This is a genomic window from Pantoea agglomerans NBRC 102470 (assembly GCF_001598475.1).
Taxonomy (GTDB): domain Bacteria; phylum Pseudomonadota; class Gammaproteobacteria; order Enterobacterales; family Enterobacteriaceae; genus Pantoea; species Pantoea agglomerans.
In genome coordinates this window covers 57,672-115,342 of record NZ_BCZA01000008.1, presented here as the reverse complement: position 1 = coordinate 115,342, position 57,671 = coordinate 57,672, and the positions used below count along the sequence as shown (strand labels likewise).

At 57.2% G+C, this 57,671-nt stretch carries 46 protein-coding genes and 1 pseudogene (1 of these 47 only partly in view); 17 read left to right on the top strand and 30 right to left on the bottom strand.

Annotated elements, in window-relative coordinates; genetic code table 11:
* Positions 1–93: 93 nt before the first annotated feature.
* From fdnG to PAG01S_RS16840, 5 genes are read left to right on the top strand one after another with little or no spacing between them, the layout of a single operon-like run.
* Positions 94–3,144 carry a formate dehydrogenase-N subunit alpha gene (gene fdnG, locus PAG01S_RS16860; RefSeq protein ID WP_073970693.1) on the top strand — a complete coding sequence of 1,017 codons (3,051 nt, stop codon included), beginning with the start codon at positions 94–96 and terminating at the stop codon, positions 3,142–3,144.
* Between the two features lie 12 nt (positions 3,145–3,156).
* Entirely contained in the window at positions 3,157–4,056 is a 900-nt protein-coding gene (gene fdxH / locus PAG01S_RS16855) for a formate dehydrogenase subunit beta (RefSeq protein WP_010257476.1), read from the top strand.
* Entirely contained in the window at positions 4,056–4,697 is a 642-nt protein-coding gene (fdoI, locus tag PAG01S_RS16850; RefSeq protein WP_010257478.1) for a formate dehydrogenase cytochrome b556 subunit, read from the top strand. Before fdxH ends, fdoI begins: the two co-directional genes overlap by 1 nt.
* Positions 4,697–5,620, top strand: coding sequence for a formate dehydrogenase accessory protein FdhE (fdhE, locus tag PAG01S_RS16845; protein ID WP_010257482.1), 924 nt, complete (start codon positions 4,697–4,699; stop codon positions 5,618–5,620). Before fdoI ends, fdhE begins: the two co-directional genes overlap by 1 nt.
* A 21-nt stretch (positions 5,621–5,641) precedes the next feature.
* Entirely contained in the window at positions 5,642–6,253 is a 612-nt protein-coding gene (locus PAG01S_RS16840) for a glutathione S-transferase (protein WP_010257484.1), read from the top strand.
* Between the two features lie 240 nt (positions 6,254–6,493).
* Here the strand turns inward: PAG01S_RS16840 and PAG01S_RS21910 are convergent, their stop codons facing one another.
* The 3 genes from PAG01S_RS21910 to PAG01S_RS16830 form a co-directional block, all read right to left on the bottom strand.
* Positions 6,494–7,075 carry a hypothetical protein gene (locus tag PAG01S_RS21910; RefSeq protein WP_073970692.1) on the bottom strand — a complete coding sequence of 194 codons (582 nt, stop codon included), beginning with the start codon at positions 7,073–7,075 and terminating at the stop codon, positions 6,494–6,496.
* A gap of 570 nt (positions 7,076–7,645) precedes the next feature.
* A complete protein-coding gene (locus tag PAG01S_RS21905; RefSeq protein WP_010257487.1) occupies positions 7,646–7,945 on the bottom strand; it encodes a type II toxin-antitoxin system RelE/ParE family toxin in 300 nt (99 codons plus the stop codon).
* Positions 7,942–8,226 carry a hypothetical protein gene (locus PAG01S_RS16830; RefSeq protein WP_062759460.1) on the bottom strand — a complete coding sequence of 95 codons (285 nt, stop codon included), beginning with the start codon at positions 8,224–8,226 and terminating at the stop codon, positions 7,942–7,944. Before PAG01S_RS16830 ends, PAG01S_RS21905 begins: the two co-directional genes overlap by 4 nt.
* Positions 8,227–8,596: 370 nt before the next feature.
* On the opposite strand from PAG01S_RS16830, the gene PAG01S_RS16825 reads away from it, so the two are divergent.
* Positions 8,597–8,812 (top strand): SymE family type I addiction module toxin, encoded by a 216-nt coding sequence (locus PAG01S_RS16825; protein ID WP_062759440.1) that lies wholly within the window; start codon positions 8,597–8,599, stop codon positions 8,810–8,812.
* 42 nt (positions 8,813–8,854) lie between these two features.
* Here PAG01S_RS16825 and PAG01S_RS16820 read toward each other — a convergent pair whose 3' ends face one another.
* The 8 genes and pseudogenes from PAG01S_RS16820 to glyQ form a co-directional block, all read right to left on the bottom strand.
* Positions 8,855–9,076 (bottom strand): hypothetical protein, encoded by a 222-nt coding sequence (locus PAG01S_RS16820; RefSeq protein WP_062759439.1) that lies wholly within the window; start codon positions 9,074–9,076, stop codon positions 8,855–8,857.
* Positions 9,073–9,927, bottom strand: a complete 855-nt coding sequence (locus tag PAG01S_RS22665; RefSeq protein ID WP_062759438.1) for a VENN motif pre-toxin domain-containing protein — start codon at positions 9,925–9,927, stop codon at positions 9,073–9,075. The genes PAG01S_RS16820 and PAG01S_RS22665 overlap by 4 nt, the downstream gene beginning before the upstream one ends.
* Positions 9,928–9,989: 62 nt before the next feature.
* Positions 9,990–10,112: pseudogene (locus PAG01S_RS22780) on the bottom strand (DNA primase); the annotation flags it as partial.
* Positions 10,113–10,289: 177 nt separating this feature from the next.
* On the bottom strand, positions 10,290–10,661 hold the full coding sequence (gene cdiI, locus PAG01S_RS16810) for a ribonuclease toxin immunity protein CdiI (protein WP_323169304.1): 372 nt from the start codon (positions 10,659–10,661) through the stop codon (positions 10,290–10,292).
* 12 nt (positions 10,662–10,673) lie between these two features.
* Positions 10,674–21,179 (bottom strand): hemagglutinin repeat-containing protein, encoded by a 10,506-nt coding sequence (locus PAG01S_RS22525; protein WP_081114161.1) that lies wholly within the window; start codon positions 21,177–21,179, stop codon positions 10,674–10,676.
* A 58-nt stretch (positions 21,180–21,237) separates the two neighbouring features.
* Complete coding sequence (locus PAG01S_RS16800) at positions 21,238–22,968, bottom strand: ShlB/FhaC/HecB family hemolysin secretion/activation protein (RefSeq protein WP_062759437.1); 1,731 nt, start codon at positions 22,966–22,968, stop codon at positions 21,238–21,240.
* Positions 22,969–23,346: 378 nt separating this feature from the next.
* Positions 23,347–25,416 (bottom strand): glycine--tRNA ligase subunit beta, encoded by a 2,070-nt coding sequence (gene glyS, locus PAG01S_RS16795; protein WP_010258943.1) that lies wholly within the window; start codon positions 25,414–25,416, stop codon positions 23,347–23,349.
* Positions 25,417–25,425: 9 nt separating this feature from the next.
* The gene (gene glyQ / locus PAG01S_RS16790; RefSeq protein WP_010258942.1) at positions 25,426–26,337 is read right to left on the bottom strand and encodes a glycine--tRNA ligase subunit alpha; all 912 of its coding nucleotides are present in this window, start codon (positions 26,335–26,337) and stop codon (positions 25,426–25,428) included.
* 221 nt (positions 26,338–26,558) lie between these two features.
* On the opposite strand from glyQ, the gene PAG01S_RS16785 reads away from it, so the two are divergent.
* Positions 26,559–27,554: an acyltransferase gene (locus tag PAG01S_RS16785; protein WP_010671618.1), complete on the top strand. Its 996-nt coding sequence runs from the start codon at positions 26,559–26,561 to the stop codon at positions 27,552–27,554.
* On the opposite strand, the gene PAG01S_RS16780 is transcribed toward PAG01S_RS16785, so the two are convergent.
* Positions 27,539–28,471: a GlxA family transcriptional regulator gene (locus PAG01S_RS16780; protein ID WP_062759436.1), complete on the bottom strand. Its 933-nt coding sequence runs from the start codon at positions 28,469–28,471 to the stop codon at positions 27,539–27,541. The two genes, PAG01S_RS16785 and PAG01S_RS16780, sit on opposite strands and share 16 nt — an antisense overlap.
* Positions 28,472–28,482: 11 nt before the next feature.
* On the bottom strand, positions 28,483–29,142 hold the full coding sequence (gene yieH / locus PAG01S_RS16775) for a 6-phosphogluconate phosphatase (RefSeq protein WP_010258939.1): 660 nt from the start codon (positions 29,140–29,142) through the stop codon (positions 28,483–28,485).
* 152 nt (positions 29,143–29,294) lie between these two features.
* Between yieH and PAG01S_RS16770 the strand changes: the two genes are divergently transcribed.
* Complete coding sequence (locus PAG01S_RS16770; RefSeq protein WP_010258938.1) at positions 29,295–30,608, top strand: NCS2 family permease; 1,314 nt, start codon at positions 29,295–29,297, stop codon at positions 30,606–30,608.
* A gap of 36 nt (positions 30,609–30,644) precedes the next feature.
* Here the strand turns inward: PAG01S_RS16770 and PAG01S_RS16765 are convergent, their stop codons facing one another.
* The 7 genes from PAG01S_RS16765 to rpmH all read right to left on the bottom strand — a co-directional run bounded on the left by PAG01S_RS16765 (position 30,645) and on the right by rpmH (position 36,270).
* Positions 30,645–31,394 (bottom strand): 4'-phosphopantetheinyl transferase family protein, encoded by a 750-nt coding sequence (locus PAG01S_RS16765; protein WP_062759435.1) that lies wholly within the window; start codon positions 31,392–31,394, stop codon positions 30,645–30,647.
* A 178-nt stretch (positions 31,395–31,572) separates the two neighbouring features.
* A complete protein-coding gene (locus PAG01S_RS16760; RefSeq protein ID WP_010258936.1) occupies positions 31,573–32,163 on the bottom strand; it encodes a malonic semialdehyde reductase in 591 nt (196 codons plus the stop codon).
* Between the two features lie 265 nt (positions 32,164–32,428).
* Complete coding sequence (mnmE, locus tag PAG01S_RS16755; protein WP_010258935.1) at positions 32,429–33,793, bottom strand: tRNA uridine-5-carboxymethylaminomethyl(34) synthesis GTPase MnmE; 1,365 nt, start codon at positions 33,791–33,793, stop codon at positions 32,429–32,431.
* Positions 33,794–33,885: 92 nt separating this feature from the next.
* Positions 33,886–35,532: a membrane protein insertase YidC gene (gene yidC / locus PAG01S_RS16750; protein ID WP_010258933.1), complete on the bottom strand. Its 1,647-nt coding sequence runs from the start codon at positions 35,530–35,532 to the stop codon at positions 33,886–33,888.
* A gap of 2 nt (positions 35,533–35,534) precedes the next feature.
* Positions 35,535–35,792 carry a membrane protein insertion efficiency factor YidD gene (yidD, locus tag PAG01S_RS21890; protein ID WP_008926397.1) on the bottom strand — a complete coding sequence of 86 codons (258 nt, stop codon included), beginning with the start codon at positions 35,790–35,792 and terminating at the stop codon, positions 35,535–35,537.
* Positions 35,756–36,115 carry a ribonuclease P protein component gene (rnpA, locus tag PAG01S_RS16745; RefSeq protein WP_008926396.1) on the bottom strand — a complete coding sequence of 120 codons (360 nt, stop codon included), beginning with the start codon at positions 36,113–36,115 and terminating at the stop codon, positions 35,756–35,758. The genes yidD and rnpA overlap by 37 nt, the downstream gene beginning before the upstream one ends.
* Positions 36,116–36,129: 14 nt before the next feature.
* Positions 36,130–36,270 carry a 50S ribosomal protein L34 gene (gene rpmH / locus PAG01S_RS21885; protein WP_003849659.1) on the bottom strand — a complete coding sequence of 47 codons (141 nt, stop codon included), beginning with the start codon at positions 36,268–36,270 and terminating at the stop codon, positions 36,130–36,132.
* Between the two features lie 597 nt (positions 36,271–36,867).
* Between rpmH and dnaA the strand changes: the two genes are divergently transcribed.
* The 7 genes from dnaA (at position 36,868) to PAG01S_RS16710 (ending at position 46,074) form a co-directional block, all read left to right on the top strand.
* Entirely contained in the window at positions 36,868–38,283 is a 1,416-nt protein-coding gene (gene dnaA / locus PAG01S_RS16740; protein WP_010671615.1) for a chromosomal replication initiator protein DnaA, read from the top strand.
* Positions 38,284–38,287: 4 nt separating this feature from the next.
* Positions 38,288–39,388 (top strand): DNA polymerase III subunit beta, encoded by a 1,101-nt coding sequence (gene dnaN / locus PAG01S_RS16735; protein WP_010258930.1) that lies wholly within the window; start codon positions 38,288–38,290, stop codon positions 39,386–39,388.
* A 217-nt stretch (positions 39,389–39,605) separates the two neighbouring features.
* Positions 39,606–40,691, top strand: a complete 1,086-nt coding sequence (recF, locus tag PAG01S_RS16730) for a DNA replication/repair protein RecF (protein WP_010258927.1) — start codon at positions 39,606–39,608, stop codon at positions 40,689–40,691.
* 18 nt (positions 40,692–40,709) lie between these two features.
* A complete protein-coding gene (gene gyrB / locus PAG01S_RS16725; RefSeq protein WP_061703511.1) occupies positions 40,710–43,118 on the top strand; it encodes a DNA topoisomerase (ATP-hydrolyzing) subunit B in 2,409 nt (802 codons plus the stop codon).
* A gap of 192 nt (positions 43,119–43,310) precedes the next feature.
* Entirely contained in the window at positions 43,311–43,790 is a 480-nt protein-coding gene (locus PAG01S_RS16720; RefSeq protein ID WP_033773207.1) for a NanQ anomerase/TabA/YiaL family protein, read from the top strand.
* Positions 43,791–43,889: 99 nt separating this feature from the next.
* Positions 43,890–44,699, top strand: a complete 810-nt coding sequence (gene yidA, locus PAG01S_RS16715) for a sugar-phosphatase (protein ID WP_010258924.1) — start codon at positions 43,890–43,892, stop codon at positions 44,697–44,699.
* Positions 44,700–44,814: 115 nt separating this feature from the next.
* Complete coding sequence (locus tag PAG01S_RS16710; RefSeq protein ID WP_062759458.1) at positions 44,815–46,074, top strand: YidR family protein; 1,260 nt, start codon at positions 44,815–44,817, stop codon at positions 46,072–46,074.
* Here the strand turns inward: PAG01S_RS16710 and PAG01S_RS16705 are convergent.
* Complete coding sequence (locus PAG01S_RS16705; RefSeq protein ID WP_223564587.1) at positions 46,049–46,417, bottom strand: YceK/YidQ family lipoprotein; 369 nt, start codon at positions 46,415–46,417, stop codon at positions 46,049–46,051. The two genes, PAG01S_RS16710 and PAG01S_RS16705, sit on opposite strands and share 26 nt — an antisense overlap.
* 290 nt (positions 46,418–46,707) lie before the next feature.
* Here PAG01S_RS16705 and ibpA point away from each other — a divergent pair, with 290 nt between their 5' ends.
* Complete coding sequence (gene ibpA, locus PAG01S_RS16700; protein ID WP_010258920.1) at positions 46,708–47,124, top strand: small heat shock chaperone IbpA; 417 nt, start codon at positions 46,708–46,710, stop codon at positions 47,122–47,124.
* 62 nt (positions 47,125–47,186) lie between these two features.
* On the opposite strand, the gene PAG01S_RS16695 is transcribed toward ibpA, so the two are convergent.
* Genes PAG01S_RS16695 through PAG01S_RS16670 form a run of 6 tightly spaced genes read right to left on the bottom strand, consistent with a single transcriptional unit; the run spans position 47,187 to position 52,909 of the window.
* The gene (locus PAG01S_RS16695) at positions 47,187–48,098 is read right to left on the bottom strand and encodes an EamA family transporter (RefSeq protein ID WP_062759434.1); all 912 of its coding nucleotides are present in this window, start codon (positions 48,096–48,098) and stop codon (positions 47,187–47,189) included.
* 21 nt (positions 48,099–48,119) lie between these two features.
* Positions 48,120–48,620, bottom strand: a complete 501-nt coding sequence (locus PAG01S_RS16690; protein ID WP_010671610.1) for a YbaK/EbsC family protein — start codon at positions 48,618–48,620, stop codon at positions 48,120–48,122.
* A 29-nt stretch (positions 48,621–48,649) separates the two neighbouring features.
* Entirely contained in the window at positions 48,650–49,450 is an 801-nt protein-coding gene (locus PAG01S_RS16685; protein ID WP_010671609.1) for a 2OG-Fe(II)-dependent halogenase WelO5 family protein, read from the bottom strand.
* 5 nt (positions 49,451–49,455) lie between these two features.
* Positions 49,456–50,163, bottom strand: a complete 708-nt coding sequence (locus tag PAG01S_RS16680) for a class II glutamine amidotransferase (RefSeq protein ID WP_062759433.1) — start codon at positions 50,161–50,163, stop codon at positions 49,456–49,458.
* On the bottom strand, positions 50,151–51,425 hold the full coding sequence (locus PAG01S_RS16675; RefSeq protein WP_010671607.1) for an ATP-grasp domain-containing protein: 1,275 nt from the start codon (positions 51,423–51,425) through the stop codon (positions 50,151–50,153). The genes PAG01S_RS16680 and PAG01S_RS16675 overlap by 13 nt, the downstream gene beginning before the upstream one ends.
* A gap of 17 nt (positions 51,426–51,442) precedes the next feature.
* The gene (locus PAG01S_RS16670; RefSeq protein ID WP_050679974.1) at positions 51,443–52,909 is read right to left on the bottom strand and encodes a hypothetical protein; all 1,467 of its coding nucleotides are present in this window, start codon (positions 52,907–52,909) and stop codon (positions 51,443–51,445) included.
* A 167-nt stretch (positions 52,910–53,076) separates the two neighbouring features.
* On the opposite strand from PAG01S_RS16670, the gene PAG01S_RS16665 reads away from it, so the two are divergent.
* Positions 53,077–54,528, top strand: coding sequence for an aminotransferase-like domain-containing protein (locus PAG01S_RS16665; protein WP_010258912.1), 1,452 nt, complete (start codon positions 53,077–53,079; stop codon positions 54,526–54,528).
* On the opposite strand, the gene PAG01S_RS16660 is transcribed toward PAG01S_RS16665, so the two are convergent.
* The 3 genes from PAG01S_RS16660 to PAG01S_RS16650 form a co-directional block, all read right to left on the bottom strand.
* Positions 54,525–55,775 (bottom strand): valine--pyruvate transaminase, encoded by a 1,251-nt coding sequence (locus tag PAG01S_RS16660; RefSeq protein WP_033773199.1) that lies wholly within the window; start codon positions 55,773–55,775, stop codon positions 54,525–54,527. The two genes, PAG01S_RS16665 and PAG01S_RS16660, sit on opposite strands and share 4 nt — an antisense overlap.
* Before the next feature lie 81 nt (positions 55,776–55,856).
* Positions 55,857–56,831: a glyoxylate/hydroxypyruvate reductase GhrB gene (gene ghrB, locus PAG01S_RS16655; protein WP_062759432.1), complete on the bottom strand. Its 975-nt coding sequence runs from the start codon at positions 56,829–56,831 to the stop codon at positions 55,857–55,859.
* Positions 56,832–56,905: 74 nt separating this feature from the next.
* Positions 56,906–57,671, bottom strand: the 3' portion of a protein-coding gene (locus PAG01S_RS16650; protein ID WP_022624800.1) for an MFS transporter. It continues 515 nt past the right edge of the window; 766 of the gene's 1,281 nt are visible here — the last part of the coding sequence; the start codon falls outside the window, past its right edge; it ends in the stop codon at positions 56,906–56,908.

Below are 57,671 nucleotides of genomic sequence, written 5' to 3'. Positions count from 1 at the left end.
ATGACTAACCTGTTGACCCTGGTCAACTTACAGGCAGATAGGGCTGCTATTTTGCAAGGCTTCGCAATGGAGCCAATAAAGAAGAACGATAAAATGCAAATTAACAGACGGAGTTTTTTCAAAATCTGTGCTGGCGGGTTGGCGGGCACCAGCGCGGCGTTACTCGGTTTTGCCCCCACCACAGCCTTAGCCAGCGTCAGAGAGTTCAAACTCATTCGCGCCAGAGAGACACGTAATAACTGCACCTACTGCTCAGTCGGCTGCGGCATGCTGATTTACAGCCTGGGTGATGGCGCTAAAAATGCCCGCGCCTCGATTTACCATATTGAAGGCGATCCTGACCATCCGGTCAGTCGTGGATCGCTCTGCCCCAAAGGCGCGGGCGTGCTCGACTTTATTCACAGTGAACAGCGCCTGAAATACCCGGAATACCGCGCGCCAGGCTCGGATAAATGGCAGCGCATCAGCTGGGATGAGGCATTTGACCGCATTGCCCGCCTGATGAAGCAGGATCGCGATGCCAATTTCCAGGCCACCAACGCCGCTGGCGTGACGGTAAACCGCTGGCCGACCACCTCCATGCTCTGCTCTTCCGCCGCCAGTAATGAAACCGGGCTGCTCGATCAGAAATTTGCCCGCTCGCTGGGTATTCTGGCGCTGGAAAACCAGGCGCGCCTGTGTCACGGCCCGACCGTGGCCGCGCTGGCCCCCAGCTTTGGTCGTGGTGCAATGACCAATAACTGGAACGACATCAAAAACGCCAATGTGGTGATGATCATGGGCGGCAACCCCGCCGAGGCGCATCCGGTTGGCTTTAAATGGGTGATTGAAGCCAAAACCCATAACAATGCGCAGGTCATCGTGGTCGATCCACGCTTTAACCGCTCTGCGGCGGTCGCCGATCTCTACGCGCCACTGCGTGCCGGCAGCGATGTGGTTTTCCTGATGGGGGTGATCAACTATCTGCTGCAACACAATCAGATTCAGCAGGAGTATGTTCGCGCCTTCACCAATGCTGCCCTGATTGTCAGCGAAGGCTTCAGCTTCAGCGACGGTTTGTTCAGCGGTTACGATGCTGAAACCCGTCAGTACGATCGTCAGAGCTGGCACTATGAGCTGGATGAAAACGGCCATGCGAAACGCGATGAGAGCTTCACTCACCCACGCTGCGTGCTGAACCTGCTGAAAACCCATGCCAGCCGTTACACCCCGGAAATGGTGACGCGCCTGTGCGGGACCTCGCAGGAATCCTTTATTGCGGTGTGCAGGCAGCTGGCCTCAACCTGTGTGCCGAATCGCACCGCGACTATTCTCTATGCGCTGGGCTGGACTCACCACACCAACGGTTCGCAGATTATCCGCACGGCGGCGATGATTCAGCTGCTGCTGGGTAATATCGGGATGCCAGGCGGCGGTATTAACGCGCTGCGCGGCCACTCCAACGTGCAGGGCTACACCGATCTCGGCCTGCTGGCGCAGAGTCTGCCGGGCTATCTGCCACTGCCCTCCGAGAAGATGACGACCCTGGCAACCTACCTGCAGCAGGCCACACCGGTTGCGGCACTGCCGGATCAGGTCAACTACTGGCAGAACACCGACAAATTTTTCGTCAGCCTGATGAAGAGTTTCTATGGCGATAAAGCCACCGCAGAAAACCAGTGGGGCTACGACTGGCTGCCGAAGTGGGATAAGAGCTACGACTGCATGGCGCAGGCGGAGATGATGGAACAGGGCGCGCTCAATGGTTGCCTGATTCAGGGCTTCAACCTGCTGGCCGCCTTCCCGGACAAAAATAAAGCGGTCCGGGCACTGTCCCGCCTCAAATATATGGTGGTGATCGATCCGCTTCGCACCGAAACCGCCAGCTTCTGGCAGCATCACGACGAGTTCAACGATGTCGATCCGTCGAAAATCCAGACCGAAGTGTTCCGTCTGCCCTCTTCCTGCTTCGCTGAAGAGTCAGGATCGGTGGCCAACTCGTCACGCTGGCTGCAGTGGCACTGGGCGGCTGCGGAGCCGCCCGCTGAAGCGCTGCACGACGGTAAAATCCTCGGCAATCTGTTCATGCGTCTGCGCGCGCTCTATCGCCTGGAAGGCGGAGCAAACCCTGAACCGCTGATGGCAATGCGCTGGGACTACCGCGATCCGTCTAATCCTGAGCCGGAAGAGGTGGCGCAGGAGAACAACGGTCAGGCGCTGGCCGACATTTACGACGCCAGCGGCAAGCTGTTGCTGAAAAAAGGCCAGCAGCTCAACGGCTTCTCAGAGCTGCGTAACGACGGCACCACCGCCAGCGCCTGCTGGATCTACAGCGGCAGCTGGACGCCGGAAGGCAACCAGATGGCACGACGCGACAACGCCGACCCATCGGGGCTGGGCGCGGTCTCCGGCTGGGCCTGGGCGTGGCCGGCTAACCGCCGCATTCTCTACAACCGCGCCTCCGCGGATGCGCAGGGTAAAGCCTGGGATCCGAATCGCCGCCTGATTGAGTGGGATGGCACTCGCTGGCACGGCATTGACGTGCCGGATTATCCGGTAACGCTGTCGCCGCAGCAGCAGGCCGGTCCGTTTATCATGCAGCCCGATGGTCTTGGCCACCTGTTTGCGCTCGATAAGATGGCCGACGGCCCCTTCCCGGAACATTACGAACCGATGGAAAGCCCGCTCGCCGACAATCCTATGAATCCGCAGCAGCGTCATAGTCCGGTCGTTCGACTGTTCAGCAGCGACGCCGCGCAACTGGGCGAGGCCGCTGACTATCCCTGCGTCGCCACCACCTATTCCATCACCGAACTGTTCCGCCACTGGACCAAACATGCCCTGCTGAACGCGATTGCGCAGCCGGAGCAGTTTGTTGAAATCGGCACCGAACTGGCAGAGGAGAAAGGCATCAAGGCCGGAGACAGCGTCAAGGTCTCGTCGCGCCGTGGCTATATCAAAGCCAAAGCGGTGGTAACACGTCGTCTGCAGCGTCTGATGATTGACGGCAAGCCGGTTGATACCGTGGGTATTCCCTGTCACTGGGGCTTTGAAGGCACCACGCGTAAAGGCTTCCTCGCCAATACGCTGACGCCGTCGGTTGGCGATGCCAACTCGCAGACCCCGGAGTACAAGGGATTTTTAGTGAAAGTGGAAAAAGCGTAACGGTAGATGACAATGGCTTATCAATCACAAGATATTATCCGTCGCTCAGCGACCAACGGCTTTACCCCACCGCCACAGGCGCGCGATCACCAGCGTGAAGTTGCGAAGCTCATTGACGTCACCACCTGTATTGGCTGCAAAGGCTGTCAGGTCGCCTGCTCCGAATGGAACGACATCCGCGATGAAGTCGGTCATAACATCGGGGTCTATGACAACCCTACCGATTTGACCGCCAAATCCTGGACGGTGATGCGCTTCTCGGAAGTTGAAGAGAATGGCAAGCTGGCCTGGCTGATTCGCAAAGATGGCTGCATGCACTGCGCCGATCCCGGCTGCCTGAAAGCCTGTCCGTCGGCAGGTGCCATTATTCAGTACGCCAACGGCATCGTCGATTTCCAGTCTGAGCAGTGTATCGGCTGCGGCTACTGCATTGCGGGTTGCCCGTTCAACGTGCCGCGGCTCAACAAAGAGGATAACCGCGCCTACAAATGCACCCTGTGCGTGGATCGCGTCAGCGTCGGCCAGGAGCCTGCCTGTGTGAAGACCTGTCCGACCGGCGCCATTCATTTCGGCAGCAAAAGCGACATGCTGACGCTGGCGGAGGAACGCGTGGCGGAGCTGAAGTCGCGCGGGTTTGCGCAGGCTGGCCTCTACAACCCGGAAGGCGTGGGCGGCACCCACGTGATGTATGTGCTGCATCATGCCGATAAGCCTCAGCTCTATCACGGGCTGCCTGCTAACCCGGGCATCAGCCCGACGGTGACCTTCTGGAAGGGGATCTGGAAACCGCTGGCGGCGGTGGGTTTTGCCGCTACGTTCGCCGCCTCTATTTTTCACTATGTTGGCGTTGGCCCGAATCGCGTCACTGAAGAGCACGACGACAACGACGATCACCCTGAGGAGCGCAAATAATGAAAAAGCCCGATCATCTGGTGCGTTACCGCGCACCCGAACGCATCAATCACTGGATTGTCGCGATTTGCTTTGTCATGGCCGCGTTAAGCGGATTAGGGTTTTTCTTTCCGTCGTTCAACTGGCTGATGCAGATATTTGGCACACCACAGCTGGCGCGTATTCTGCATCCTTTTGTCGGCGTGGTGATGTTCGTTGCTTTTATGCTGATGTTTTTGCGTTACTGGAAACACAACCTGATTAATCGCGATGACCTTTACTGGGCCAGAAACATTCACCGGATTGCGCTGAATGAAGAGGTGGGTGATACCGGTAAATATAACTTTGGTCAGAAGTGTGTGTTCTGGGCTGCTATTATCAGCTTAGTGTTGCTGCTTGCCAGTGGCATCGTGATCTGGCGACCTTACTTTGCCGATGCCTTCGCCATTCCGCTGATTCGTCTGGCGTTGGTGGTACATTCGGTGTCAGCGGTGGCGCTGATCATCGTCATTATGGTGCACATTTATGCTGCGTTGTGGGTCAAAGGCACACTGACCGCGATGGTAGAAGGCTGGGTCAGCGCCGAATGGGCCAGGCAGCACCATCCTCGCTGGTATCGCGAGCAGCGTAATCCGCCAATAAAACAGGAAAAACGCCCCTGATGAGTATTCGCATAATCCCGCAAGATCAGCTGGAGAAAGGCGAAAAGACAACGGCGGAGATGATTCCGCCGTTACTTTTTCCACGGCTGAAAAATTTATACAGCCGTCGTGCTGCGCGACTGCGTGACCTGGCGGCGAAAAACCCACTCGGCGACTACCTGCGCTTTGCGGCGGTGATCGCTGAAGCGCAGGAGATTGTGCTGTATGACCATCCGCTGCACATCGACCTGCATGCCCGCCTGACGCAGAGCGCCAGCGAGGGTAAGCCGCCGCTGAATATTCATACCCTGCCGCGCGATCCCCACTGGCAGCGACTGCTGCATTCACTGATTGCCGAGCTGAAGCCAGAGATGAGCGGTCAGGCACTGGCGGTGCTGGAGAATCTGGAGAAGGCGTCCGCTACCGAGCTGGAGACGCTGGCCAGCGCGCTCTTTACCGGCGAGTATGCGCTGGTCAGCAGCGACAAAGCACCCTTTATCTGGGCGGCGCTTTCGCTCTACTGGGCGCAGATGGCGGCCCTGATCCCAGGCAAAGCACGCGCTGAGATGGGCGATCAGCGTCAGTTCTGTCCGGTCTGCGCCAGTATGCCGGTCGCCAGCGTGGTGCATATGGGCAGTCATGAAGGCGCGCGCTATCTGCACTGTAATCTGTGCGAAAGTGAATGGCATGTGGTGCGCAGCAAATGTACCCAGTGCGAACAGTCCCGTGATCTGCACTACTGGTCGATCGACAGCGAACGGGCGGCGGTGAAAGCAGAGAGCTGTGGCGACTGCGGCACTTACCTGAAGATGCTCTATCAGGAGAAAGATCCGGCCATTGAACCGGTAGCAGATGACCTGGCATCGCTGATACTGGATGCCAGAATGGAGCAGGAAGGCTTCGCACGCAGCAGTCTCAATCCCTTTATGTTTCCTGGCGAATAGTCACTGACTCTGGAGAACCCGATGAAACTGATTGGCAGCTATACCAGCCCGTTTGTGCGTAAGATTTCGATTATCATGCTGGAAAAAGGCATTACTTTTGAATTCGTTAACGCATCGCCTTACAGCGATGACAGCCACGTGCCGCACTACAATCCGCTGGGCAAAGTTCCGGCGCTGGTCGCTGACGATAAGCAAATCTGGTTCGATTCCAGCATCATTGCAGAGTTTCTGGAACTGCGTGGCGTGGAGCCTGCTCTGCTGCCTGCCGATCCGCTTGAATCGCTTAACATCCGTCAGCTGGAGAAGCTGGCGGATGGCGTCAGCGATGCCGCGCTGGTGATCGTGCGCGAGCAGATGCGTCCGGGGGATTTGCAGTCGGAAGAGGTGCTGCTGCGCAATCGTGAAAAGATTCAGCGCAGCCTCGACATGCTGGAAGCGAAGGCGGCAGAGGGGAAATGGCTTAACAACGGCCAGCTCAATCTGGCGGATATCGCCACCGGTTGCATGATCGGCTACCTCAATTTCCGCCGCGTAGTGCCGAACTGGTGTGTTGAACGACCGGCGCTGGTGAAGCTGGCGGAAACGCTGTTTCAGCGCGAGAGCTTTGCGCGGACAACGCCGCCTGCAGCGTGATGGGTGCTGAGCCAGAACCATTAAGAAGGACAATGGTGTCTGGCTCCATATCAAGGTAATGACTTCATTAAGAGCAGCAGAAATCTGGAGCCAGGCTATAGATCAGTAAAAGCCCACGAATATTAATTTTACTGGATTATCTTCGTTCCTGCCTCTGGACTTTCCGCTCGGAAATTTTAACTATCACTCAGTTAACCCGGATTTATAAAAATAATAATAATGCGTATAGTTGTTTTAAAACTAATCATAAGTGAACTTATAATTTATAATGTAAGACCCTATTTTATTAGTATGAGCCGTCACCCATACTTTAGTCATACCTTGCTTCCTGTCATTGTATAAATTCGTACGATTTGTACAAAGTTGAAGCCATCTTTTTGTGTGAGCATCTTTAATCCACAAGCCAGCTTCACAATGGCTATATTTCCCAACTGCCGGACCTGGAAACGTAACCTCATATTCAGACTCATACTGAACAATGTTACCAGGAGCGATATAAACATAGACACTGTAACAATTTAGAATGCATATAAGACCAATAGAAAAGCCACATCCAAAAGCTTTCAGTACATAGATAGCTGATTCACCAACTGGTCTAAAATAAACAACTCGCCCCGAAAAAACAAGACCTACTATTGATGCAACAGTAATGTATGTTGTCCACTCGGGAACACTCTTCATTAATACAACACGACTTGCGACGCCAGTTGACCACATCAGATACCATAGCCATGCTGCGAATATGATGAAAAAAACGGAGAGTAATAAATAGCGTTTAACATTGCCTTTTTCATAGCCAGAAACAAAACGGCTTCCATGCATTTTAATCTTTCCTTATATAACACTAAAACTTATTTTAACTTCTGGTTGTTAGTGAGCTATCTTCTCATAAATATACTTTCAAACAATTTAATTTGCTAATGGAATTAGCGAAAACTCACTTTCACTTTGCTAGTTGACTATAGGTTTTAGAGCGTATTTTTATTATACTTCGTCACTGATACCGTCCGGTACGCCTGTCAGCGCCGAGTTGCAAGAAGCATAAGAGGTTACCGTACCCAGCAACGCGCCCCTATCGCCTGTACTTCCGAATAGTCTTCCGTCAGCTTATTTATCTGCGTTGCCAAGCAAACTGCATCCGTATCGCTTACCACCTGCGCCAGGTTCTTACCCGTCAGCCCCTTCACCGACACCGTCTGGCGGAAACACTGTTTCAGCGTGAAAGCTTTGCAAGGACGACGCCGCCTGCGGCGTGATGGTGTGCTGTAGATGGCAGGTGAAAAATTAAAAGGTGCGGTTTGGGGGCTAATTGTCTAATTCAGCTCTGAAGCGTGCCGTTCTGTCTGACGACGTCCTTATGCCTGACAATCTGATGCTGGATGAACAGGCTAACTATCTTTGATAGCGGCCTGATATTTTCCGGGATGTATGAAGTACCCGCAGGATGCGAACGCCATCTGTTTCGGCAACATAGACGATGATGAACGGAAAGCGTGGCACCACCAGTTTATATTGTTTTTCTGTGCCGACTTTTGTTCCGGCCCGCGGGTTTTCGCTAAGCAGACTGGCCATACGGGTAAACTTATCGTCTGTTGCACTGGCTACCAGCAGGCCAGCCTCACGATACAGATAACGAAATATCGTCTCCCTGTCTGCCTGCGCCTGTTTTTCCCATTGAACGGCTGATATCACAACGTTCCCCGCGCGGCCTGCGCTTTCAGTTCTTCCATGCGGGCATTCATTTCATCGTTACTGATGAACTCGCTATCACCGGCATCATAACGACTGAATGCCGTCACTATCTGCTCTTCCAGCCATGCATCATGTTGGCCATCCTGATATTGCCGCTCTTCAGCAGCCAGCTCTTCCGCTCGCTGACGCATAACCTCTGTCAGCGTCATCTTCTGGCGCTCTGCTGCCCGCATCGCCAGCCGTTTAACGTCCTCATCAATCCTGAAGTGGATAGTACTCATAACCTGACTCTCGCGTGGTGTCATTTGTGGTGTCATCATGCCTTTCATCCTTTTCCCTGTCATCATCATTTCACTCTTATGCGATGCCGGAAATCGCCATACCCATATAAAAAAATGGCCGGCTGCAGATGCTGAAGAGAGTATTGAGAAGAGGATGTAAACGAAATAGTAAACGGAAAAAACAATCCGTTTTTCAGAGACGACTCGCAGTTTATTACTTAGCTTTCAGCGAGTTTACAAAGCGGGCGGTGTATATTTGAACAGGAGAAAACAGAAAAGGAAGAACGTAACGAGAGATTTTTAGCGCGAGCTGAAACGGGTTGGCCCCCGTTTCAGTCGCTGACCACAAGCAACTATCAAGGAGTTGATTATGGCTGAGACACATCATAAGCCAGGCACCACCACACCCACAACTAAATCAAGGCGTTATACCGTGGGGTATATCCGGGATCATATTAAGCACCAGCCATCACCGTCGATCACGCTGCGGGGCCACTGGATGGGGGATCTGGGGTTTGAAACGGGGAAGAAGGTTGAGGTGATTTGTGAGCAGGGAGAGCTGCTTATCCGGCTGGCTAAGGAGTGATCGGCGGGTAAGAAGATCCCGGCTCGATTGGCCGGGATTTCTTCATGCTGATATATTTTTCTTTGCCTGCTCAACCAAAAGATAAAATTCGTTAAAATCAAAACCCCAACCGTTGGCATGCTGACAATTAAATATTTCTATACGCATTCCTGTATCTGGTTCATTAGATACCTCAGCGACTTGATCTGTACCTAAATAGATTTCATAAACTACATTTTCTCTATCCGGCAAGCTCGCTATTTTAGCATGAAGTTTGTTTGTCATTTTGGTGGTTCCAAAAAGCCTATAAGTTTTCCTTGAGCGTCATATCGCAGCCCCTGACCATTGGACGAGAAAATATCGGTTACTTTCCCATAACGTCCTGCATTACTTTGGATAATAGTCTTATTCGGATCGTTCAAAATATTGTCTACTATTTGCTGACCCTGCTCATTTATTGAACATGGATTGCCTTTAGCAGAAGGGAAACAACCTCCCGGACGACTTCCATGTTTTTGTAAAGCTCTTCCTGTAAGAGTCAAATCTCCTTTTTTCGATGCTGGGTCAACATGTTTCGCCCCATCTGATAATTCATCAAGAGACCATTCACCGATCTTATCAGTACTTTTAGATGAAGCGTTATTCCGCGCATTCTCTTCATCCTGCGGTTCCCAGCCGCCCGGCGCTCCCGATCCGGATCCACCCAGTTCAGCCTTCTCTGCATCGGTCAGATCCTTTCCAATATTAGGCTGATTTGCGCTGCTGTCGCCAGTATCTTCAGAACAGGCCCGTCCGAATGAACACTGTGTGGCTTTATCAATGGCTTCACCAATATCTTTCAGCGCACCGTCCAGGCCGGAAGCTATCTGCTTATCCGCATCCTTTTTGACCTGATCGCCGGGGCCAACGGGTACGCCCGGTACAGGCACTGGTGCAGGCAGAATAAGATTGTTATTTTCCAGCGACGTTTTTCCCGCCTGCGCCCCCGCCACCGCATCCGCCGTGCTGTCACCAACCACGCCGCCCGCTAGGCCCGCCGCCAGCGTCCCCAGCGCACTTATCGTCTGCCGCTGCTCCTCAGACAGGTCTTCACGTTTAACCCCCGGATACATCTGCTGCGCGATGTACTCGCCCATCACCGCGCCCGAGGCGCCGGCCAGCGCAGCATTGCCCGCCGCGTACGAGGTTAACCACTTTACAGCGGCCGCAGCAGCCGCTGCGCGTTTTGGTGCAGCGTTGTCAGGTAACTTTTTTCATTCGACGCCAGCAGCCTTTCCGGCGTCTGCGCCCGGCGCTGCTGCGCATGGATGGCCTGCGTCTGTCGGGGCGCAGCCCTGCCCATGATTCAGAAGGCGTTTTGTGGGACGGCCACAACCTGGCGGTTCAACAAAACAAACCCTGTTCCACAGTTGGTGAGTAAAAACGGTCACAGACCGGGCAACGGCATGGCAGACAGTAGGCGAAAAAAGGCCCGGCCACCGGGCCGGGACTTTTGTACTCAGGCAGGTAACTTAGCTAGTAAACCGTTCACCTTTTCGGTATCTTCAGGATGAAGTTTTAAATACCTTTCACATGCGAGTCGAACATACCGATAACAGGTTTCTTCACTGACAATCACGGTCTCCGCTTCAGAAGGAGGATAACCTACAGCAAACTCCACACCCTCAAAATGTTCACTTTCATCGAAGCTGTTCATGTCGGGAAAATTGCAATAGGCACCATCAGTGTTAAAACCAACTTGCCCAATAATATGTTCGATAACTTCCAGAAAATTCCTGCCAGATGACATGATATTGAAATAACCTACAACAACCTCATTGAGGCCGGAGTAAACATCTGACATCTCAAATAATTTTTTATCCATTTTCATTTATCCAATGCTTTAATTCGGATGGAAGTTCCGTACCGTACCCGTGGATTTATCAACATATATCCTGAAACTAACACCGCCTGCTATAACATTCGCTGTACCGTTCGGGCTATTCATCGCTTCTTTGAAACCATTAGCAGCAGCCTGCTGACCAAGATTCAGGATTTTTTCATCTGTAAATACCTTTGGATCGTATATGGTTTTAGTTTCCGGTGCTGCTTTATATTCACCAGTAAGGCTTCCATCCCTGTTCTTGGTTGGAACCAGATATTTAACCTCCGTAATACCATTAACGCCGGTCGGTGTTTCACTGACGATCTTCACGTTATACTCTTTAGCCGCATCATAAAATGCTGTGGCATTATGCCCACCTGAGATCCCATTTTTCTGCGTAAATCCATCGACTGTTGCCAAGTGTTTTGGCTGATCAATTTTGAAATTTATACCCGATGGATAAACCACAACTTTTTTAGCCAGCGTACTGAGTTTACTGGCAGCCGCAGCACCCAACACCGGCGTCATCGACGCCGCTACCATCTTCATCCCGTCGTAGGTTTCGATGTAGTTCTCAGCCGTCGCTTTATCCAGACCAAGCTGAATCATCGCATAGTTCACCATCGCATCTTTCACCTGCTGCTGATTCTGTGCATCAACGCTGGTGATATTCAGCAGGTCTACGATCTTACCGTAGGAGTCTGCATACTGCTGGCTGATCTTCGAGTTGTAGGGGCCGGTTTCGTACTCGCCTTTTACTGCGATAACTTCCAGTCTCGCACCGGCACAGGCTGCGCTTCCTGCGTTACCATTTCCGCAGGCATCCAGCACTTTCTGATCGCGGCTGATATCCAGCTCGTTCAGCTCATTGATCTTCTGCTGCGCCTGCTCACGCTCTGCCGGATCTTTGCTGTTCTGGAGTTTCTGCTTCGCCAGCTCCAGCTCGGTCTTCTCCGATACGTGCAGGTGATTCTGCTCAACCGCATTTTTTCCCGCCTGCGCCCCCGCCACCGCATCCGCCGTGCTGTCACCAACCACGCCGCCCGCCAGACCCGCCGCCAGCGTCCCCAGCGCACTTATCGTCTGCCGCTGCTCCTCAGACAGGTCATTACGCTTAACCCCCGGATACAACTGCTGCGCGATGTACTCGCCCATCACCGCGCCCGAGGCACCCGCCAGCGCCGCATTGCCCGACGCATACGAGGTTACCGCACCCAGCACCGCGTGCGCCATCAGGTTCGCTTCGGTATTAACCTTACCGTTCGCGTCCGTCGTCAGCTCGTGTATCTTTTCCGCCAGGTACGGTGCCGACGCGCCGCTTAACGCCTGCGCCACGTTCCCGCCCGACAGGCCCTGCACCGCCGCCGTCACCGCGCTGATGCCCTGCTGCAGCGACGAACCCGTGCCGAACGGCTTCATCGCCGTGTCGTAAGCCTGCTTCGCTATCTCATCTGCCGTCGGGTTCAGCTTCCCTTTTCCGGCCAGCTCTTCCCTCGCCGCCTGAAGCGCCGCCGGATCTCGCTGCGCCTTCAGTCCCGCTATCTCGCCCTGCGTCCGCGCGATATCTCCCGCCTGAGCCCCGATTTCCCCGATAAGCTGCGCCGCCTTCAGCCGGTTCTGCTCCTTCTCCTTGTCAAAGATGACGTCCAGCCCCGGATTCGCGTTCGCCACGTCGCGGCTGAGGTCCGCCACGTCCTGCGTCTGCTGTTCCTTATCGCGGATAACGATGGTGCCCTCACTCACCGCCGCCTTCGTGGTGGAGTCCGCGCTGCCGCTGTCGTTCAGCCCCGCCAGCATGCCGTTCGCCATGTTCCCGGCGAACTGACCGCCGATGCTGCCGCCGGTGCTCATGCCCGCGCTCTGATGCTCCACCTCATATTCCGCGTGGTTCTCAATATCGCCGAAGCCCAGCGTGCCGGTGTCGAGCCGGTTCTTATCGGCGGTAGCCGTTGAGCTGATGACCGCGCCGTTCAGCTGCGTATGCTCACCCACCGTGACGTCAAAGCCGCCCTTGCCCGCAAAAATCCCGGTCTGCTCGGCCACGCTCTGCCAGGTGCTGTGCATCTTATCCCGGCTCACGTTCACGTTCGCCGACCCGGTCATTGAGCCGAAGGTGAAGCTGCCGCCCGCGCTGGCGCTCTGCTGCTTACTGTCGTAGCGGTCGCTGTCCTGCTCCGAGGTCAGCGTCAGGTTGCGGCCCGCGTCCACCTTCACGCTCTCACCGTTTGCCTGCGCGCCCGTGAGCGTGATGTCGCGCCCGCTGGTCAGGCTGAGCCGGTTGCCCGCGTCCAGCGTGGTTTCGCTGTGCGTCAGCCCGTTGCCTTTTTCGCTGCCCTTCGCCGCGTTGATGCTCGCCGACACGCTGATGCCGTAGCCGCCTGAACCCACGCCGATGCCTACGCCGACGCTGCCGCCCTTGCTGCTGTTTTTCCCATCGGTGCTCTGCGTGTTCTGCGCCGACTGCAGCAGGATGTCCCGTGACGCATCAAGACCCAGGTCGCCGCCCGCCTTCAGCTGGCTGCCGGCGATGCTGATGTCGCCGCTCTGCGCCGTACCGTTTTTGCCGGTTGCCGTGACGGTCAGATTCCGGCCCGCCGTCAGCGTACTGCCCTTCGACTGACTGCTCTCGGTACGCGTTTCTCTTTTCGACGACTGACTGCCGTACGAGGCGCTGACGCCGATGGTGTTGGTCGAGCCCGCCTGATAGCCGTCCTGCCCCGGCTTCAGGTCGCCGGCGGCATTGTGTGCGTCCGCGGCGGCGGTGTTAAGCCCGTCCATCTGAGCTGCCTGCGCCGCCTGCACCCCGTTCAGCGCCGCCTGGGTGTTCTGCAGCGCGCTGACACGCCCGCCACCCGACTTCCTCGCCTGCTGCGCGCTGCTCACTGCCGTGTTGAGCGCGCTGCCTGCCGTGCCTGACAGGGCGATGCTCAGACCGCTCTGTTTCTGCTCGAAGGTTTCCTTACGGCTGCGTGAATCAAAGCCCGGGTCGATAGTTACGCTGTCGCCCGTCAGGTTCATGTCCTGACCTGCCACCAGGTCTGCGCCGCCGACGTGCAGCCGGTTGCCCGCCGTGATATCCACGCTGCCCTGGCTGCTGCCGATGGTGCTGACGCTCTGGCTCTGGGTGGTGCCTTTCTCATCAATTTCGTGCCGCGTGGACTGCTTGCCGATGGTGAAACCGATGCCACCGCTGCCCAGCAGCCCGCTTTTTTTCTTTTCTTTCAGCTGGTAGTGGCTGTCGGTCTCGGTTGCCGCGCCGATCTCCACGTCGCGTCCGGCCCGCAGACTGACGTCCTGGTCTGCGGCCACCGCCGAGCCGGTCACCGTCAGGTCGCGCCCGGCAATGACCGTGACACTTTCGCCGCTCAGCAGGCTGCCGTTCTCGCGCGTGCTGCCGTCCTGCGTAATAGTGTGGCTGCTGCTCTTTTTCAGGAAGCCTTTTCTCTCAGAACGTTCTTCACTAAAGTCAAACGCCCGTTCGGTGGCGGTATTGAGGGTCACATCCTGTTTCGCCTGCAGTGCAACGGCCCCCAGCTCACTGTGCAGAGTGCTGGCCGTGGCGGTGATGCTGCCGTCCTGCGCTACCACCGTGACGCCATCACGTCCACTGAGTGTGCTCCCCACCACGTTCTCACTCAGCATTTCCTCTGAGCGTTCACCTTTGGTTTTCCGGCCGCGACTTTTTTCTTCTGAGACGCGGTGCTCGCTGTCTGTCGTGTGGCTGAGGATGACATCCTTTTTCGCCTGCAGCGCAACAGCACCCTGTCCGCTGTGCAGCGTGCTGCCGGTGACCGTCACGTCACCCTCACGCCCGATGACCATTACGCCCTGCTCTCCGCCGAAGGTGCTTCCCATGCTGCCCTCACGAATCGTCTCCTCGTCACGATGACTGCGGGTATTACCCAGCCGCCTGTTCTCGCTGTCCAGGTCCTGCGTGCGGGTATGCGCGTCCTTGATGGTAACGTTCTGCGCGCTGATGCCAATGCGGCCCTCGGTACTATCAACCTGCGCGCCTTCGGCCTGCAGGTTATTACCCGCCACCAGCGTCACGCCCTGGTCACCGCTCAGGGTGCTGAGCACCAGGCGATCTTCCGTGCGGCTGTTGCTGACCGATGAAGTCCGGCTGCCAGCCTCAAGATGGGTGGCATTGGTGGTGGTTTCAGCGCCGATGTGAATGTCGCCGCCAGCCTGAACCCGGGCAGAGCCGGAGGCGCTGGCCTGGCTACCGGTCAGCGTCAGGTCACGCCCGGCCGAGAGCAGAAGATTGCCACCGGCGTTAAGCTCGCTGCCCTGCGCCTGCTGCCACTCGCCGCTGACCTGCGCCATGCGCCTGCCCGCTTCTTCTATGCCGCTGCTGGTGCGGTTACCCATCGCCCCGGAGATCACGTTCAGGCTGCCGCTGTGACTGCTTTTCGCGGCACCGATCTCAAGGTTGTTGTGCGCGCTCAGACTGAGGTTATTGGTGGCATTGAGTTTCGCGCCCTGCAGCCGGATATCGGTGCCGCTGAGGCTGATATCCTCAGCACTCATCGTCGCCTGACGCAGGGCATTCTGCAGATCGGTGCTGATCGTCAGCGTCTCCGCCTTCACATCAATGCTGCCCGCCTTGATATCGCCACCCAGGTGCTGAAACTGCCCGCTGTCGATGGAGAGCGCCTGGTCCGCAAAGAGGTTACCGGCATTAGTCACGCTGTCTGCCGAGAGCTGCAGATTACCGCCGCCAATCACCGCGCCCGCGCCAGTCAGGCGCAGCGTGGTCTGTGCCAGATAAACTTTCGGCACCCACACCGTCTGAGGGCCGTCTGCCGTATCAACCGTTTCGCTGACCAGCCAGACGATATCCTGTTGCAGCGCCGCAATCTGCTGCGGCGTCAACGCCACGCCCGGCACCAGATGGAAATCCTGCGCCACTTTAGAGCCGTTGTTCATTAGCTCCTGATACTGCGCCATCGCATCCCAGCCGTTAACGGAAGGCCTGCCGGTCAGTTTCAGGACCTGCTCGCGAACCAGACGCTGCTCATAAAAACCGTCGCCCAGGCGTTTATGCACCTGTGACGGGTCGTAACCCACCCGTTCAAGCAGATAGTCGCTGCTGATAAATTTGCTCTTGCTGGTAAAACGCTCGTCAGTCACGATCAGATACGGGCTGCCCGCCGCGGTATGCTGGCTGAACAGACCATTATTGGGGATGGTTGTGGCGACTTTCTCCAGCTGTTGTAGCGCCGTCAGGGCCAGTTCAGCCGGTAACAGTGGGCGACCCGTTGTGTTATTACCCGTCGTAAGTTCTGTGTCGCCGTCATGGCGGGCGACCCCGTCCACGGCAAATGCCAGTGGGTTACGTTCATACTCAGCGCGCTCAGCGTCCACTGCCTGCAGCGCCGCTTCAAGCTGGCTTATCTGCGCCTGATTAACGGTGGTATTGCTGATGCTGGTCCCGTTAATGCTGACGTTGCCGTTGCCGGTAATGATGCCGTCAACGGTTGCCAGGGCGGTGGTCTCATCGGAATTGAAGGTTGGATACCAGTGGTGGGTATCTTTATCCATATGATCGACAATCACTTCCTGGCGTCGCTCATTGACCGAGTAACCCCGGTTATCAATGCTGCCACCGCCATCCAGTGTCAGATTGCCGTTAGCCGTGATCACGCTGGCATCGTTGAATAACGCTCCGGTGATGCGCAGGATCATGTTGCCGTCCGCCAGAATACGGGCACCCATGCCTTCGCTGACCAGCCGATCACGCGTTATGGTGCCAGCTGCAGTTCGTTCACGGAAATTGTTGTAATCAGTAACGAACGGCGCATTGTCGATGTCGATATGTTTTTCGGGATCCCATTGCTCCAGACGTCCACGATCATGTTCACGCCACACCGTATTTTGATAGGGAGTCGGTACGTTATTTTGCCGGAATCCGCGGGTTTCATAGAACGTCATGGCATACGTGCCATCGGCGCTGGGGTTCAGCGCCAGATAGTTAACCCAAAGATCGGTCAATACGCCCTGATTGTTCATGACACGAACCTGGGCGCGTTTGCCCGCAGCGTCAATTGCCAGCAGGGTGCCGTAAGGATTGCTCTGCGCCGCTGACTCATCCTGGAAAGTCAGTTGCTGGGTCGTTGACGCCATGGTGCTGAGATCGGTGCTCACTGCTGAGCCATAAGATCGCCAGTAGTAGTTATAACGATGCCACTTGTAGTCGCTGGTCTCAGCGTTGCGCTCTATCACCAGCCCTTCGCGCAGGTTATTGAGCCGCCGCGCCTCCAGCGTCATATCACCATCCGCTTCAACAAAGCTCGCCCGGTTCTCGATCAGGTCATCGCTATGCAATGACAGGCGATTGCCGCTATAGAGCAGCGCGCCATCTGTGTTGCTCAGCCGCTCGCTGGCCTGCAGGGTCAGGCTTTGAGTTGCCGCGATGACCGCAGGCTGTCCATGGTTGTCGATCACCCGGGAACGCACGGTGACTTCATCACCCATCAACGCGGCACGGTTATCCAGCGAGTCGACATTCAGCGTCAGGTCGTCGGCTTCAAGACGCCCGCTGTTCAGCAGCGCACCGGTCGTGAGCTGAACGGTTTTGCCCACCAGCATCGCCGGGTTGGTTATGCCTGCCGCATTCAGCACCAGATTACCCGGCAGCAGCCAGTCCACCAGGTTAGTAAACGCCCCGCTCAGAGAGACAGTCACCGTGCCGTTACTGCTGATGGTTTCGCTCGCCTGGCGGGTGTAGTCCTGTTGCGCGCTCAGCCTCAGAGCTTGCAGGCCCAGCAGCGTGCCGCCCTGATTATCGAAAGAGTGTGCATGGATGTTTAATGCGCCAGCACTCTCCAGCCGTCCGCTCTGATTGAGCAGCACCAGCGGTGAATCAGTCGGTGAGAGATCACCATTGAGGGTGAGATCGTCATTCGCCAGCACCCGTCCCTGACGGTTGTCCAGCTGTGCAACACCGCGCAGCCTGAGCGTTCCGGCGCTCTGCAGCCGTCCGGCGCTGTTATCGATATCTCGGGCAGTAATGTCGCTGTAGGTGGTGCCGAGTAACAGTCCGCCGTCGCGGTTGATAAGGCGATCGGCCTGCAGTGAGAGCCCCGCCTGACTGCTGATCACACCCTGGGTACGGTTATCGATCGCCGTGGCGTTCAGCACTAAATCCTGGGTGGCCACCAACTGGCCGCTCTGATTGTTCAGTTGTGCGGCTTCAAGGGTCAGCGCCGCGCCGCTGTGGACTTTGCCCTGCTGGTTGTTGAGCGTGCCGACGTGATAACTTCCCGCGCCCTGGCTAATCAGTGTGCCGCTGGCATTCTCCAGCTGCCCGGTGGTCAGATTAATCGCTTCACGGCTGCTGAACACGCCCTGACGGTTGTTGATCGCTGCGGCATTGATCTGCTGCCCGCCATTACTGCGTACCGCGCCGCCCTTGTTATCAAACTGCCCTGACAGCTGAAGTGTCAGCTGTTGCTGGCTGTCGATATTGCCGCCTGTGTTGTTCAGCGTCTGCGCATCCAGCTGGAACGCTTCGCCGCTCTGGATCTTACCGGCCTGGTTATGCACATCCCCGGCCAGATTCAGCTTCAACTGCCGCTGACTGTAGAGCAGACCGCCCTGGGTGTTATCGAGTCGCGCAGCGGTAATAGTCAGCCCCTCACCAGCCAGCCACTGGCCATCCGCATTGTTAATGTTACCGGTGCGGCTGCCTTCGGTCTGACCCTGAACGGTAAGCTGCTGCTGAGCAGAGACTTTACCGGCCAGGTTGTTGATATCCTGCGCAATGCGTAACGCCATGCCAGCAGCCGATTGCAACACGCCGCTGGCGTTACTAAGCCAGTTCGCCGAGAGTTCAGCCTGCTGCTGACTTTGTACGCTGCCCGCCGTGTTATCGAAACCGGCAGTCGTGGCAGTCCAGCTTCCCTGGCTGCCCATCCAGCCCTGCGTATTGCTCATCTCCTGCGCCTGAAGCGTCTGGCTTAACCGGCTGAAGATGCGGCCATTGCTGTTATCCAGACGACCAGCAACCTGCATATCCAGCGTATCCAGCGCATTGATCGCGCCCTGAGCATTCAACAGATTTGCGGCGCTGGCCTGCGTGCGGCCATTACCGGTCAGGGTGCCACCCTGATTGTCCCAGTCGCCCGCCAGGTTCAGCGTCAGTGCCTGCTGGCTGAGAATCTGCCCTGACTGGCGATTGTTCAGTGCGCCGCCCTGCAGCAGCAGATCGCCGCCGCTTTGCAGCGATCCGCCATCGTTATCAAATAGCGTCGCTGCGGTGCCATGGACCGCGAGGGCATTTTTCGCCGTGAGTTTGCCGCTCTGGTTGAGGATATCGCCACGGCTGGTCAGCTCCAGATCACCGCCAGACTGCAACCGGCCGCTGGCGTTATTGAGCTGATCTGCGGCCGCCGTGACCCGCTCACCGCCCTGTGCCGTTCCGTCGCGGTTCTGCCAGAGTCCGCCGCTGTTGAGTGAGAGATGATGACCCGCTTCGATCCAGCCATCGCTGTTATCCAGGCCCTGTAGTGTCGTCAGATCAAGATCGCCCTGGCTGACGATTTCACCCTGCGCATTATTCAGATGCTGTGCGGTCAGCGACAGCTGACCACCGTTCAGCGTGCCAGCGTGATTATCGAGATCACCGCCCGCGCTGAGCGTCAGCGCATCACCGGCCAGCAGCTTACCCTGACTGTTGTTTACAGCCGTGCTGGCATTAATAGCCAGCGATGCCTTGGTTTTGACGGTGCCGCCCTGGTTAGTCAGGCTGCCTGTCTCAAGCGTCAGATCGCCGTTGTTACCCAGCTCACCCGCGGTATTGTCGAGCAGACCGTCAATCCGCCATTTTTGGGCGGCGTTGTCGAGTGCGACCATGCGTCCACGCTGGTTATTGAGCGAGGCGGCCCGGAAGCTGAGTTGCCGGCTCTCAATCGCTCCGTCGCTGTTATCCAGCCCACCACTCAACGTGAAGCGGCTCTCGCCACTTCCGGTCTGCGACCATCCGGCCTGCTGGCTGAACAGGCTGCGTCCATCGATCTGCCAGCGCCCGGCACTAATCTGCGCCTGCTGCGCCTCGATATCACCTGCCGTGTTAATCACCAGCTCCGTGCCATTAATCACCGCCTGCCGCACGGCAACTCCACCCTCCTGAGCCGTCAGCGTTGCGCGGCTGGCGGCGACCTGAGCGCCACTGAGATCGACCCGGCGTCCGCGTGCGCTGACCTCTTTTTTGCTCAGCAGGCTGCCACTGGCACGAATGGTATCCTGGCTCTCCAGCTGCAGATTAGCTTCCTGCACAACCTGGCTACTGGCATCGCTGCCTGCCAGCAGGTGTCCGCTGCTCTGGATGCTGCGGGCCGCCGTCAGCCGTACATCACCTGCCGCCGCCAGGGTGCCGGACTGAGTGATTCCGCCTTCGCGGCTCCCGACCGTCAGCTGACCACCACTGTGAAGTTTGCCCTGGTAGTCAATATCCTCTCTGGCCGCCAGGCTGATGTCGCCTCCGGCCTGCGTCACGCCATCCTGCGCCGCCGACTGCCAGACAAGCTTACCTTCGCTGCTCACCACCAGCGTTTTGCCCGCCTGCACCTGAGCGTTCTGATTTCGCACGCCGACGCCCGCTTCGGTGCCAATCATGCGGATCTGGCCGCTGTACATGCCGCCCATCTGCCCCATGTCGATCGCCAGTTCAGGTCTGGCGCTGCCGTCATCAGCCAGCGGTGTGACCGTCTGTGCGTCTGCGCTTACGCGATTGCGACCGGCCACCACCGCCAGCTCTTTTTTGGCCCAGACGCCCGCATTGATCTCCACCGCGCGGGCCAGTATGTCAACATACTCAGTATCATGACGGGGATCGCCGTTGAGTCCGCCGCCTTCAATGCGCACCACGCCGCGTTCGACCTGATAACCCGCCAGACTGCCGTCAGCGTTGAGCTGTGGTTTGCCGGTGGTCAGCGTCATCCGTCCGGCGTTGATGGTGCCGCATCCGTTACAGACAATCCCGGCCGGGTTGGCAACGATCACCTGCGCCCGTCCGCCCGCCACTTCCATATAACCGCGCAGCTGGCTGGGATTATTGCTGTTTACTTCGTTGATGATCACCCGCGCCGCTGGGGTGTCTGGGTTGAGATTCGGGTTGCCCTGAATCATTCCGGCCAGTTGTGTTGAGGTCATCACTGCGGAGTTATTCAGGATGGCGCCGTTCTGCGCGACATCGAATTGCTGATACTGGTTATGCGAGATACCCGCCTGATTGGGGGCGGTGATATTAACCTGCGGAAGCCCATTCTGGGTGGCGATGACGTCCGGCCGCTGTCCTGGCGTAGCATTGCTATCCGCCACAATGCCGTTCGCCATTGCAGGCCCGGCAAACAGGGCCATTCCCAGCAGCCACGCCGCGCGGCGTAAAGTGACCCAGAGACGCGGCGTGCCGTTGCCACGGCTCTGACCGGGCTCCGTGCTGCAACTGCGGGCAAGTTCTGACACCACCCGGAGTTCCCCATGGGTGCGGCTGAAGATAATGCGATAGCAATGTTTATTCATGGGTCACATCCATGTGAAAGTCACTCAGTTCAGATAGCGGGATCGCCCGCTTTAGTGGTCAGATTTCCAGGTTAACGCTGAAACCCGCCGTCGCGCCTGATGTATGAAATCCCGCGGGTTTATAGAGCGGAATGCCCGCAAACAGGTCGTAGCTGAAGCGCCCCCAGAGCGCGCCGCGTACGCCTATTGCACTGCCTGCCAGTTGATGTCCGACCAGGTCGCGAGTCGCAGGTCCGCTTACCCGGCCATAATCGGCAGCCAGATAGAGCTCATGTCCGCGCGAGAAAAGATTCCAGCCAATTTCGTTGCGCCACAGCAGTCCTTTTTCCCCCGACAACATCTGTTCACCGTCGAAGCCGCGTACCGTATAACGGCCGGCAATCGCCATGCGCTCCTGTGGCGTCAGGGCATTCGGACTCCATTGGCCCCGCACACTGCTGTAGACCCGCCAGGGCTGCTCGCCCACAGCGAAAGGATGGTTGATGCCGAGGTCGCCCAGCAATATGCCGGTACGCGCGCTGCCCTGATGACGCGACTCTTCTGGTGCAGGAAGCGCATTAAACGCCCCGGTACCGCGCCGCCAGGCGATACTGGCGTCCAGCGTGCTGCTGCCCAGATAGCTATGCTGATTCAGGCCCAGTTCCCAGCCCGCGGTGCGCCGCTTTTGCTGCACAATGTCGATATCGTTGACGGCGTTGGTGGAGTGTTTGCGGTAGCCACGCAGATTAAGCGTGGTTTTGTTCGACTGATCGCGGTAGAGCAACCGGGAGACCGTGAGCTGGAAATTATCGCTCTTGCCGCTGTAGCGCAGCACCTCATTGGCATTGGGGATGTTCTGGTGATAGGTGTAGTCGTTGTAGTTGGCGGAAACGGCCCAGTAGCCTATCGGGAAAAAGTAATTCAGGGTGTGCGAGCGGTTACCGAACGGCCCATGCTCAAACAGATTTTTGCCAATATTGGCGTAAAACAGATCGTTCTGCGCAAAGGGCGCATCCACTGCGAGGGTGGCGGAACCGAGGTAGCGCCCGGTACTTCTGGAGCCGCTGTCATCCAGTCCCAGACTGAGCCGCACCGGTCTGCCTTCGCGCCAGTTGACCTGCAGATCGCTGGTGGCTTCCTGCTCGCCCGGCACGATTTTAATGTCGGCACTGGCACTGGGCACCCGCTTGAAGTTTTCCAGCCCCTGCTCAATATCCCGCAGATTTAATATCTCGCCCGATGACGCCGGAATCGCATTCCACAGCCGTCCACGCCAGGAAACCGGTTCATCAAAACGGATCCTGCTGATACGGCCCGGCTGTAACGTCAGCGTTAATACGCCTTTGGTCAGATCCTGCTCCTGTGCCATGACGCGGGTGGTGACATAGCCTTTGGCGAGAATTGCATTCTGCACTTTGTTAATGACCAGCACGATGCCCTGTCCGCCCAGGCAGCGGCCGGTGGCATCCGCGGCGGCGTCGAGCGCCCACTGAAAACGGCTGGCTTCATCGCCAGTCAGGACGATCTGATTGATGGTAAAGCAGGGCTGCTCACTGGCAGGATAACCGGGCAGACGACTATCAGGACGGGGAAGATGTTCATTCGCCTGCGGCGCATTCTGCTGTTGCAGCACGCGCTCGCGCGTCTGCTGACGCAGTTGCTCGCGGGCATCAATCGCCTGGCCTTCTTCACGGAGGTTATCGGCTGGCGGAGCTGCCATCACCGGGAAAGCAGAGCAGAGCAGCGCGCCTGCCACCATGGCGAGCAGACGCACTGGCGGATGACAGAGCGATAAACAAATCCTTTTCATGAAAATTCCATTTCACTAAATGTAACCGGGTGTAAATTCTGGCGAATTATCCATCAGGTGAGGGGAAAAACAAGAGGGCTGGCTATTTTTAGGGCGGTTTCTTAACCACCGGATTGATGAAAAACTTTAGAGTATGACCGAAGAAAAATTAACAATTAACCTTTTGATATATAGACATAATATTTATAACCTGGCGCATCACAACAGCCGATTCCTGATGACCGGCAATGGCAGTTTGAGCACTTTAGCGTATTCATTTGCACCCTAAAAAATGGCCGCTATAGCGGTCACACTCAGGTATGAGTCGAAGACATCAGGCCAAAAAATCCCATAAAAAAAGGGACGATTGCTCGTCCCTTTTTCGCACAACAAATAGCATTACTGCAGCAGCGAGATATCCGCGACCTGCAGGAACAGCTCACGCAGTTTTGACAGCAGTGTCAGGCGATTAACCCGCACCGCCTGATCGTCGGCGTTAACCATCACTTTATCGAAGAAGTTGTCTACCGCAGTACGCAGCTGTGCCAGTTCGACCAGCGCATCCTGATAACGACCTTCAGCGAAGTAAGGCTGCAGCTTGCTGCTCAGCGCAGTGACAAAGGTCGCCAGCTGGATCTCTTCATTCTCTTTCAGCAGCGACGCCTGCACGCTCTCATTCAGCGTTTCAGTCGATTTTGCCAGAATGTTAGAGACGCGCTTGTTCGCCGCCGCCAGTGCTGCGGCTGCTTCCAGCGTACGGAAGTGCGACACCGCTTTCATGCGTGCATCAAAGTCAGCCGGACGGGTCGGACGACGCGCCAGAACCGCCTGCAGCGTGTCGATGCTGTGACCCTCTTCCTGATACCAGGCGCGGAAGCGACCCAGCATAAAGTCGATCACATCATCCACCACGCGGGCGTTGCTCAGCTTGCTGCCATACAGGCGCACCGCTTCTTCGGTCAGAGTCTGCAGGTCGAGCGGCAGGTTCTTCTCAACGATGATACGCAGCACGCCCAGCGCCGCACGACGCAGTGCGAACGGGTCTTTGTCGCCTTTTGGATGCTGACCAATGCCGAAAATACCGGCCAGCGTATCCATTTTATCGGCAATCGCCAGTGCACAGGCGACAGGGCTGGACGGCAGATCGTCACCGGCAAAGCGCGGCTGATACTGCTCATTCAGCGCCACCGCCACATCTTCAGCTTCGCCGTCGTGACGCGCATAGTGCATGCCCATCACGCCCTGGGTGTCGGTGAACTCGAAGACCATGTTGGTCATCAGGTCACACTTCGACAGCAGGCCCGCGCGGGTGGCGTGATTCACATCTGCGCCAATTTCACCGGCAATCCAGCCCGCGAGGGCCTGAATGCGATCGGTTTTATCGCGCAGCGTGCCCAGCTCTTTCTGGAACAGCACCGTCTCCAGACGCGGCAGGTGATCTTCCAGACGCTTTTTGCGGTCGGTATTAAAGAAGAACTCCGCATCGGCCAGGCGTGGACGTACCACTTTTTCGTTGCCGGAGATAATCTGGCGCGGATCGCTGGATTCGATGTTGGTGACGAAAATGAAGTTCGGCATCAGGTTGCCGTCATTGTCATACACCGGGAAATACTTCTGGTCGCCTTTCATGGTGTAGACCAGCGCTTCCGCAGGTACCTTGAGGAATTTCTCTTCAAAGGTCGCGGTCAGGACCACCGGCCACTCCACCAGCGATGTTACCTCTTCCAGCAGGCTGTCGCTGATATCAGCGTTGCCGCCTAAACGGCGTGCTGCTGCTTCAGCATCGGCTTTAATCATCGCTTTGCGGACCTGATAGTCGGCAATGACCTGGCCGCGTTTTTCCAGCACATCAGGGTACTGATCGGCGTTGTCGAGCGTGATTTCGCTTTCACCCATAAAGCGGTGACCACGAATAACCCGATCTGACTTAATGCCCAGAATGGTGCCTGGGATCAGCTCATCGCCCAGCAGCATCGTCACGGTGTGAACCGGACGAACGAACTGCACATCGCTGTTGCCCCAGCGCATCAGTTTTGGCACCGGCAGCTTGCTGAGCGCGGTAGCGATCATTGCGGGCAGCAGCGCCTGGGCCGCTTCGCCTTTGACCTGAGCACGATAAACCAGCCATTCGCCTTTATCGGTGGCGAGACGTTCAGCCTGATCGACGGTAATGCCGTTGCCACGCGCCCAGCCTTCAGCGGCTTTGGTCGCGTTGCCGTCAGCGTCAAACGCAGCAGAGATCGCCGGTCCGCGCTTCTCTACTTCCCGATCGGGTTGTGAGGCGCTCAGGTTTGCGACTTTCAGCGCCAGACGACGCGGCGCAGCAAACCAGCTGACCTCGCCGTGGCTCAGGTTAGCGGCATCCAGTTCAGCAGTGACCTGCGCGGCAAAGGCTTCTGCCAGGCTGCGCAGGGCTTTTGGTGGCAGCTCTTCGGTGCCGATCTCCACCAGGAAGGTTTGTTCAGTCATGGCTGCCTCTTACTTTTTGTTATTGCACATCGGGAAGCCCATTGCCTCGCGAGAGGCGTAGTAAGCTTCAGCCACGGCTTTGGTCAGGGTACGAATGCGCAGAATATAGCGCTGACGCTCTGTTACCGAGATCGCTTTGCGGGCATCCAGCAGGTTGAAGCTGTGTGCCGCTTTAAGAATGCGTTCGTAGGCGGGCAGTGGCAGCGGTTTTTCCAGCGCCAGCAGATGCTGCGCCTCTTTCTCATACTGCTCGAAGCAGGTAAAGAGGAAATCAACGTCGGCGTATTCGAAGTTATAGGTGGATTGCTCCACTTCATTCTGATGGAACACGTCGCCGTAGGTGGTTTTGCCCAGCGGACCGTCGCTCCACACCAGATCGTAAACGCTGTCGACGCCCTGGATGTACATCGCCAGACGCTCCAGACCGTAGGTGATCTCGCCGGTCACCGGCTTACACTCCATGCCACCAACCTGCTGGAAGTAGGTGAACTGCGTCACTTCCATGCCGTTGAGCCACACTTCCCAGCCGAGTCCCCAGGCACCCAGCGTCGGGTTTTCCCAGTTATCTTCCACGAAGCGAATGTCATGCACCGTCGGGTCCATACCCAGCTCTTTCAGCGAGCCAAGATAGAGCTCCTGAATGTTATCCGGTGAGGGTTTGATGATCACCTGGAACTGGTAATAGTGTTGCAGGCGGTTCGGGTTTTCACCGTAGCGGCCATCGGTAGGACGGCGTGATGGCTGCACGTAAGCGGCGGCGATCGGCTCCGGGCCGAGTGCGCGCAGGCAGGTCATCGGGTGTGAAGTGCCAGCGCCCACTTCCATGTCCAGCGGTTGGACAATGGTGCAGCCCTGACGCGCCCAGTAATCCTGCAAGGTCAGGATCAGCCCCTGAAAGGTTTTGGTATCAAACTTTTGCATGTTGAGTGTGCACGCGCTTCGGTTAGATTAAAAAAAGAGGCCGACAGTATACCCTTTGACCGCGCGATGTGCAGCCGTAAATCCCAGGCGCTACCGGCGCGTTTTCGCGGTGATTCAGGGCGCTGGCATACAGATGGCTCCGAATCCTGCTGGCAGCAGTTGTTGCTCTGGTCGCATTTGGCTACCCTTTTGCGCACGGACGCGATGCGCAAGAGGATGCCATGCCGCAAAAGATTTACTGGATCGATAATTTACGCGCGGTTGCCTGCCTGATGGTGATCGTGATTCATACCACCACCTGGTATATCACCGGGCCGATGGCGGTGACTGGCATCACCTGGGATGCGGCTAATCTGCTGAACTCAGCATCACGCGTCTGTGTTCCGCTGTTCTTTATGATCTCCGGCTATCTGTTTTTTGGCGAACGCAGCGCCCAGCCGCGCCATATGCTCCGGCTGGTGCTCTGTCTGTTGTTCTACAGCGCGGTATCGCTGGCCTATATCACCTGGCTGACCCCCATCAGCGAAGGGCGATCAATCCTGAAGATGCTGCAGAAGCCGGTGTTTTATCACCTGTGGTTCTTCTTTGCGCTGATCGGCATCTATCTGCTGTCGCCCCTGATCCAGGTAAAAACCGTGCAGGCGCGCTACGTGGCGCTGCTGGTGCTGGTGCTGGCGGTGCTCGCCAATCCCAATACGGTCAGCCAGTCGTTGGGGCCGTTTCACTTTCTGCCGGTTAATCTCTATGTCAGCGGTGACAGTATCTACTACCTGCTCTATGCGCTGCTGGGACGGGCTATCGGCACGATGGAGACGACCCGGCGCGGCCTGACGCCGCTGGCTGCCGGGCTGTTTATCGCCTGTGTGATTGGCATTACGTTAGGGACGAAACAGGCGCTGATCGTTAACGGGGCGTTTAATGACACCTGGTATCTCTACTGCGGACCGCTGGTGTTTATCGCCGCGATCAGCCTGCTCATCGTGTTTAAAAACAGCCTGAACCAGCGCACGCTGCCGGGTTTAACGGTGATTGCGCGCTATTCACTGCCGATCTACGGCTTTCATGCGCTGTTCATTCACTACCTGCGTACACATCATTACGATGATATGTCGCGTCCGTGGCTCGACCTGCCCTGGGTGTTCGGGCTGACGCTGGGCGGCAGCCTGCTGCTGGGTATGGCATTGAAACGCGTCGATACCCGTCACTTTGTCAGCTGATTGGCTTCACGCTGGCGGGCGCGCCGTAGCTGGCGCGCCGATGAAAACCCCGCCGCCAGCGCCGCTTTTTCGGCAGATTCACCCTGCTGCTGACGCTGGCGTGCCACGCCAACCCGCAACTGCTCATGGTATTCACGCACGCTAATCCCCAGATGCTGGCGAAACAGCCGCGCCAGATGGCGGCTGCTGACATGCGTGCGTCCGGCCAGCTCGGTCAGGGTCCAACCGTGCTCAGGATGGGCAATCATCAGATCCTGCGCCCGGTGAATGGCCGGATGCATGTGGTTGCGGTAACGCAGCCACGGCGAAAGTTGCGGATCGTCACCGGCACGGCGGAACCAGACCACCATCTCCCGCGCTACCGCCAGCGCGGTTTGCGTATCACAGAGCTGATTAATCAGATGCAGCGCCAGATCGATTCCCGCCGTGATGCCTGCGCTGGTCCAGATATTCTCATGCCCGACAAACACCCGGTTCTCCTGCACCCGTGCGCGCGGGGCCGCGGCTTTCAGACGGGCAATCACATCATGATGGGTGGTGCAGAGCACGTCATCCAGCATGCCTGCCTGCGCCGCCAGCAGCGCTCCCGAGCAGACGCAGACCAGCATAAAGGTCTGCGCGCGCAGCGCGCCGTGCTGGCGCATCAGCCAGTCGCGAGCCTCTCCGGCCTGCGGCGTGGCGTAACAGAGCTGCGAGTCATAGACGCCAGGCACCACCAGCAGACTCCCGGCGGGCAACTGATCAGGTAACGGTTCGATGCCGCCAATGGTCATGCCGGTGGAGCAGACCACCTCCGGCTGCGGGCCGATGTAGCGCAGCGTAAAGTGATCGCCCGCCAGCTTCAGCGTCTCGGCCGGTCCGGTGAGATCCAGCGCCATCACGCCGGGCAGGGTTAAAAACCAGACGGTGTGTGTCATGCTGGCCCGCGCTACACCAGATCCCAGCCGCGGGCGCGCCACAGCGCAGGCAGTTGCGCCATATCGTCGAAGCGCGTCACCAGCGGATGATCCAGTTCAGGGTTGTGCGGGTCAGCGCAGTAGTAGTAGACCGGAATGCCGGCGGCGATACCGGCGCGGGCGCCCGCTTCGGAGTCATCCACCAGAATGCAGCGCTCAATAGGTACCTGCATCTGTTCCGCCGCGTGGTACATCAGTTCCGGATCAGGCTTCCAGTGCAGAATGTCATAGCCACTGTAGAGGTGCTCCGCAAATAGCGGCAGCATGCCGGTTAAGCCCAGCGAGTGCTGCATCTTTTTTACCGTCCCGTTTGAAACCACGCACATCGGTACCTTGATCTGCTCAACCAGCGCTTTCGCGCCCGGGATGGGCTGCAGTTGCTGATCAAACAGCCGCGCGACCTCTGCGCGATAAGCAGTCTCCACCTCTTCCATCGGCAGCGTCACCTGATGCGCGTCGCCGACGTCACGAATAATGTCGTAGAGTTTGACGCCCTTATACTTTTCAAACATCTGCTGCAGCGACAGTTCCAGGCCGTAACGGGCAAAGGTGTTGACGTAGGCCTGGGTACAGAGCAACTCACTGTCCACCAGCGTGCCATCGCAATCAAAAAAGACGCATTCTACTGACATCAGACTCTATCCTTCGATTCAGGGGTGTGCTCCACACTCTACCGCACTCAGCGCAGATTGCGAGACTGGCAATCGGTTGCGAAAAATCATTGTATTGCCCCGGTAAAATCGCCAGGATACGCGCCGATGATTTTTTCTTCTGGATGGATGGCATGAGCAAGCAAGGCGTTTTGCAGCGCATCTTCAGGCTGCAGGAACATGGCACCACGGTGCGCACCGAAGTGATCGCGGGTATCACCACCTTTCTGACGATGGTCTACATCGTCTTCGTCAATCCGCAGATCCTCGGCGTCGCCGGCATGGATACCCAGGCGGTGTTTGTGACCACCTGTCTGATTGCCGCTTTCGGCAGCATTCTGATGGGACTGTTTGCCAATCTGCCGGTGGCGCTGGCGCCGGCAATGGGGCTGAACGCCTTTTTCGCCTTTGTGGTGGTCGGGGCGATGGGCTATTCGTGGCAGGTGGGTATGGGCGCGATCTTCTGGGGTGCGGTCGGCCTGCTGATCCTGACGCTGCTGCGGGTTCGCTACTGGATGATTGCCAATATCCCGCTGAGCCTGCGCGTCGGCATTACCGCCGGTATCGGCCTGTTTATCGCCATGATGGGGCTGAAGAATGCCGGTATTATCGTGCCGAATCCCGATACCCTGGTGGCCGTGGGGAACCTGACCTCGCACAGCGTACTGCTGGGCGCGCTGGGCTTCTTTATCATCGCTATTCTGGCATCACGCAATATCCACGCGGCAGTGCTGATCTCGATGGTGGTTACCACTGCTATCGGCTGGATGCTGGGCGACGTGAAGTTTGTCGGCCTGTTTTCTGCGCCGCCTTCCATTACTTCTGTGGTCGGCCAGGTGGATATCAAAGGCGCCTTCAACATCGGTATGGCAGGCGTAATCTTCTCCTTTATGCTGGTCAATCTGTTCGACTCCTCCGGCACGCTGATCGGCGTCACCGACAAAGCGGGACTGACCGATGAAACCGGCACTTTCCCGCGCATGCAGCAGGCGCTCTATGTCGACAGCATCAGTTCAGTGAGTGGCGCGCTGGCGGGCACCTCATCCGTGACCGCCTATATCGAAAGCACCTCGGGCGTGGCGATTGGTGGCCGTACCGGCCTGATGGCCGTGGTCACCGGCCTGCTGTTCCTGCTGGTGACCTTCCTGTCACCGCTGGCCGCGATGGTGCCATCCTACGCCGCTGCGGGCGCGCTGATTTACGTTGGGGTGTTAATGACCGCCAGCCTGTCGCGCGTACGCTGGGATGATTTGACCGAAGCCGTTCCGGCGTTTGTGACCGCCGCCATGATGCCCTTCAGCTTTTCCATCACCGAAGGCATTGCGCTGGGATTCATCGCTTACTGCGTCATGAAGCTGGGTACTGGCCGCTGGCGTGAAATCAGCCCCTGCGTAGTGATTGTTGCTCTGCTGTTTGTGCTGAAGATTGTTTTTGTAGACGCGCACTAAGCGCATTCAGGGCCGCAACCTCCGGGTTGCGGCTTTTTACATTTCAGGATGCAGGCTGCGCTCGCTGGGCAGGCTGGTCAGCCGCAGAGCATGAGGCCCGATGTTGGGCTTACCCATCTCTATTTCGCGTAATGCGTGCCACTGAAAGGCGTTATCCATCTCCCACAGATGCAGACGCTGAGTCGCAGACGACAGCGCACACGACCAGACCAGCATGGGCTCCGCATCGCACACCACCTGAATATCGGGATAGAGTGAAGATCGCAGCCGACCCGCACCGGGCAACAGGCGCAGCGAATCCAGTCCCCGATCGCCCTCTCCCGTCAGCTTGAGAATGCTCTGGCGTAATGTCCAGATCTGCGTCACCGCCTCCATGGCATCCTGCTGGGCATTGATCCAGGCGATCTCGCCCGAGGTTAATCCCTGAATCAGCTGCTCCTGAGTCTGACGGCTTCTGGCATGCACAATCTCCATATCCAGACCGGCACGTCCACCCTCTTCGGCCAGCAGCACACCCACCGTATTGCCCGCATAGGCGATGCTGAAATCGGGCAGATCGCTGTCAGCAAAAACGGGGCGTCCGTTGCTCTGGATAAGCAGGCGCGGCAGCTCACTAATGCCATAAACCCGTAGCATCAGTTGTGCCAGCAGGGTACGGGCGGCAAGAAATCGCCCACGGCGTTTGTCAGCAAACTGCTGTGCCGTGTCGGTGATAGCCTGGGGAATGCGTAAATCATTAGCCGGGAAGCCGGGATCGCCCGTCCAGCGTACAAAATGACCAGCCATCTGTCGCTCCGTGAAAATGGTCAGATAATCATCAGAAGCATTGTAGGAATTTTCTTACCTTAATGCACCTGGCAACGCACAGATTGGGGTAAATTCGGATTAGGATGAGCAGAGTGAGCTGAGTTGCGGGGATCGACCAGAGATAAGCGTCGCGATTCGAATCGCGACGCGGGCAGCATCAGGCGAAACGGCTCGCCTGCTCAAAGCTCAGTCGCGGCAGGCGCGGATGCAGTTTTGATGCATCACCGTAGCCGAGGTTAATCAGCAGGTTAACCTGATACTGACCGTCGGGGAAAAAGGCGTCATTGACTTTGGCCGGATCAAACCCGGACATCGGACCGGCATCCAGACCCAGCGAACGCGCCGCCAGAATCAGGTAGCCCGCCTGCAGGCTGCTGTTACGGAAAGCGGTCTCTTTTGCCGCCTCGGGACTGCCGGTAAACCAGCTGCGCGCATCAGCATGCGGGAACAGGGCGGGCAGCTGCTCATAGAACTCGCGGTCCCAGGCCACAATCACCGTGACCGGCGCGCTCATGGTTTTTTCCAGATTGCCGGAAGAGAGTGCCGGTTTCAGCTTCTCTTTGCCTTCCGCCGAGGTCACGAAAACAAATCGCGCAGGCGAGCAGTTCGCCGAGGTCGGGCCCAGTGCCGTTAAAGCATAGAGCTGCTCCAGCAGGGCGTTATCGACGGGCTTAGCCTGCCAGTAACTGTGGGTGCGGGCGTCATTAAACAGCGTGTCCAGTGCGGCAGTGTCGAGCGGTGTACTCATGCAACTCTCCTGTTTCAGGCGAAAAAGTTCGCCCAACGGTGTTCACGTAGTGGGTTTGCGTCCGGTCCGGCGCGGCGGGATGAGGCGGGGATTATTCACCGCAATCCGTCGCCGCACGTCAGATCGGCGCTTCAACCGTTATACGGCAATGCCGTGCCGCCGCAAAATAACATATCAGCAAGAATCAACACAGAAGCGGGAATAACAGGGGAGCAGCGTGGCAGGAAATCTGGCCTGACAGCAGGACGCTATCAGGCCAGCACGGTTATTTACCGATACAGAAGCTGGAGAAGATGCGACCCAGCAGATCGTCAGAAGTGAACTCGCCGGTGATCTCGCTTAACGCCTGTTGGGCAAGACGCAACTCTTCCGCCAGTAACTCTCCGGCCCAGGCACCGAGCAGCTGCGCTTTACCCTGCTGTAAGTGCGTTGCCGCCAGCTCCAGCGCCTGCAGATGACGGCGACGCGCCAGGAAGCCGCCTTCCATATTGCCGGCGAAGCCCATGCTCTGCTTCAGGTGATCGCGCAGCTCGTCCACGCCCGCGCTGGTGCGTGCCGACAGACGAATCAGTGAGTGACCATTTACTTCTGTCAGACCGAGAGACTCCCCGGTAACATCCGCCTTGTTGCGGACCACGGTAATCGGCAGTTCCGGCGGCAGACGAGAGACGAAATCGGGCCAGATAGCCGCCGCTTCGGTGGCATCGGTCGTCGTGCCGTCCACCATAAACAGCACGCGGTCAGCCTGTTCGATCTCCTGCCAGGCGCGCTCAATCCCGATGCGCTCCACTTCGTCGCTGGCTTCACGCAGACCGGCGGTGTCGATGATATGCAGCGGCATGCCATCAATATGAATATGCTCACGCAGTACGTCACGGGTGGTGCCTGCGATGTCCGTGACGATGGCGGCGTCACGGCCTGCCAGCGCATTCAGCAGGCTCGATTTGCCCGCATTAGGCCGGCCCGCAATCACCACTTTCATCCCTTCACGCAGCAGGCTGCCCTGACGCGCTTCGGCACGGACGGCATCCAGATCGCCGATCACCGTATTCAGCTGCGCTTCGATTCTGCCGTCAGAGAGGAAATCGATCTCCTCATCCGGGAAGTCGATAGCGGCTTCGACATAGATCCGCAGGTGAGTGAGTGCTTCCACAAGATGATTGATACGGGTGGAGAAAACGCCCTGCAGGGAGTTCACGGCCGAACGCGCCGCCTGCTCAGAGCTGGCATCAATCAGGTCAGCAATCGCTTCGGCCTGCGCCAGATCGAGCTTGTCATTCAGAAACGCACGCTCTGAAAACTCACCCGGCTGAGCGATACGCACGCCAGGCAGCGCCACGATGCGCTTCAGCAGCAGATCGAGGATCACCGGGCCGCCGTGGCCCTGCAGCTCCAGCACATCTTCACCAGTAAAGGAGTTAGGACCAGGAAACCACAGCGCAATGCCCTGATCCAGCACGCGGCCATCGCTATCGGTGAACGGCAGATAATCGGCGTAACGCGGCTTAGGCAGTTTGCCCAGTAGCTGGCGGGCGACCTCTGCCGCCTGCGCGCCAGAGACGCGCAGAATGCCTACGCCGCCGCGTCCGGGCGGCGTCGCCTGGGCAACAATGGTATCGCTGTGGCTCATAAATTTTCTCTCGCTACAAAAAACACAGGCGGTCGCTTTGACCGCCTGAGAATAGACTATTTTAGGGCGGGATTGCTCCCGCTCTGGATCGCTTACGCTTTCTTCTTGTCGCGGCTATGCAGACCACGTTTTTCCAGGCCGCGATAAATCAGCTGCTGCTGGAGAATGGTGACCAGGTTGCTGACGATGTAGTACAGCACCAGACCTGACGGGAACCACAGGAAGAACACGGTGAAAATCACCGGCATGTACGTCATGATCTTCTGCTGCATCGGATCGGTCACGGTGGTCGGTGACATCTTCTGAATGAAGAACATGGTGATGCCCATCAGAATCGGCAGGATGTAGTACGGGTCCTGCGCTGACAGGTCATGGATCCACAGAATAAATGGCGCATGACGCAGTTCAACCGAGCCTGACAGCATGTAGTAAAGCGCCAGGAAGATTGGCATCTGAATCACCAGCGGCAGACAGCCACCCAGCGGATTCACTTTCTCTGCTTTATACAGCGCCATCATTTCCTGGCTCTGCTTCTGCTTGTCATCACCCAGACGCTCACGCATCGCCTGAATTTTCGGCTGCAGCATGCGCATCTTCGCCATCGAGGTGTACTGCGCTTTGGTCAGCGGGTACATGATGCCGCGCACGATGAAGGTGATCACGATAATGGAGAAGCCCCAGTTACCGATGAAGCTGTGGATAAATTTCAGCAGTTTGAACAGCGGCTGAGAGATAAACCACAACCAGCCGTAATCCACGGTCAAATCAAGGTGCGGCGCAATCGCTGCCATCTTGTCCTGAATTTCCGGGCCGACCCACAGCGTTGCACCCAGATTCTGCTGTGCGCCCGCGGCAATGGTGACCGGTGCAGATTTATAGCCAATCGCCGCCACGCCATTACCCAGGTTGCTGGTGTAAAGGGTGTTGGTGCCTTCAGTACGCGGAACCCAGGCTGTTGCAAAGTACTGCTGCAGCATCGCAACCCAGCCATTGCTGGTGGTGGCGTTCAGGTTCTCGTTATCCGCGATGGTGTCGAATTTATACTTCTCATATTTCGACTCGCTGGTAGAGTAGGCCGCGCCACGGAAGGTGTGCAGAGCAAAGTTGTTGCTGCCGGTATCACGATGCTTAGGCAGATCGATGGTCTGCTTCAGCTGGCCAAACAGCGACACTTCCAGCGGCTGCTGGGTGGTGTTGTTGACATGATAATCGACATTAACGGCATATTCGCCACGCTTGAAGATGAAGGTTTTGGTGTAAACCACGCCATTTTCAGCGGTGTAGGTCATCGGCACACGCAGTTCGGACTGGCCATCAGCCATCTCGAAGTGATCCTGCGCAGCGTTGAACAGCGGACGCGCGCCGTTGTTCGGGTTATCCGGGCCATTACGACCGGTCAAACCACTCTGTGCCTGATAAAGGAACGCTGGCGTTGTTTCAAGCAGCTGGAACGGCTGGTTAGAACCCAGTTTGTCCGGGAAAGTCAGCAGCTGTGCTTGTTCAACATCACCGCCTCGGGTGTTGATATTCAATGACAGGACATCAGTCTTAACGGTGATCGTCTGGCCCTGACCGCTGGCCGGTACACCCTGACTGGCGGTATCACCCGCTACGCTGTTTGTGCCTTGTGTGGTCTGCGTCTGCTGTGGCTGCGGAGCGTGGTCCGTCTGCCAGGCTTGCCAGATCATAAAGGTCACGAACAGAAAAGCGATGAGAAAGAGATTGCGTTGCGAATCCATCGTTAATGTTCTCTGGTATCAAAGGTTTTTGGCGGCACAGGATCGTCACCACCCGGGTTCAAGGGGTGGCATTTTAATACGCGTTTTAATGTCAACCAACTGCCTTTTATCAGGCCGAACCTGCGTAATGCCTCAATTCCGTAATGAGAGCAGGTCGGGTGAAACCGACAGTGTGGTCCCAGTAATGGACTGATGCCGCGTTGATAGACGCGTATCAGGACGATCAGGAGCCGCGCGCCAGGCGACAGTGACGACGCCATAATTTCTCCAACGCTTCCGCCAGCATACGGTTATCCAGATCGGCAACCCCCTTCTTCGCGACCACCACGAAGTCCATCGACGGCAGTTCATGTTGACGCAGACGAAAGCTTTCGCGGGTCAATCGCTTGATCCGGTTGCGTTCATGAGCGCGTTTCACATGTTTTTTAGCGACGGTGAGACCGATGCGGGGATGCCCCAGCGCGTTAAGGCGGCCGAGAATAGTAATTTGCGGCGTGCCAGCCCGTTGTGGCTGCTGGAAGACGAAAGTGAAATGAGTGGGAGTTAACAAACGTAACTCCCTGGGAAATGCGAGCTTACCCATCAGGGCTTGCTTTATTACTTAGAAACGGTCAGACGAGAACGGCCTTTAGCACGACGACGTGCCAGAACCTGACGACCATTTTTTGTTGCCATACGAGCACGGAAACCGTGTGAACGGTTGCGCTTCAGTACGGACGGTTGAAAAGTGCGTTTCATGGCGGTTTCTACCTAAACTTGAAAATTTTCACTGGGTGACGCGTTTCGGGCCAGAAAATCGACCTACGCCTCAATGTGTCTTTAATAAAGAGGCGGGATTGTAATAATTGTACAGTCCCGAGTCAATTTACTTCGCGTGTCATAGTGCCTGAAAACCCGCATACAGCCCGCAGAGTCCCGACTTTGCGCCTGATGGCTCAATGTCGGGTGGAGAATTATACGGGCTCCGCACTAAAGCGCAAGGATCGCGCGGGATCTTATTGCGATCGGCTTGCCGGATCCTGGGGATAAAATGAGATGTCGCCCGAAATTTTAATGGATTGCGCCAGATCCCTGCTGGTTTTTCCCGCAACTGGCGTAAACTTCTTTGCGCGCCTCTGGCCTGTGGATAAAAAGGATCAAAACTGTGTAGAAAGGGAAGATCTCTGCCTCGCTTTGCGCTATGATCCGCCCTTCCGCTGACGATCCTCCGGTGATTGCAGGACGGAAAACCGCTGATAGCGGTCGCAGGCGCTTTCTTAGCGTCTGTGTCAAAAATGAACGTTTCTTAGAGTAACGCCTACTATTCTTTTCGAATTTGTACGAGTGGAGTCCGCCGTGTCACTTACGCTTTGGCAACAGTGTCTTGCCCGTTTGCAGGATGAGCTTCCTGCCACCGAATTCAGCATGTGGATCCGTCCACTGCAGGCTGAGTTAAACGACAATACGCTTGCCTTGTATGCTCCAAATCGCTTCGTACTCGACTGGGTTCGGGACAAATACCTTAATAGTATCAATGCACTGCTGAATGAATTCTGCGGTCCAAACGTGCCCACGCTGCGTTTTGAAGTGGGAACGCGCCCGGTTCAGCAGCAGGCGGCAGCGGTCAGCCAGCCTGTAATGGCCAGCGTCAGCGCGCCCGTGATGCCCGTACAGAGCCATATTCGTCCGGCCCCGACGCAGATCATGCGTCCCAGCTGGGATAATGTCCCGGCTCCGGCCGACGTCACCTATCGCTCAAATGTGAACAACCGTCATAACTTCGATAACTTCGTCGAGGGTAAATCTAACCAGCTGGCGCGCGCGGCGGCACGTCAGGTGGCGGATAATCCAGGCGGCGCTTACAACCCGCTGTTTCTGTATGGCGGCACCGGTCTCGGTAAAACGCACCTGTTGCATGCGGTGGGCAACGGCATCATTGCCCGAAAACCCAATGCAAAAGTGGTTTATATGCACTCCGAGCGCTTCGTGCAGGACATGGTTAAAGCACTACAGAACAATGCGATTGAAGAGTTCAAACGCTACTACCGTTCGGTAGATGCGCTGCTGATCGATGACATTCAGTTCTTTGCTAATAAAGAGCGATCGCAGGAAGAGTTCTTCCACACCTTTAATGCCTTATTAGAGGGCAACCAGCAGATCATCCTCACCTCGGATCGCTATCCAAAAGAGATCAACGGGGTGGAAGATCGTCTTAAATCACGTTTCGGCTGGGGTTTAACGGTGGCGATCGAGCCGCCTGAGCTGGAAACGCGTGTGGCGATCCTGATGAAAAAAGCGGATGAGAACGACATCCGTCTGCCTGGTGAAGTCGCCTTCTTTATTGCCAAGCGGTTACGCTCTAACGTGCGTGAGCTGGAAGGCGCGCTGAATCGCGTGATCGCCAATGCCAACTTTACTGGCCGGGCGATTACCATCGACTTCGTGCGCGAAGCGCTGCGCGATCTGCTGGCGCTGCAGGAAAAGCTGGTCACCATCGATAATATTCAGAAGACCGTGGCTGAGTACTACAAAATTAAGGTGGCGGATCTGCTTTCCAAGCGCCGTTCGCGCTCGGTGGCACGTCCGCGCCAGATGGCGATGGCGATGGCGAAAGAGTTAACCAACCATAGCTTGCCAGAAATTGGCGATGCTTTTGGGGGTCGCGACCATACAACGGTGCTTCATGCCTGCCGCAAGATTGAGCAGCTGCGTGAAGAGAGCCACGATATCAAAGAAGATTTCTCTAATCTCATCAGAACATTATCTTCCTGACGCTATGAAATTTATTGTTGAACGTGAGCAGTTGCTGAAGCCGCTGCAACAAGTAAGTGGTCCCCTGGGTGGTCGTCCGACGCTGCCGATCCTTGGAAACCTGCTGCTGCAGGTAACTGAAGGTTCGCTGTTGCTGACCGGTACCGATCTGGAAATGGAGATGGTCGCACGCGTGGCGCTGACTCAGGCACATGAGCCTGGATCCACCACCGTTCCGGCGCGTAAATTCCTCGATATCTGTCGCGGATTGCCGGATGGCGCAGAAATTACTCTGGCACTGGAAGGCGATCGCATGCTGGTGCGCTCTGGCCGCAGCCGTTTTTCGCTGTCGACCCTGCCCGCCAGTGACTTCCCCAATCTTGACGACTGGCAGAGTGAAGTTGAATTTACCCTGCCGCAGGCAACGCTGAAACGGCTGATTGAAGCGACCCAGTTTTCGATGGCGCATCAGGATGTGCGTTACTACCTCAACGGCATGATGTTTGAAACCGAAGGGGAAGAGCTGCGCACCGTGGCCACTGACGGTCACCGTCTGGCCGTCTGCTCCATGCCGATTGGTCAGGCGCTGCCGAGTCATTCGGTGATTGTGCCGCGTAAAGGCGTGATTGAACTGCTGCGTCTGCTGGATGGCGGCGATACTCCGCTGCAGGTTCAGATTGGCGGCAGCAATATCCGTGCGCATGTCGGCGACTACATCTTTACCTCTAAGCTGGTTGATGGCCGTTTCCCCGATTATCGTCGCGTATTGCCGAAGAATCCCGACAAAGCGCTGGAAGCGGGCTGCGATCTGCTCAAACAGGCCTTTGCCCGCGCCGCTATCCTCTCTAACGAGAAGTTCCGCGGTGTTCGCCTCTATATCACCGAAAATCAGCTGAAGATCACCGCCAATAACCCTGAACAGGAAGAAGCGGAAGAGATGCTGGATGTCAGCTATAACGGCACGGAACTGGAGATTGGCTTCAACGTCAGTTACGTGCTGGATGTGCTCAACGCGCTGAAGTGCGAAAACGTCCGTCTGCTGCTGACCGATTCAGTGTCGAGCGTGCAGATTGAGGATGTGGCGAGTCCGGCAGCGGCCTATGTCGTCATGCCCATGCGCTTGTAGAATATATCGGCCTGGCTTACTTGCCATTCTGATTCCGGGCAGTGCTCGCCCCTGGTCACATACTTCAGTATGCTCCCAGGGCCTGCGCGCTGGCCGGAATCAGACTGGCGGCGACGCCGACGGCCTGGTGACTGAGGTATCGGGCAAACCTGCTTTGCCGTTGACGCCCTGGATCGCCAGGCCCAAAACTTTATTGCCCTTCACGCTGGACTGATTCATGGCTTTAACCCGCCTTCTTATCAAAGATTTTCGTAATATTGAGCAGGCTGACCTGCAGCTGGCACCCGGCTTTAATTTCCTGGTCGGCGCCAACGGCAGTGGTAAAACCAGCGTTTTAGAAGCGATTCATACTCTGGGGCATGGCCGTTCGTTTCGCAGCCTGCAGGCGGGACGCGTGATTCGTCACGATGAGGCGGCGTTTGTGCTGCATGGGCGTCTGGAAAACAAAGAGCGGGAAATTTCAGTCGGGCTGACCAAAAACCGTGCCGGTGACAGCAAAGTGCGCATTGATGGCAGCGATGGTCACAAGGTCGCGGAGCTGGCGCAGCTGTTGCCGATGCAGTTAATCACCCCTGAAGGCTTTAGTTTGCTGAATGGCGGCCCCAAATATCGCAGAGCCTATGTCGACTGGGGCTGCTTCCATAACACCCCCGGCTTTTTTAACGCCTGGAACAACATGCGCCGCCTGCTTAAACAGCGGAACGCGGCGCTGCGCCAGGTCTCACGTTACAGCCAGATTCGTCCCTGGGATCAGGAGCTGGTCCCACTGGCTGAACAGATCAGCCAGTGGCGGGCGGAATACAGTGCGGCGATTTCAGCGGAAATCACCGCCACCTGTGGCCAGTTTCTGCCGGAATTTGAGCTGCGCTTCTCATTCCAGCGTGGCTGGGACAAAGAGAGCGATTACGCCGAACTGCTGGAACGTAACTTCGAGCGCGATCGCGCACTGACCTATACCGCCAGCGGCCCCCATAAAGCGGATTTTCGTATTCGGGCTGAAGGGACGCCGGTAGAAGATTTACTCTCACGCGGGCAGTTAAAACTGCTGATGTGTGCATTGCGTCTGGCACAGGGCGAGTTCCTGACAAGCCAGAGCGGACGCCGCTGTATTTACCTCATTGATGACTTTGCTTCTGAGCTGGATGAGAGCCGCCGACGCCTGTTGGCGGAACGGTTAAAAGCCACTCAGGCTCAGGTGTTTGTCAGCGCAATTTCTGCCGGACATGTAATCGACATGACCGACGAAAAGGGCAAGATGTTCCGCGTGGAACAGGGTAAAATAGCGGTTCAACCTGAAGATTAAAATGAGCGAGAAACGTTGATGTCGAATTCTTATGACTCCTCAAGTATTAAAGTCCTGAAAGGACTTGATGCGGTACGCAAACGCCCGGGCATGTATATCGGCGATACCGATGACGGTACCGGTCTGCATCACATGGTATTCGAGGTCGTGGATAACGCAATCGACGAAGCGCTCGCTGGTCACTGTAGTGACATTGTGGTCACCATCCATGCCGATAACTCCGTATCGGTGCAGGATGATGGACGCGGCATTCCTACCGGTATTCACGAAGAAGAGGGCATTTCTGCCGCTGAAGTGATCATGACCGTGCTGCATGCTGGCGGTAAGTTCGATGATAACTCCTATAAAGTCTCCGGCGGCCTGCACGGCGTGGGCGTCTCCGTGGTTAACGCCCTGTCGCAGAAGCTGGAGCTGACCATTCGTCGCGAAGGCAAAGTGCATCAGCAGATTTACGTCCATGGCGTACCGCAGGCACCACTGGCGGTGACGGGTGAGACCGACATTACCGGGACCCGTGTGCGTTTCTGGCCAAGCCACGAAACCTTTACCAACGTGCGCGATTTTGAGTATGACATCCTGGCGAAACGCCTGCGTGAACTCTCATTCCTGAACTCCGGCGTGTCGATTCGTCTGGATGATAAGCGTGATGGTAAAAGTGATCACTTCCACTATGAAGGCGGCATCCGGGCGTTTGTTGAGTACCTCAACAAAAACAAAACCCCGATTCATCCTACCGTGTTCTATTTCTCTACCGAGAAAGATGGCATTGGTGTGGAAGTGGCGCTGCAGTGGAACGACGGCTTCCAGGAAAATATCTACTGCTTTACCAACAACATCCCACAGCGCGACGGCGGTACACACCTCGCCGGTTTCCGTTCAGCGATGACCCGTACCCTGAATGCCTATATGGAAAAAGAGGGTTACAGCAAGAAGGCCAAAGTCAGCGCCACCGGTGATGATGCCCGTGAAGGTCTGATCGCTGTGGTTTCGGTGAAAGTGCCGGATCCTAAATTCTCCTCGCAGACCAAAGATAAACTGGTCTCCTCCGAGGTGAAAACAGCGGTTGAGCAGCAGATGAATGAACTGCTGGCTGAATACCTGCTGGAAAATCCTTCAGACGCCAAAATTGTAGTCGGCAAAATCATCGACGCTGCCCGTGCCCGTGAAGCGGCACGCCGCGCCCGTGAAATGACCCGCCGTAAAGGCGCGCTGGACCTGGCGGGTCTGCCAGGCAAACTGGCGGATTGCCAGGAGCGCGACCCGGCGCTGTCTGAAATCTACCTGGTGGAGGGTGACTCCGCAGGCGGCTCGGCCAAACAGGGCCGTAACCGTAAAAACCAGGCGATTCTGCCGCTGAAAGGTAAGATTCTTAACGTTGAGAAAGCGCGTTTCGACAAGATGCTCGCCTCCCAGGAAGTGGCCACGCTGATCACCGCGCTGGGCTGCGGTATTGGTCGCGACGAGTACAACCCGGACAAGCTGCGCTATCACAGCATCATCATCATGACCGATGCCGACGTCGATGGTTCGCACATCCGTACCCTGCTGCTGACCTTCTTCTATCGTCAGATGCCTGAAATCATTGAGCGCGGCCACGTTTATATCGCCCAGCCGCCACTCTATAAAGTGAAGAAAGGCAAGCAGGAGCAGTACATCAAAGATGATGAAGCGATGGATCAATACCAGATCGCTATCGCGCTTGATGGCGCGACGCTGCACACCAATGCCAGCGCGCCGGCGCTGGGCGGTGAGCCGCTGGAGACGCTGGTCACTGACTTCAACAGCACCCAGAAGATGATCAAGCGTATGGAGCGCCGTTATCCGATGGCCATGCTGCGTGCGATGATTTATCACGACACGCTGAGCGACCTGACCAGCGAAGCAGAGGTTACAACCTGGCTGAATGGTCTGGTGAGCTATCTGACGGAGCGCGAAGCGCACGGCAGCACCTATCTGGCACAGGTGCGTGAAAACCGTGAATCAAACCTGTTCGAGCCGGTACTGCGCGTCCGTACCCACGGTGTAGATACTGACTATCCGCTGGATGCTGATTTCATTCAGGGTCCTGAGTACCGCAAAATCTGCGCCCTGGGCGGCAAACTGCGTGGTCTGCTGGAAGAAGATGCTTACATCGAGCGTGGCGAGCGTCGTCAGCCAGTGGCAAGCTTCGAACAGGCGATTGAGTGGCTGATTAAAGAGTCGCGTCGCGGCCTCTCGGTCCAGCGCTACAAAGGTCTGGGCGAGATGAACCCGGAGCAGCTGTGGGAAACCACCATGGATCCAGACAGCCGTCGCATGCTGCGCGTTACCATTAAAGATGCGATTGGCGCTGATCAGTTGTTCACTACCCTGATGGGCGATGCGGTTGAACCGCGCCGCGCCTTCATCGAAGAAAATGCGCTGAAAGCCGCCAATATCGATATTTAACTGTCATCAGCGATGAAAGGCCATCACCCAGGTGATGGCCTTTTTTTTGTGCCGTCCGGGCGGAAAACCCGCCAGGGCGTGCCTTCCTGCCCGTATGCTGCGATCCCGATCACGTTTTAACCCGGTCAGCTCCCTTACTCTTGCCCCTCTTTGCGCATTTACCGCGCACTATTCCACACAGGGAGTTACACCATGATTGTTTGCGATCGTCACGACTGGGACAGAGAACGTCACGCCTTTCATCCGGTAGTCGATCAGGCGATAAGCTGGATTGCCAGCACAGATTTCAGCCAGCTGGAAACCGGCAAATATGAGATCCTGCCCGACAACAAAATGTTCTGTCTGGTGCAGGAGATGATGACCGAACCGGCCAGCGCGCGTAAAGCGGAGTCCCACTTCAACTACATCGATATTCAGTATCTGTTGGCAGGCACCGAAAATATTGGCGTGGCCCGCGCCCATCCCGACCAGCACATCACCGAAGATTTTGCCCAGCAGCGAGACGTCGTTTTTTATCAGAAGATATTGAATGAGTCTGTGATTACGCTGATGCCCGGCATGTTCGCGCTCTTTTTCCCGCACGATATCCATCGCCCCTGCTGCGCCCCTGGCGAACCCGAAACAATCCGAAAAGCCGTGATTAAAATCCACCGCGATCTCTTTACCGCCTGAAGCTGGCGGTCAGCTGGCCGTTCTCGCCTGCCATGAAACTGGTCAATGTGCGCTGAATCGCGCTAGCATTGAACAAAACCCAGACGCTACGAGGACTCTATGGCTATTAAATTGATCGCTATCGACATGGATGGCACCCTGCTCAACCCGCAACATGAGATCACACCGGCGGTGAAATCCGCCCTGGATCGCGCCCGTCAGCAAGGGGTGTCGATTGTTCTGACCACCGGCCGGCCGTTTGTGGGTATCCAGCGCTATCTCATGGAACTGGATATGCAGACGCCCGGCCAGTACGCGATCAGCAACAACGGTGCGCTGGTTCATCAGGCCGAAGATGGTGAGTGCGTGGCGGAAGTGACGCTGACCTTTGACGACTACCTCTACATTGAGAACCTGGCGCGTGAGCTTGGCGTACATTTCCAGGCATTCGACAAAACCCATCTCTATACCCCTAACAAAGACATCAGCGAATACACCATCCATGAAGCGAGCCTGACCGGCATTCCGGTGCGCTACCGCGCGGTGGAGGAGATGGATCGTGCCATGCGCTTCCCGAAACTGATGATGATCGACCGGCCCGCTCTGCTCGACGCAGCGATTGCCCGCCTGCCCGGGCATGCTCAGCAGACTTACACCATCCTGAAGAGCGCGCCTTATTACCTCGAAATCCTCGATCGTCGGGTGAATAAAGGCCAGGGCGTCAAAATGCTGGCTGAGAAGCTCGGCCTGAAGCAGGAAGAAGTAATGGCGATTGGCGATCAGGAGAATGACCTGGCGATGATCGAATACGCAGGAACGGGTGTCGCAATGGGGAATGCCATTGACTCTGTTAAGAAAATTGCTCAGTTCATCACCAAAACCAATATGGAAGATGGCGTCGCGCATGCCATCGAAGAGTTAGTGCTGTAACGGCCTGTTCTCTGCCGGGCCGCTTCGGCCCGGATCCCCTAACCCGGCAAAAATGCTGCACCGCAAAACAGAATCGCGTAATTTGTCGGGCAACTCTTTCTCCGTGGGTTTCATCATGTCAGAAAAACAGATCACCTTTGCTGCCCGTCAGCATCAGCTCACCAATATTAATGTCTGGACTGCCGACAGCCAGTGGCTGGCGTTTGACGTTCGTCCATCGGGCGCGTCGTTTACCAGCCAGACCATTGAGCGGGTCAATGTGATGACCGGTGAGGTGGAGGTGCTCTATCAGGCCCGGCATGGTGCTCACGTCGGCGTCGTCACGGTCAGTCCCGATCTGCCACCGCGCTACGTCTGCATTCATGGCCCGGAACATCCCGATGCCAGCTGGCAGTATGACTTCCACCACCGGCGCGGGGTGATCGTTCAGAACGGTGCAGCGGTGAATCTGGATGCCTGCGATATCACGCCGCCGTTTACCCCTGGCGCGCTGCGTGGCGGCTCGCATGTACATGTCTTCAGTCCCGATGGTTCTCGCCTGAGCTTTACCTACAATGACCACGTGATGCACGAACTGGATAGCCGGCTCGATCTGCGCAACGTCGGCATCGCGGTGCCCCTTTGCGCGGTAACGCCTGAAAAGCAGCATCCGCGCGAATATGACGGCACCTTTTTTTGCCTGCTGGTAAGCCAGACGCATGCGGAACCGCTGCCAGGCAGTGACCAGATTAATCGTGCCTGTGAGGAGTGCTGGGTCGGTGAGCGTGGCTACCAGAAGCCGGACGGCAGCTGGCAGCGCTGGGCGATCGCCTTTATTGGCGACACGCTGACGGCGCAGGGCGAAAAAAGGCCTGAAGTTTTTATTGTTGATCTGCCTGATGCGCTGGAGGATTACGCCCGCGCCGGAGAGATGCCGCTGGAGGGCAGCAGCCAGCAGTTACCTGCGCCACCGGCTGGCGTGCAGCAGCGTCGCCTGACGCACAGCCGTGGTGTGGCTCTGCAACCTCGCCACTGGCTGCGCGCCGCACCGGATGGCAGCCAGATAGCGTTTCTGATGGCGGATGCCGCAGAGGTGATCCAGCTCTGGACGGTCTCCCCCAACGGCGGCGAACCACGTCAGATCACCCGACTCAGCCACAGCATTCAGTCCGCCTTTAGCTGGCATCCTGACGGCCAGGCGATCGCTTTTATCTGCGATAACAGCGTGATGCGATGTGACGTTGAGAGCGGCGCATGTCAGCGTCTGACCCGCAGAACAGAAGAGGCGCCATCAGGTGACGCGGTGGTCTGGTCACCGGATGGTACACAGATTGCTTATATGCGTGAGGTGAATGGCTGGCGGCAACTCTTTACGGTTGCGGCAGTGACCGCATAGGGGGCATAGGCTGCGCCTGCGCCAGGCTTTCCTGCGTATGCGCCAGCCTTTCGCTCTGCAGGATGCGTTCACGTGGAGAGTCGAGAGATTTATCTTTGTCGCTGCGGTAGTAGTCCCACGGCAGCAGCAGCGTATCCAGCACGGCAGAGAAAGGAAGATCGATTAACGCCAGCGGCTTCAATGCCCAGCTGGTATCACCATCGGACAGCATATCAGCGCTGGCACGGGTGCCTGGATAGTAGCCCTGACTCGCACCTGTGTGAGACATCACGCTGGAACAGCCGGTTGTTGCCATTGCGCAGCACACCACTCCAGCCAGAGGTAAGGTCTTCATCAATTTCATCATCATCATCCCTTCAGTCATGGCATAAGCCTGGCTGAGTTTGCTTGCCAGACAACGTCAACACTCTGGGGCGAAGTCCGTCTGGGTCTGGCAAAAGTAGTCCTGAGTGTATGCCATTTCCACAATTTGGCGAAAAAAATTGCATTTCGCCCTCTTGAAAATGGTCTTGTGGCACCCATTTTTAGTTTACGGACGCACTCACCGTTGCCGCAAGGGACAGTGGGGTGCCGTATCCAGCCTGTCCAGCAGTGGAAGGTTGCCAAAACTTGCTGAAATTCAGGAGTCTTAATATGCGTAATTTTGATCTCACCCCACTTTATCGCTCTGCTATCGGTTTTGATCGCCTGTTTAACCTGCTCGAATCTAATCAGAATCAGAGCAATGGCGGCTATCCTCCCTATAACGTTGAACTGGTCGATGAAAATCACTATCGCATTACTATTGCGGTGGCCGGTTTTGCTCAGAGCGAACTGGATATCACGGCGCACGATAACGTGCTGATCGTGCGGGGTGCCCATCCTGAAGAGCAGACCGAGCGTAAATACCTGTATCAGGGTATCGCCGAGCGTAACTTCGAGCGTAAATTCCAGCTCGCCGACCACATTGTGGTGCGCGATGCCCGTCTCGAGAATGGTCTGCTGAGCATCGATCTTGAACGTCTGGTGCCGGAAGAGGCGAAACCACGCCGTATTGAGATTCTGAAGTAACCATGACAAACGCCGCGTTAGCGGCGTTTTTTTTGCCCTTATATCTGAAGGCGGACTTGTCCTTACGGCTGCGTTCGCATCGCTAAACGCTGACCCAGCACGCCACCAAACACATTGACCAGTAACCCCAGAATAATCACCACCGCACCCAGCATCTGCTGCCCGGAGAGATGCTCATCCAGCACCAGCGCGGCGGTAATAATCCCCACCACCGGCACCAGCAGCGACAGCGGCGCGACGCGCCAGGTTTCGTAGCGACTCAGCAGATTCCCCCAGATGGCGTAACCCACAATGGTGGCGACAAATGCCAGATAGAACAGCGCCAGCACGGTCTGCAGGCCGATATGCAGCAGGCTGTTAACGATGGCGGCCTGACCATCAAACAGCAGCGAACAGGCAAAGAAAGGAACGATCGGCACCAGCGCACTCCAGACCACCAGTGACATGATCGGCACGCTGCGGTTCCGCATAATAATCTTATTGGTGATATTACCCAGTCCCCATGAGAGCGCCGCCGACAGCGTCAGCACCATGGTGGTCAGCGTGATACCGGCGCTGGTCTGCCCTTCCATGCCTGCCGTTGCCAGCAAAAACATCCCCAGCGTAGCGATGATAATCCCGACGATATGATTCCAGTGCAGCTTCTCCGCCAGCAACAGCGCGCCCAGCAACAGGGTAAAGAATGCCTGCGCCTGCAGCACCAGCGAGGCCAGACCGGCAGGCATGCCGAGCTTGATCGCCAGGAACAGAAAGGCGAACTGACCAAAACTGATGGTCATGCCATACACCACCAGCCAGCGCAGCGGAATCGGCGGGCGACGCACAAAGAAAATGGCGGGAAAGGCGACCAGGGTAAAACGCAGCCCGGCGAGCAAAAAAGGCGGCATACCCTGCAGCCCCAGCTTGATCACCACAAAATTGACGCCCCACGCCACCACCACGCACAGCGCTAACAGCATATCTTTTACCGACATCAGAAACTCCTTGTCCTGCCGTCAGGCGGTGACCGCAATCGGGGTCGCGATATCGGCACAGCAGCCTTCACCCACGATGCGAAAATAATCATCTGCAGCCAGCGCGATCGACTTATCCAGTTCGCCCGCGTTAAACCATAACGTTCCGACCTGTTGCAGTCGGGTATCCACCCGCAGCGCCAGCCGGTCATCAAAACTAAACGGCGGTACCGCGCCCATCACACAGCCCGTCAGCGCCTGCGCCAGCTCCGGAGCGGCGAAAGAGGATTTTTTGCCGCCGATGGCGCGCGCCGCACTTTTGAAATTGATCCGGCAGTCGCCCGGCACTATCGCCAGCAGCTGACGCGATGGCGCACCGTCCGGCATGCTGACCTCCAGCACCATCGCTTTGGCCGCCTGACCCAGCAGGTTACCGCGTATCTGGCTGATCTGTTCGGTCTGCCCTATCGCCTCATGTTCCACCACGCGGTAGCTGGCCTGCTGCTGATCCAGCAGCGCAGTAATTTTTTCAAACGTCGTCATTCCCTTCTCCTGTTCTGGCACAGCCCGGCTTAGCTCCAGGCGATAGCGTGTTTCATTTTTTTATCGGTCAGCCCGAAAAAGAAACCCATGGTGATACGGGTATCGCCTTCGACCCGATCGATCTCATGATAAAACGCAGGATTAAACAGATAGATATCGCCACTGCGTGGTGAAAATTCGCAGATCTCACTGTTTTCGATCACCCCACTGCGATAACCCAGCTCCCCGGCGGTTTTGAACTGCTCATCCTCCGGCGACCACTTTTTGTTGTAGATACGCAGTGCTCCGCCCGCGTTGCACTCCTGCAGGCAGACCACGCAGCTGAGCTGATGCAGGATTTGCGTCACCACTAGCGAAGTCTCTGCGGCGTCGCGCACGATATTGTCGTTATGCAGCGGGTTCGCGACGCCATTGGCATGAAAGCGCACGATAGAACCGGCATAGTCTCCACAACCCGGTTCGTGGGCGATGCGTAAACTTTCCAGCCGCAGCGCATGCTGAACCCAGCGGTAAATCTGTTCGCGCAGCGTATTCAGTGAGGGCGGCAACGCCGGCTGGATATCGCGCAGCTCGGTAAAATAGTTATCGGGAGCCGCAGTATGACGCGCCAGATAGGGGCCGAGCGTGGTCAGCGCGCCATTGGGATAGTGGGAGACACGGATCTTTTCCCGGCAGCTCTGCAGGTCGGTCACCACCGCTTCCCGCACCTCTGGCGTCAGGAAATTACGCAACACCAGCAGCGGCACCCGTGCGGTAACGATGTCATCCAGCCAGGTCGATTCCACAAACATGTTGGGATTAATCACGCGGAACTGATTGAAAATTGCCATGTTTATCACTCCCTAAACGGTATTTCATAGAGTTCATGATTGTTCATTCGCCGCCAGTTGCCAGCGCTGCCTGGTATTGCCACGGGTTCAGAGGCGATCAGCGTGCAACCATCCTGTTGCTGAAAATGCATCGTAAAATAGTCGGGCCAGGGCGTGTCGTGCGGATACCACTGCCACGCCCAGGCTTTGTCACGGGTGACGAAAATGGCATTCCCTGCGCTGCCGCCCGGCTCTACCTGCGCCATCTTTGCGCGCAGATAGTCGCGGGTGAAATCGGCAGGCGTGGTCTGATCCACCAGATAACGCAGATACTCTTCTGAATCGAAGCGCGATTCGGCCAGACCGAGCTGGCGGTAAATCGTCGGCAGAAAGCCGTTATGCATCATGTACCACTGATGTCCGGCGCTGTTGCGCCACAGCGGATGAGAAAACGCCAGTCCCTGATTTTTACTCAGCGTGGCGTGCCGCACATGCACCGCCAGAAACCGGCTGCGCAGCCGATCCACATCGATACCGGGCAGCGCTTCTGCGAACGCGCCGGTGCCGTGCAGGGTACGAATCTCACCCTCTTCGAACCACAGACAGCCCCAGCCGTTAGGGTGTGATTTGATCGGGCCATCGTGTTCGGCGCTTTCACCGCAGCTCATGGCGCGCGCCGCCTCCAGAATCTCTGCGCTGTCGAACCGGCCATGCGCCAGAATCATCCTGCACATACTTTATCTCTCCCGGCCGCCACCGGCTGCGCGGCAATCACCTGCTGAAAAGTGGTCATAATCGGCTCACGCGCTGTGGCCGTCAGGCTGAAAGTGGCCAGAATGCCCGCGTGACGCGTCAGGTCGGCATAGAGCGATGAGCGTGACGAAACCTGTAACGCAGGCAATCTGAGTGGCGGTAACAACGCGCCCTGCTGATGCTGATCGATCCAGCGTTCGGCAGCCTGCAGCTGCGCCGGTTGCCGCAACCGCAGCTGGCCGACCGCACCGGGTGTGGTGAAGGCAAAGACAGGTAACGCGCCGCCCGCTTCTAACCGGAAGGTGACTTCCGCCCAGTTGATGCCAGTCGCCTCCTGCACCAGCGTCGCCACGCCCATGCCGGAGAGCCGGAACCCCATCTCCAGGAAATGCGGCACGCCGTTGACCACAATAAAATCGATATGAAATGCACCCTGACGATAGCCAAAGGTTTCGCAACAGAAGGTCATCAGGCTGCTGAACGAGACCGGCAGGGCCGCTGCCGCCATCGCCACATGCCCCGACTCATAAAAGCTGACGCAGCCCTCAGCATCCCGGTGCTGCTCAATCACCTTCTGGCAGCAGGTCAGCGCCTGGGGATGTCCCTGATGCACTACGCCCTGTAATGAAAACTCATCGCCGATCAGCGCGCTTTCCACAATAAAGCCGCTGAAGCCGCGTCCGCCGTAGTTCATGGTCTGCACCAGCTGTTTCACTACGCTATGCAGCTGATCGGCATGCTCAATCAGCCAGATACCCAGGCCGCCGCCGCCATCCACCGGCTTCACGACGCAGGGATAGATCAGCGCCTGTCCGGCATCCAGAATGCTGAGCGGCGAGGCGAAAAAGCGGAACTCCGGCTGCGGGAAGCGCGGCCAGGCTTTTTTTAGCGCCATGCGCTGCGCATATTTATCCAGCGGAATAAAGGCGGCGGGCGCATCCGGCCCAGCCAGCATCTCGCGCAGTCGTCCGGCGCTGGCGTTGTAGGCTTCAAAGCCCGCCAGCACCACCAGCGGATGCGCCAGTAAACCGGCGTGCAGATAGGCCTGCATCACCTCCCAGGGATTCTCGGGTCGATCGAGGCGAATGATCAGATCAAATGGCAGAGCCAGGCTTAACGACTGGTAATCGACGAAATCACCCATTTCAGCCAGCACGGTAAAATAGCCGTCGCGCTTCGCCACCGCGCAGTAAGGATTTTGCCCGTCGCGGGTGGCGCCAATTTGCAGAAAAATCTTTTTCATCGCCTCGCCTTACCGGGTTATCGCCCGGAAATGATTTCTGTCACGATGTCATTGAGCACACCGTTATTGACCTGAATCACCGCTTTGTGGGGATCAAAACGCAGCACGCGCGATAGCGGATCGGCGCTTTTGCCCTCCAGCAGCGAACTGACCGGCTTGCTCTGCCAGCAGTGCCGCATCTGCGTCAGCGTCATGCCGGAGAGCCGGGTTAACTGCTGTGCCAGCGCGCGATCTTCACTGCGTTGCTCAAGCAGATCGCGGATGGCCGCCTCATCCAGCGTAATCTGCTGCTGCATCAGCCAGTGTCCGAGCTGCTCTCCCTGCGCCAGGAACGGGGAGTAGATCATGCAGATCAGCTGATCTTCGCTGAGGTCAAACGCCTGTATGGCGAAGTCCGCCGCGCGCTGCCGCTGCCGCTGGATCGCAGCGTCATCCTGATAGCGTGCCGCCATCTCATCGATTAGCGCGGGCGGAAAATCTTTCTTCACCATCAGTCCCAGCGCAAAGCGCACATATTCGCGGATCCCTTCGGCATAGTGGCGCTGCAGCAGCGTTTCTGCCCGCAATCCGCGCAGGTGTGCCATCAGCGTCGGATTACCGCAGTCGGATTCGGAGAAGCTGAACATCAGCGCATCAAAACGGAAGCGCATAAATTCGCTGAGCAGTGCCCAGTGCGCGCCCGCTTCATAGGCGGTGTCCTGATAGATGTTGAAGAACAGTGGATTGCGCGCCAGCTGGTGGGTGATGCGGTGCGCAGGCGTCAGCTGCTCGGCGCCATAAACATCGCTGAAGTAGCGCTCTGCCACGCCATCCAGCGTCTGCAGAAACCCGCTGAAGCCCCGGGTTTTGTCCGCCACTGGCGCATCAAACAGCCGTGAGAGGTGCCGCGCCCAGGCGACATAGGCGGCCTGCTCCTGTGGCGAGTCGCCGGTAACAATCAGATCCACGCCACCGTTGTAGTCTGCCGCCAGGCCAAAGGAGTTCACCATGCTGAGATTACAGGCGTTGCAGAAGGTCGAGCGCGCGTCGGCGCGAAACCGGTGGCCATTCATCAGCACGTCATTGCGGTTCTGCTGCCGCACGCTCTCCGGCATCGGCAGGTCGCGGTCAAACGGCCGGATCAGCAGGCCATCCACGACCAGACACTCCACCCGCTCATCGTCATGCATCGCCAGCGACTGATAAACGCGGTGGATATTCTCCATTACGCTCTGATTCATCGCCGCATGGCGATTGGTGCTGATCCGCAGATGAAAGGTGCTGCCCTGCTGCTGCCAGATCAGTCCCTGAATGTAACGCACGTAAGCCACCATGTAGCTGCTATCTTTTCCTCCGCCATAGGCGAGCAGCACACGGTTATTCTCCAGCTGCTGCTGATCCGGCAACGCTGCCAGCAGGCGAAGAGAGCAGCGTTGAGCGGACTCAATGATGGCGGGTGACAGATACGCTTCCATCTCCTTCATCATGGCGGGCAGATTATTCATTTCTCACGTTTTCCTCAGGTGAAAAGAATCACTTTATGGTCTGAAGCCCGGGGCTGACGGGGTCGCCGGGCCGTTTAGCGTTATGAATAATTAAGAGATGCAGCCTAAAGTACTTTGAATGTACTCTGTTGAATATGCACAGATCAGCGCGATATGGGGTGGAACAGATGGCCGATATTATCGGGGAACAGGAGAGTCAGAGCAGTCGTTACCGCCAGATCGCAGAACAGATCAAGCAGGCCATTCATGCCGGTTCGCTGGCACCTGACAGCCGTCTGCCGTCGGTGCGCACGCTGGCGACGCAGTACAATGTCAGCCTTACCACCGCCCTGAAGACACTGCGCACGCTGGAAGATGAGCGCTACGCCGTTGCCCGCCCCAAATCGGGCTTTTTTGTTGCCCCGCAGCGGCCCTCTTCCCGTCAGCTGCCCGCCGTCAGTGAACAGCCGCGCGCCATCGCGCCGCTTGATGAGCAGACAGAACTCCATCTGGCGATGCTTGGCTCAGACTGCCGGGTGCGTCTCGATCTGGCCAACGGCGACAGTGCGCTCTATCCGGTCAAGCGCATCGGCCTGCTGATGCGTCAGATGGGCTACAGCAAACCGGCCCTGCTCGGGAATACGGTGAAGGGCACCGGCTATGCGCCGCTGAAAACAGAGATTGCCCGCCGGGCAGTGGGTTACGGCTGCAATATCAGCGCTGACGATATTCTGATCACCAACGGCTGCATTGAGGCGATCTCGCTGTCGCTGCGCGCCACGACCCAGCCGGGCGATGTGGTCGCCGTGGAATCACCCTGCTATTTCGTGCTGCTGCAGATGCTGCATAACCTCAATTTACGGGTGATTGAAGTGGAAGCCGGGCCGGAAGGGTATGTCGATGTCGCGAAGCTCACCGGGCTGTTTCAGCGCAAGGCGGTGCGGGTCTTTCTCACTCTGTGCAACGTCAACAATCCGCTGGGAAAAAGCATTCCCAACGAGCATAAGGCCTATATTGCGCGGCAGGCGGATGAAAACGACGTGGTGATCATTGAGGATGATATTTTTGGCGATACTGCCTTTGGTGAACGCCGCCCTTTCCCGATGCGCGCCTTCAGCCCCAACGCCATTCTCTGCAGCGGCTTCTCTAAAACCGTGGCGCCAGGCATTCGTATCGGCTGGGTTCACAGCGTCAACTACATGCGCAAAATCGCCTCACTGAAATATACCTCAACCATGGGCACCTCGGTGCTGTCGCAGGCGGCGGTGGCGGAACTGCTGCGCAGCGGCGGCTATGATGCTCATCTGCGTAAGCTGCGGCGTGAGCTGGCACGACAAATCCGTGAAATGCGTCAGTCGGTGTTACGGGAATTTCCGGCGGGAACCCGGGTGTCCGATCCGGAAGGAGGCTATGTGCTGTGGGTTGAGATGCCCCGACAGGCGCTGAACGTGCGCGAGCTGTTTCTGAAAGCGCGCAACGCGGGCATCGGCATTGCGCCGGGCCACATTTTTGCCACCGACCAGCGCTACGATCACTGTTTCCGGCTGAATGCCGGTTTTGGCTGGAATGCAGAGGTGGAACAGGCGATTCAGCAGCTGGCACAGTGGTGCCAGCTGTCGTTAACCGATACGCAGGATTAGCTGTCGCGCCAGGCGTTCTCAACCTCTTCCGCCAGAATCTGCACCGCCCGCTCAATGTTCTCTGCATCCGGCACGTAATTCATCCGCATACATTGATGGGTGTGCGGCCACGCCTGTTCCAGTCCCGGGAAGAAGAAGTGGCCCGGCACCATCAACACGCCGCGCGCTTTCAGCCGCTGATAAAGCAATTCGGTGGTGATCGGCAGATCGCGGAACCAGAGCCAGAGGAAAATCGCCCCTTCCGGCTTGTGGATCAGGCAGCGGTCTTCCGGCAGATAGCGCCGCAGGATCGCAATGGTCTGCTGCACCTTCTGCTGATAGAACGGCTTAATCACCTCTTCGGAGAGCCGTAACAGATCGCCGCGACGGATCATCTCATTGGCAATGGCCGGACCGATACTGCCGGGCGCCAGACTGATGATGCCGTTCATATTGCTCAGCGCGGTGATGGTCTTCTCGTCAGCGATAATGATGCCGCAACGCGCACCCGGCAGGCCGAGCTTCGACAGACTCATGCAGAGAATGATGTTGGGGTTCCACAGCGGGCGCACCTCGCTGAAAATGATGCCGGGGAACGGCACGCCATAGGCATTGTCGATCAGCAGCGGCACATCATGCTGCTGCGCCAGCGCATCGAGCTGCATCAGCTCATCATCGGTGATCACGTTGCCGGTAGGGTTGGTCGGGCGCGATACGCAGATCAGCCCGACCTCTTCGTTCATCGGCAGATGCTCAAAATCGACATGATATTTAAACTGACCTTCCGGCAGCAGCTCAATGTTCGGCTTCGCCGACACAAACAGCCCCTCTTCCAGGCCGGCATCCGCATAACCCAGATACTCAGGCGCCAGCGGGAACAGCACCCGCTTTTTGCTGCCATCGGCCCGACGACCGGCGAACAGATTGAACAGATAGAAGAAGGCGCTCTGGCTGCCGTTAGTCAGCGCAATGTTCTGTGCGGTGATGGGCCAGCCAAGCTCATCGCTCAGCAGCCCGGCCAGCGACGCCAGCAGCGTCGCTTTTCCGCGCGGGCCGTCGTAATTGCACAGCGCCTCGCTGAGTTTGCCTTCCTCATGCATCTGCTGCAGCAGTTGCTGAAAGTAGTCGTTCATGGCCGGGATCTGCGCCGGATTACCGCCGCCCAGCATGATGGTGCCGGGCGTTCGCAGGCCCGCGCCCATATCTTCCATCAGACGTGAGATGCCGGAATGTTGGGTAAATTTGTCGCCGAACTGAGAAAAAGACATAGCGGTTAAATATTTGTGATAGCGAATCGGGGGTCCACCATAACGCCCGCCATGGGCGGGCGCAATGGAAAGGCGAGGGGATTACTTCAGCGCCTGCGGGTTCACGCAGTTTTTCTCGACGCTTCCGCCGAGTGCAGCGAGGAGATTTTCTACCGCATCCTGCATCATGCCGTAGCGGGTTTCATGGGTGGCAGAACCGATATGCGGCAGCGTCACCACATTGGGCAGCGACAGCAGCGGAGAGTCGGCAGAGACTGGCTCCTGCTCAAACACATCCAGCCCGGCGGCATGCAGTTTGCCCGCCTGCAACGCGGCGATCAGCGCATTTTCATCCACCACCGGCCCGCGACCGGCGTTGATCAGCACCGCATCCGGCTTCATCAGTTCAAGCTCGGCGGCACCGATCAGATGGTGCGTCTCTTCAGTCAGCGGCAAACTGATGCAGACGAAATCACTCTGCTTCAGCAGCGCCTCCAGCTCACAGCACTGTGCGCCAAAGCGCGACTGCGCCTCTTCATGCTCGCGGCGGGCGTTGTAGAGGATTTTCATACCGAAGCCAAAGTGGGCGCGCTGCGCCAGCGCCATCCCGATACGTCCCATGCCGAGAATACCCAGCGTTTTATGGTGCACGTCGATGCCGAACTGTGCCGGACCGATGCTCTTCTGCCAGTTGCCCGCTTTGACCCAGGCATCCAGTTCCGGCACCCGACGCGCGGTGCTCAGTACCAGCGCCATCATGGTGTCCGCCACGGTTTCGGTCAGCACGGTCGGCGTGTGCATCAGCACCACGTGACGCTGATTCAGCGCATCCACATCAAAATTGTCATAGCCTACAGAGACGCTGGAGCAGACGCGCAGATTGGGCATCTTCGCCAGCAGCTCACCATTCACTTTACCGCCCGATCCCAGCAGACCTTCTGCCTGCTGGAACGCCGCAGCATGTTCCTGCTGGCTTTCCGGCGAGAGATCGCTGATTTCCGTCACGTCACACTGTTCAGCCAGGCGAGCATAAAGATCGTCGGGCAGTTTTTTATAGAGAATTACAGCGGGTTTCATTCGGTGGCTCCCGGTCAATAAGTAGCGGGCGGCTTGCAGGCCGCCCGGAGAAATAGAGGCTAACGTTTACGCTTTCAGGCGGGTTTCGCACCCTGCAGCGGCGGCGCTTTGTTCTGCGCCGGTTTCACAATCAGCGTCAGCCACACCGAAACCAGCAGGGCCGATCCCATAAAGATGTAGGACGCGGACGGGCTGCCGGTGGCTCCATTAAGATAGCCGACAATCCATGAACCGATAAACGACCCCAGCGCACCCATACTGTTGATCAGCGCCATTGCGCCACCGGCGACATTGCGTGGCAGCATCTCAGGAATAATGGCGAAGAACGGTCCGTAAGGCGCATACATCGCGGCACCGGCAATCACTAACAGGGTGTAGGACATCCAGAAATTGTTCGATCCCACCAGATAAGAGCCGAGGAACGCCAGCGCGCCCACCAGCAGCAGCGGCCAGACGAACAGCTTACGGTTCTGGGTTTTATCCGACGCCCAGGAGACCACCACCATCGCAATGGTCGCCGCCAGATAAGGCACCGCAGAGAGCCAGCCCGCCTCTACCATACCCATCTGCGTGCCGTTACGCAGAATCGACGGCAGCCACAGCACAAAGCCATAGACGCCGATGCTCCAGGCAAAATATTGCAGGCAGAGAATGATCACGTTGCGGTTGCGGAACGCTTCGCTGTAGTTGCGCACCGCTTTAATATTTTCCTGCTCTTTCTGCAGTTCAGCCTGCAATGCCGCTTTCTCGGCATCGCTCATCCAGCGCGCCTGCGCCGGCTTATCCTGCACCAGGAACCACCAGGCGATCGCCCAGACCACCGCCGGAATCCCTTCGAAG

Excerpts from the sequence above, each read along its gene's own strand:
- fdnG (WP_073970693.1), top strand. The coding sequence starts at position 94 with ATGCAAATTAACAGACGGAGTTTTTTCAAAATCTGTGCTGGCGGGTTG.
- fdxH (WP_010257476.1), top strand. The coding sequence starts at position 3,157 with ATGGCTTATCAATCACAAGATATTATCCGTCGCTCAGCGACCAACGGC.
- fdoI (WP_010257478.1), top strand. The coding sequence starts at position 4,056 with ATGAAAAAGCCCGATCATCTGGTGCGTTACCGCGCACCCGAACGCATC.
- fdhE (WP_010257482.1), top strand. The coding sequence starts at position 4,697 with ATGAGTATTCGCATAATCCCGCAAGATCAGCTGGAGAAAGGCGAAAAG.
- PAG01S_RS16840 (WP_010257484.1), top strand. The coding sequence starts at position 5,642 with ATGAAACTGATTGGCAGCTATACCAGCCCGTTTGTGCGTAAGATTTCG.
- PAG01S_RS21910 (WP_073970692.1), bottom strand. The coding sequence starts at position 7,075 with ATGCATGGAAGCCGTTTTGTTTCTGGCTATGAAAAAGGCAATGTTAAA.
- PAG01S_RS16830 (WP_062759460.1), bottom strand. The coding sequence starts at position 8,226 with ATGAGTACTATCCACTTCAGGATTGATGAGGACGTTAAACGGCTGGCG.
- PAG01S_RS16825 (WP_062759440.1), top strand. The coding sequence starts at position 8,597 with ATGGCTGAGACACATCATAAGCCAGGCACCACCACACCCACAACTAAA.
- PAG01S_RS16820 (WP_062759439.1), bottom strand. The coding sequence starts at position 9,076 with ATGACAAACAAACTTCATGCTAAAATAGCGAGCTTGCCGGATAGAGAA.
- PAG01S_RS22665 (WP_062759438.1), bottom strand. The coding sequence starts at position 9,927 with ATGGGCGAGTACATCGCGCAGCAGATGTATCCGGGGGTTAAACGTGAA.
- cdiI (WP_323169304.1), bottom strand. The coding sequence starts at position 10,661 with ATGAAAATGGATAAAAAATTATTTGAGATGTCAGATGTTTACTCCGGC.
- PAG01S_RS22525 (WP_081114161.1), bottom strand. The coding sequence starts at position 21,179 with ATGAATAAACATTGCTATCGCATTATCTTCAGCCGCACCCATGGGGAA.
- PAG01S_RS16800 (WP_062759437.1), bottom strand. The coding sequence starts at position 22,968 with ATGAAAAGGATTTGTTTATCGCTCTGTCATCCGCCAGTGCGTCTGCTC.
- glyS (WP_010258943.1), bottom strand. The coding sequence starts at position 25,416 with ATGACTGAACAAACCTTCCTGGTGGAGATCGGCACCGAAGAGCTGCCA.
- glyQ (WP_010258942.1), bottom strand. The coding sequence starts at position 26,337 with ATGCAAAAGTTTGATACCAAAACCTTTCAGGGGCTGATCCTGACCTTG.
- PAG01S_RS16785 (WP_010671618.1), top strand. The coding sequence starts at position 26,559 with ATGCCGCAAAAGATTTACTGGATCGATAATTTACGCGCGGTTGCCTGC.
- PAG01S_RS16780 (WP_062759436.1), bottom strand. The coding sequence starts at position 28,471 with ATGACACACACCGTCTGGTTTTTAACCCTGCCCGGCGTGATGGCGCTG.
- yieH (WP_010258939.1), bottom strand. The coding sequence starts at position 29,142 with ATGTCAGTAGAATGCGTCTTTTTTGATTGCGATGGCACGCTGGTGGAC.
- PAG01S_RS16770 (WP_010258938.1), top strand. The coding sequence starts at position 29,295 with ATGAGCAAGCAAGGCGTTTTGCAGCGCATCTTCAGGCTGCAGGAACAT.
- PAG01S_RS16765 (WP_062759435.1), bottom strand. The coding sequence starts at position 31,394 with ATGGCTGGTCATTTTGTACGCTGGACGGGCGATCCCGGCTTCCCGGCT.
- PAG01S_RS16760 (WP_010258936.1), bottom strand. The coding sequence starts at position 32,163 with ATGAGTACACCGCTCGACACTGCCGCACTGGACACGCTGTTTAATGAC.
- mnmE (WP_010258935.1), bottom strand. The coding sequence starts at position 33,793 with ATGAGCCACAGCGATACCATTGTTGCCCAGGCGACGCCGCCCGGACGC.
- yidC (WP_010258933.1), bottom strand. The coding sequence starts at position 35,532 with ATGGATTCGCAACGCAATCTCTTTCTCATCGCTTTTCTGTTCGTGACC.
- yidD (WP_008926397.1), bottom strand. The coding sequence starts at position 35,792 with ATGGCGTCGTCACTGTCGCCTGGCGCGCGGCTCCTGATCGTCCTGATA.
- rnpA (WP_008926396.1), bottom strand. The coding sequence starts at position 36,115 with ATGGGTAAGCTCGCATTTCCCAGGGAGTTACGTTTGTTAACTCCCACT.
- rpmH (WP_003849659.1), bottom strand. The coding sequence starts at position 36,270 with ATGAAACGCACTTTTCAACCGTCCGTACTGAAGCGCAACCGTTCACAC.
- dnaN (WP_010258930.1), top strand. The coding sequence starts at position 38,288 with ATGAAATTTATTGTTGAACGTGAGCAGTTGCTGAAGCCGCTGCAACAA.
- recF (WP_010258927.1), top strand. The coding sequence starts at position 39,606 with ATGGCTTTAACCCGCCTTCTTATCAAAGATTTTCGTAATATTGAGCAG.
- gyrB (WP_061703511.1), top strand. The coding sequence starts at position 40,710 with ATGTCGAATTCTTATGACTCCTCAAGTATTAAAGTCCTGAAAGGACTT.
- PAG01S_RS16720 (WP_033773207.1), top strand. The coding sequence starts at position 43,311 with ATGATTGTTTGCGATCGTCACGACTGGGACAGAGAACGTCACGCCTTT.
- yidA (WP_010258924.1), top strand. The coding sequence starts at position 43,890 with ATGGCTATTAAATTGATCGCTATCGACATGGATGGCACCCTGCTCAAC.
- PAG01S_RS16710 (WP_062759458.1), top strand. The coding sequence starts at position 44,815 with ATGTCAGAAAAACAGATCACCTTTGCTGCCCGTCAGCATCAGCTCACC.
- PAG01S_RS16705 (WP_223564587.1), bottom strand. The coding sequence starts at position 46,417 with ATGAAATTGATGAAGACCTTACCTCTGGCTGGAGTGGTGTGCTGCGCA.
- ibpA (WP_010258920.1), top strand. The coding sequence starts at position 46,708 with ATGCGTAATTTTGATCTCACCCCACTTTATCGCTCTGCTATCGGTTTT.
- PAG01S_RS16695 (WP_062759434.1), bottom strand. The coding sequence starts at position 48,098 with ATGTCGGTAAAAGATATGCTGTTAGCGCTGTGCGTGGTGGTGGCGTGG.
- PAG01S_RS16690 (WP_010671610.1), bottom strand. The coding sequence starts at position 48,620 with ATGACGACGTTTGAAAAAATTACTGCGCTGCTGGATCAGCAGCAGGCC.
- PAG01S_RS16685 (WP_010671609.1), bottom strand. The coding sequence starts at position 49,450 with ATGGCAATTTTCAATCAGTTCCGCGTGATTAATCCCAACATGTTTGTG.
- PAG01S_RS16680 (WP_062759433.1), bottom strand. The coding sequence starts at position 50,163 with ATGTGCAGGATGATTCTGGCGCATGGCCGGTTCGACAGCGCAGAGATT.
- PAG01S_RS16675 (WP_010671607.1), bottom strand. The coding sequence starts at position 51,425 with ATGAAAAAGATTTTTCTGCAAATTGGCGCCACCCGCGACGGGCAAAAT.
- PAG01S_RS16670 (WP_050679974.1), bottom strand. The coding sequence starts at position 52,909 with ATGAATAATCTGCCCGCCATGATGAAGGAGATGGAAGCGTATCTGTCA.
- PAG01S_RS16665 (WP_010258912.1), top strand. The coding sequence starts at position 53,077 with ATGGCCGATATTATCGGGGAACAGGAGAGTCAGAGCAGTCGTTACCGC.
- PAG01S_RS16660 (WP_033773199.1), bottom strand. The coding sequence starts at position 55,775 with ATGTCTTTTTCTCAGTTCGGCGACAAATTTACCCAACATTCCGGCATC.
- ghrB (WP_062759432.1), bottom strand. The coding sequence starts at position 56,831 with ATGAAACCCGCTGTAATTCTCTATAAAAAACTGCCCGACGATCTTTAT.